This is a genomic window from Helicobacter sp. 10-6591, from assembly GCF_003288805.1.
Taxonomy (GTDB): domain Bacteria; phylum Campylobacterota; class Campylobacteria; order Campylobacterales; family Helicobacteraceae; genus Helicobacter_F.
Genome location: NZ_NHYK01000009.1, coordinates 1 through 57,266, shown reverse-complemented (window position 1 = coordinate 57,266; position 57,266 = coordinate 1). Strand labels below are relative to the sequence as shown.

Sequence of the window (57,266 nt, the reverse complement as noted above, 5' to 3'; positions counted from 1 at the left end):
CTTAATATCACTCCTTGACACTCACATTCAACGAGATTTTCTACAATTTTCTCGATTTGCTCCAGACTCAGTTCAGCATTATTTTCATTGTTCCCACAGCAACCAGGACAGCGATGATTGCATTTATTTGTAAGATCTAACTCAGCTACTATTAGGGTCTTGTGGGCATTGAGAAAATAATTGATTTTATCGGTGTATTTGAGAATTTTCTCGTTTGAATTAAATTGGTTGATTTTCATTGGTTTCCTCCTTTGTGCTGAAATCCACTACCTCATACAGATATTTCCCATAGGAGCTTTTTAAAAGTGGGGCAGCGATTTTTTCTACTTGCTCAGCAGTGATCCAGCCGTTGTTATAGGCGATTTCCTCTATACAGGCGATTTTATAACCTTGGCGTTTTTCTATCGTCTCGACGAAATGACTCGCATCAAGCAGAGATTCTGTAGTCCCAGTGTCTAACCATGCAAAGCCTCGTCCCAGAAGCTCGACATTTAGCATGCCTTTCTCTAAATATATTTGATTGACACTTGTGATCTCTAATTCTCTGCGATCGCTAGGAGTGAGAGACTTTGCGATATTTACGACTTGATTGTCATAAAAATACAGTCCAGTGACTGCAAAATTACTCTTTGGATTTTTTGGTTTTTCTTCAATAGATTTTGCTCTGAAATTACTATCAAATTCCACTACACCGAACCGTTCAGGGTCCTTGACTTTATAGCCAAAGACTATAGCGCCCTCTTTGAGTGTCGCGCATTTTCTGAGCATATCGCCAAATCCTCGTCCATAAAAAATATTATCTCCAAGTATAAGACACACAGAAGAGCTGCCTACAAAGCTCTCTCCTATGATAAATGCCTCAGCAAGTCCATTTGGAATCTCTTGTATGGCGTATTCTATGGAGATTCCAAGATTATCTCCATTGCCTAAAAGATCGCGAAATCTACCTATATCATTCGGGGTGGATATGATAAGTATCTCTTTTATTCCTGCTAACATTAAGACTGAGAGTGGATAGTAAATCATTGGCTTGTCATATACTGGGAGCAATTGTTTGGATATCACTTGTGTGATAGGATAGAGTCTGGTACCAGAGCCACCAGCTAAGATAATGCCTTTCATTTTGCTATGTATTTGCATTACTTAGCGTCTTTTGATTTTGTACCAAAGCTTTTTAGCTATATTTTTTAGCCCTACAAATTCCAAAATAGGTACCAATAAATCTCTACGTAAATCATAAAATGCTTTGTATTGATTCTTGAAAATCTTTTTATCTGTTTGCAAATCTTTTATCATTGTAGGCGAGAAGTCGTTGTATAACTTCTGATTTTGCCATTTATCATCTACACCACAGTGTTCTCCTCGCCCATCATGACCAATATTAACAGAGAGCGTTTTGATAGGATAAAGGGTGTAGAGATTTTGCTTGTACATGTTATAGCACACCATTACATCACCATATTTTTTACCTTTCTGGAGCATATCTAAGAGAATGGGTAGCATATGGTTGGATATAGAATTGAATTCTTTGATTTGTTTTTTGTCTTTTAAGAATTCTTCAACTCCATTTAATTCCCAATCTATCTTTTTGTATTTGTCTCTCCATAGCCCAGAACCCCACGGTGAATACATCTTGCTTAGATATATTTCATATGGATAACCATGGTATACAATGGGTTTGTAATGTGTATGCGATGCAATAGATATGATTCTCTCATCGTCTTTGTAAAACTCTAAGGCATTGTTCATATACTCTAGGAATCTATTAGATACCAAGATATCATCTTCATACACTATTACTCTGTCGTATTGACTAAAAATATAATTTATTGCATCTCTGCAACTATCAAAACTCCCTTTATTACTTTCCCAAAATATACCCTCTACGCTTTTAAAGCCACTTATAGATCTTATATATTCTCGGATATTTTCTATCTTAGGGATATGCGCAGAGTTATAGGCGTAGTCACTTACGACATAGAGATTCGTGTCTTTTGCTTCTTTGTTTTTGAGTAAATATGAGATGGATTTTTCTAGACAGTCGAATCTATCATATACAGTTATTAAAACAGGAGCGAGATTCATTGAAGTTTCTTTATATATGGTGCGTCGTATTCTTCAAATGGCAGATTGAGATCTACAAAATATGGCATATGACCAGTGCGCTCACTCTCTGGTGGAGGTGTCATATAATCCCCATAAAGTCGTTCTAAATATGCTTTATAGTTATTAGGACATTTAATATAAATATCTTCAAAGGGCATAATAATGCTAGGTTCGAAGTCACTATAAGTATGATAGCTTTTATCGCATGTACACAGCACAAAAGTACTTGCTATAAACTTAGAATCATCGAAATTGTATTTATGAGCCAACTCATCGTGTTTGTTTTTAAAATACTCCATAAAAAATTGGGAAGTGAATACAGACCTTCTCATACTTTGAACAAGACGCTTTAGAGGGTTGTTTGATTTTTGATTCCAGTATTTATCATATCTTCTGCTAGCACATTTTGTCATTTTGTCAAAGTGGATTTTAGAACTCATTTGTTTATCCCCCCCCCCATCTAGTATAAATATGTCTATGCCTATACCAGATTTATAATCTACTCCATGCTCGGCAATTGTGGATTCTATACAAGTGGTTTGGGTATCTTCGATCTTGCCAAAGTTCCAAATGTAATTTTTTGTTTTATCCCAATGTTTAAAAATATATTGGTCTTTGAAACACCCCTTTTTGTCAAGTTCAATCAGTTTGTTGTAATCGCTACGTGGCATATAGAAATCCATATCATCATCCCATGGTATAAATCCTTTATGTCGTACTGCACCTAACAATGTGCCAGAAGATGCGTAGTACCTTAGGTTATGGGTTTCGCATATTTTTATAAATTCTTTCGCTATTTCTAGTAGCTTTTTTTGAATACTCGTCATATTGATTCCTGATTTCTAAGATGAAAATATGAATTTTCATAATTAAAAGCTACAAAAACAGGGATTCTAGGAAGATGAGAGAATAAACAACAAGGGAAATTGATAAAATGTGAGATATAATAGCGCTTCGTGTTTTAGGGTTTTGTTTGAAATATCCACGAATCTACTCAATTATGAAAATTCATATTTTCATCTTAGAAATCAGGAAAGATGAATATTAAAAACAATCGATTGAATATTTTGGATTACATTCTTATTTATCGCGTTTTTGTTTGTAAAGATCTTTTGATTTTTTTACAAATGCGCTACCCAATCTTCTAGGAAAATTTTCATGTTTTATCTATTTTCCCTCTTTTTACACTGAATTAACCGCCTCTTTATCTTTGCAAGCAATCAAACCAGTGTCCTTTGCTAAATCCCTCATTGATGTTATTAAGTAAGTCTTGTGTCCTGACTTTGATAATCTACTAAATCTGCTTGTATTTTGATGGAGTATGCCTAAGGGGTGGTTACAATCCCTACTTTATGTTTGTTTAGTCAAACAAACTTTCTTGTGTGCCGCTTTTGCCCTTTAGCTTCCATTCGCCCGTTTTGGAATCACAAATTGCAATTTCCTCTAAAACATCTTTGATATATTTGTTATCAGGCGTTACGCCATTGCTAAGCTTTGGAATAACCTCTAAGCAAATATCATCAAACAAAGCAGGGCGTTTTTCCTTTTTACAACGATTAATATATGAGGCAATGAAATAATGTGCCCGCACTTCTTATGTTTAGAAATAAAACGATATCAAGAATGCTCTTTATTTAAGATACTCTTGGCAGTGTGGATGTCAGATTCTATCTGTCCTCTTAAATCCAAGAGATTTTTAAAATGCTTATTGTCACGGATTTTTTGCAAGAAAAATACTTCTAGTTTTAGCGGATTAGAAGTAAGTACTCTATCGATGATATGCACTTCTATACTAAAACTTCTGTCAGTACTTAGACGATTGCCAATAAAACTCACACTTTGCAGGAGAGAATCTTGTGCAGCACAAGACTCAGATTCCAAAATCTTACAAAAGGTAGCATACACACCATGTTGGGGTAATAAATAGTCTTGTGTTTGGAGGTTTATCGTTGCAAAGAGCTGCTTAGAGCCTATGCCTTGCCCTCGCACGCTTTTTCCTATGATGCTATAAGTCCTGCCTAAGAGAGCATTTGCCATTTTGCAATTTCCTAAGGCAATAAATTCTTTAATCAAACTCGAATGTACCCCAATATCAGATACGCAGAATTCATCACAGATGACAATCTGTGTGTTTGACAAGAGAAACTGGAGATCACTGGCTTCAAAGCTACGATTTTTGCCAAAACGGAAGTCATAGCCTACAACAAGCTTTTTAAGACAAGGAAAGTAGGTTTGGAGCAGTTGTGTAAATTGCTCACCACTTAGGTCTTTTATCTCTTCTAGTTTGAGATAGAAAATTGGATATTTTGTATAAAGCTCTTTGGTTTTCATAGGTGTGAGGCATGGGGATTCTTTGGTCTGGATACATAAAAGTGCGCCTAAAAAATCAAGATTTTTCAGTAATGAGAGGTGGGCTAGATGCATACCATCAAATTTGCCTATTGCCAAAGAGGTAATCTCATTTGCGGTGCGCAAGGATGAAGAACTCAACATTTCCTTCCTTTCCTAGAATCTGGCTCTTGTGTATGCTCACAAGATGTGTTTTCTCAAGGCAGTGGACGAAAAGAGAGAGTTTGTCTTGTATAAGTTTGTGATCTTGTAAGACGCCTTTTTTATTGCGTTTGGCTTCTCTGCCTGCTTCAAATTGTGGCTTAAAAAGCAAAAGTAAGGTAGGAGAGTCCAAAGACAAGAGAGATGGCAAGATAACAAAGAGCGAGATAAAGCTCACATCACAAACAATCAGACCAAAGCTTTCTTTACAGGTTTTAGCGAAATCTCTTATATCGCAATTTTCAAACAAACAGATTCTAGAATCTTTGCGCAAAGTCTTATGTAGCTGCTTGTCTCCTACATCTACGCACACGATGTGGGATACACCTCTTTGCAACAAGACTTGGGTAAAACCTCCTGTGCTTGAGCCAATATCAAGTGCTCTGATACCTTGCAAATGCAAACCTCTCTCTTGCAAGAAGCAATCAAGCTTTGAGCCAGCTCGACTTACAAATTGTGGCTGTATAACAAGGTCGTCTTTATGTATGGGGGTGCTATCTAATACGAGTGTGTCATATTGTAAGAAGACTTCAAGAGATGGCTTTGAGAGGATTTTGTCTTGGTAGTGGACTTTGCGCTCACTTATAGCTTCTTTTGCCTTTTGGCGACTTTGGAAAAGTCCAAGAGTAAAAAGCGCAGAATCCAATCGCATTATTGTAGTTTGGAATTGAGTGTGGGATAGCCAAAGTTAAAATCCATACTTCCTAGATTCTCAATATCAAGCTTTAGTCTCATAGTTTCTCTATGCTTTGCGCTGATTCTTAAAAACTCTATGATAAAGAGTGTATTGTAAGGATTTGATGGGTACAAAATCTCTGTATATTGGCTTGGAGTAAGCTTTGTGATAAACAATGAATCTGTGCTCTTGCCACCTGAGATTAGCTGGGACTTTAGCTTGTTTGTGATGTCTGGACTAGGTGTTTTCTCGTATAGCTCAATCAAGAATAATTCACGCGCTGCCTGGACATTATCCACATCATTGAGATAAGTAGCTATGGCGATGATAGCGGTACTCTTGCCTTGTATTATCTCTGCTTTACGCGAGGATTGGACTTTGCGCTCAAGGAGTTTTTCTAGCTGGGGATTCTCTGACTTTGCGCTTGGGACTAATGAAGTCTTACGCACATCGCTACAAGAAGCTAGAAATAAAAGCACAAGAGCTTGCAAAAAGCGCATTACTTAAACCAAGATTTTATCTTTTTAAAACACTGCTCTAATGTATTTAAATGTGGTGTGCTTTCTAATCCAAAGCTTTCATTAAGCTTTGTAAGCAGATCTTTTTGTTCGTTTGTGAGTTTTTTGGGATAGATGATTGTGATTTGGGCTACAAACTTCCCGTAGGATTTAGAATTGAGAATCTTCACGCCTTCATTCTCAAAGACAAACTGTGCACCATCTTTTGTGTTTGGTGGGATCTTGAGCTCTAACTCTCGACGCAACCCAGGAATGGTGATGCTCTGTCCTAGCAAGATAGCGGTAAAAAACACAGGCACTTCAATATAGACATTCTCTCCATCTCGCACGAAGTTTTCATCATCTTGCACCTGTAGCACCAAAAATAAATCACCTCTTTGGCCATTAAGCCCTTCACTTCCTCTGCCTTGTATGCGAAGTTTATTGCCATTATCCACGCCTTCTGGGATAGGAACTTCAAAGCTTTCCTCTTTGAGTTTATAGCCCTTGCCTTTGCATGCGGCGCAAGACTCGACTTTTTGCTTCCCACTTCCACCACATTTGGCACAAGTCTGGGCGAAGGTCATAAAACCTTGTCTTATATAGGTCTTCCCACTTCCGCCACATTCTGTACAAGCGCTTAGCTTGCCATCTTTTGCGCCTGTAGCGTTGCATGCATTACATATGACCTTATAACTGTGTGTAAATTTTTTGTTGCACCCAAAGACTGCTTCTTTGAAATTAAGAGTTAGCTCTTGTAGAGAATCTAAGCTATTGCTTTGCTTATTTCGTGAGAATCCTTGCCCAAAAAAGCCTTCAAAGATTGAGCCAAATCCACCCAAAATATCATCAAAGTCAAATCCTGCACTGGAGTTTCCTTGCAAACCTTGTTTGCCATATCTGTCGTAAAGAGAGCGTTTGTCATCATCGCTTAGGACTTCATAGGCTTCGTTTATGAGTTTGAAACGTTCTTCCGCTTCTTTATTGTTTGGGTTTCTGTCTGGATGGTATTTTAATGCGAGCTTGCGATAGGATTTTTTTATGCTTTCTTTGTCGCTTGTACGAGTAACTTCTAATACTTCATAATAATCAATCTCCATTGCTCAAAACTCCTTAGATGTAAAAAAAGTGTGGGTAAAACTTTAGAGAAGAATCTATGTAAAATTAAGGCAGGAATTGTAGCAAAACAATCTCAAATATTCGATTATGTTCGCTCAATGGAGGCTTGGGATATGCAGACCTATAAAAAGGGATTACAATCATTTTATATGCTCATAGAATCTTTGGAGCAGATTCCGGCTATTGGGAAAAAATCCGCCCAGAAAATCGCGTTCAATCTCAGTTTAGAAAATAAGTTTTTGAGCTTCAGGCTTGCCACTGCGCTTGAGGAAAGTGCTCGTAATGTACGCTTGTGTCAAAAATGTCTCTCACTTAGCGAATCTGAGATTTGTGAAATCTGTCTTGATAGCACAAGAGCTAATGGTGAGCTTTGTATAGTGGGACACCAAAAAGATGTTTTTACAATTGAGGCGATAAATGAATTCCATGGACGCTATTTTGTGTTGGATTCCAAAGCTGAGCTCAAGGACATTGATTTTTCCCTGCTTAAAGCTCGCATACAAGAGGAAAATATCCAAGAGGTAATCTTTGCGCTTTCACCAACATTGGCAAATGAAGCTATTATGTTATTTGTTGAGGATAAATTGGAATGTTTTGCCAATCTGAGGTTTAGCAAGATTGCACAGGGTGTGCCTACGGGCATAGGGCTAGATTCTGTAGATCAACTTTCACTCTCTCGCGCGTTAAGCGCACGGGTGAAGTTCTAGCCAAAGTGGGGTTGTATTTAAAAAATAAGGAGTTTTTATGAGTCGTATAAACTGGGGAATTTGGTCTTTGTGTGGCAGTATCGCCGTACTTTTGTGCATTGTATTGGCTAATATCAATCGCGAATCTCTCTGGGGGGATGAGGCATTTAGTGTATTTTCTATAGGGGGGGGGGCAAATAGATAATATCCCTTATAAAGTATGGGATTTTGCTCGTTTTTGGATGATCATTTTAAACGATAATCATCCTTTTCTTTACAACCTTTTGTTGAAGATATATGCTCATGTCTTTGGCACTTCAGATTTTGTCTTACGATTTTTTAGCACAATATGGATTGTGTTTGGAGCTATTGTAAGTTTTACACTGCTTCATAAGCATGGTTATAAAATCTTGGCTTTGAGTTATACACCTCTTTTTGTTCTTGCGCCAAATACTATTTACTACGCGCAGGAATGTCGCAACTACGCGATGATACTCTCTCTTGCGAGTATCTTTTGCGTACTTTTGTATTTGGTTTTAGAATCTCTGCATAAAAAGCTCTCTCTCAAACATCCAAATAGGTATTTTGCTGGAATCTTCGTATGTGGGAGTGCTATGGTTCTGACACATTATTACGCGTATGTCTTTGTTTTTGCCGCTGGAGTAATCTTGCTTATAGAAAGCTTACGCACTAAAACACATACACTAGGCTTGTTTGTCGCTTTCTTATGTATTGGCTCTATTGGCATAGCATGGATTACTTTTCACCATATTGTTGGGGGATTCTTGTATCGTATGGACGGTGCTTGGGTGTATGAGCAAAGTATATGGTCTTTGTTGTTTAGTATTATCCTCTCTGCGTTTGGAAAGTTTGGCTGGGTTCTTGTCACTATAAGCTTGCTTGTATGTTTTATAAAATACAAACCTATAGATCTTTGTAAAGAATATAAACCCTTGCTTTATATTGTGGGATTGGAGCTATTTATTGTAGTTGGGGTGTTTTTTGGTATTTCTCAAACAATGACACCAAGATATTTTATGGAGCTCTATCCACTTATCTATCTTTTTGTAGCGACTATACTTAGTGCCTTTTGGGTATTTTTTTCTAAAATTCAATTCTTAAGCAGAGTCTAAGTTCAAGTAGTAACTTTTGAATTTGAAGCTTGAATTTATAACTCTTAAACCTTAAAACAAAATTAATTTCACTCTTTTCCCTTAAAAAAATATTGTGTTTTTATCCTCGCTTTTTAATCTTTTATCATTTTCCACGAGGTTTTATATTTTGTGGTAATCTCTTTGCAAAATTCCTGAATTTTAAGCCTTTGTATTCTGCTTGCAGGTTTTAAAATTTTTTGCTCTTAAGTTATTTCTCTTTTGGTTCTTAAGTTATCTTTCTTTGGTTTTTAAGTCTAGCTTTTATTCTGTCTTGTAAGTTTAAATTTTTTTGTGGCTTCTAAGTTTAAAAATTTTGTTTTTAAGCTCTCTTTGTTATGCCCTAAAGTTTAATAGTTTTTTGCTTTCAAGTTGATGATTTTGTCTTTAAGTTTTTATTCTTTAGCTTTAAAATTTGCTCTTTACTCTCCATCTCAATTTTGGCTCTAAAATCGCTCTTTTTTGCTAAATTTGAGTGTCTGAAACGCCCTAAAATCATAAATTTTTTTATGATTGACTGAATCCCCCTGCATAAGGGCATTAAAGATACCTCGATACACATATCGAGGGTTATCCTGCAAAAAATTTAAAAGGCTATTTTTTAAGCTATTTCTAAGGTTTTTAGGGAGTTTTGTAAAAAGTGAGTGATTTTTGCCCTAAAAATTTTTAGTATAATCGCTTTGTTGTTAAAAGGTAACAAGCAATCATTTCCTTGTAAAAATTTATAAGGGAAAGTATGCGAGATGTTATATTAGATTTACCGCTTGAACTCTTGCAAAAAGAAGTCAAGCTTTTTGAGTATGTAAGCTTCAAAAAAGTGCGAAAGACTCCTGAAGTTTATGTGAAAAAAGTGCGCTTTACAATTTTTAGAAACATTGCAGAATCTAAGCCTTTGTTTCACTCACAATCTCAACCCAAAGCCGTGATGATAAAAAACATTGCCAATATGAATAAAACTCATTGTGTTAATGCGCTCAATTATGCTCTAAGCAAAGCTGATGAATCTCTTGGGATTAATTATCTTGGCGAGGAGGTTAATGTCGAGCAGACGCTTGAGAATTGGAATGAAGATTTTTCAGACAAAGCAAATGCAAAAGTGGCTTTGCATTTGGTCTTTTCTCTGAATGAAACACACTCCTCAAACTTAATGGATATTCTTAAGATTTCTACACGCCAAACTTTGGAATCTAATCTTGCAGAATACAAATGGCTTATGGTGCCACATTCTCATCAAAACAAGCCTCATATCCATGTGTTTATCAATAAGAAAAATATCTTTACGCGCAAGAATTTGCATTTTAACAGTAAGCAAGAGGTAGCAAACTTTTTTGAAAGCATGCGCGAGGATTTCAAATACAATCTTTTAGCCTTTTCATGTGGCAAGCTTGATTATACCAATGAAGTGAGATTCGATAAGGCTTTTAGACAATCACATAGAGATTCTAAGCTTGAAAAACTAAGTTCTTTTACACAAGAGGATACGCTTATAGATGACTTAGCATTTTTAAAAGAATATAAGAGTGCTATACTTAGTGTTTCATCTAAGCGAAAAATATGCTTTCTGCAAAGTCAAAATCTTCAAAAAGATTTACGCAATAAGTCAATCTATCTTGCAAATGTTGAGAGAAAAATCACACAATCACAAGAAAATGATAAAAAGCTTATAAACTTGCTTGAAAAGGCAAAGAGCTTAAGAGGCCAAATAAAAGAGCTGGAAACAAAGATTAAAAAGCTTCAGGTAAAAATTTCACGCCTAGATTCTCATGTGGCGCATTTCTTAGATTGGGAGAGTAACTTTAGCTCATTTTGTAAAAATTTTAATATTCACAATAAGAAAAAAGCTTTAGTGAAATCATTTAGTGGATTTGAGCAATATATTCCCCTTGATTTAAGCAAAAAACTTGAAAAGTTTAGAAAGGATATTGCACATGCAGAATCTATGTTTAAAAGCAATATTGATAGCATTAGTGATAGTGTGCTTTTAGAGCAAGATATTACACATAAAACTAATGGCTTTAAACTTTCAAAAAGGCTTTCGCAATTGCATTACTATAAGAGTATTTTGCAAAACATCTCGTTTGTAGAAAATCCTAACCTGCATGAAAAAAGCAAAACTTTGCAAAATGAGCTTGAAGCCCAAGCTCAAAAGCTATTGCAAATGAGTATAGAGCGATTGAAATTTGTATTTAGGATTCTTAGAGAATCTGCAGAACAAGAAGCAAAAGAGAAGCAAGAAGTAGGCTTTAGTTTAGATTCTTATGCGGATTCAATGAGAGCTAAGAAAAAATCTCTTTTCTTAGAGAAAGAATTGCTTGCTCTTGAAAAAATCTTAAGAAAAAATAAAGTTGATATTAAAGAGCTAAAACAAGAGATTGTAGCCCAAAATGTAATCACTAAAACAGTAGAGCCAAAGATTGAAAAGCAACCCGCAAAAACTATCAAAGTTTCTCATTTACAAAAATCCAAAGTCTTAGATTCAAAATCTAATCAATTAAGCAAATCCCAATCTTAAGGCTTTTTTAAAAGTTTGGAAATCAATTTCCGCACATATTAGAATCTAATATAAGGGAGAGGAGGTAGTAATAAAATATTATTATTAGTTAAGAGTCTTTATAGATTCTAAATGAAGCAATTAAGAAAAAATTAAGAAACTTAGAGATTAAGAAAATTTTAAAATTTATCTGGATTAATTCTTTTAAGTTTATGTTAAGATTTTTAGAAGTTTGGGTTTTTAAGATTCATTTAAAATCTAAAGACAAAAGAACTTGGAAAAACAACACAAAATTAAAGTAATTCTATGTTGTGGGTATATTCTAAACTTTTTTGTTTTAAACTTCTGATTTTCTCTTTGCAAGAAAATATCGTAAAGAATCTTCCATAAAGCTAGATTTGCTCTCTTTGTATTTACCATGCTCTTGCAAAAAAGCTTCTACTTCTTGCAAAAGTAATTCATTAAGGTAAAAATTATATGGGCGTTTTCTACCTTTTATGGGAGATGTTTTGTTTATTTCTACTATCTCCTTATTCACTTCTTGTGCATCATTGATAAAATCTTGTGCTTTTTTGTTGGTTTCTAGCTCTTGTATTTGTTTTGCTTTGTCTATGTTGTATTTCATTAATCTGTTCCTTAGGCTATCTCTTTTGGTTGGTTGTTTTGGTTTTTTCTAGTTTTACTTGCTTCTCAATCAATTTCAAACTTGCTTCTTGTCCTTGTTTTAAAATTTCAAGTGATGAGTTAAGCTTATGCGAAGTGTCCTAAAAAACTCTTCTCTTTGCATAAAGCTTAATGAATCTAGTGTTACATTATCCATTTCTCTTGTTCCTAGGGTTTTTGCGTTGTTGTATATTTTATGCACTCTTGCTTTGATTGAGATTTTCTAAAAACTCACTAAAAAATGCTTCAAACTCATTTTTTGCTTTTATATCTATGTATTCTGTAATGCCTAAGCCCTCGCTTACTGCCCTTTTATATGAGATTCTCTCACAAAGTGAAGATTCTAAGCAAGTAAAATCTTCTCCTATGCTCTTATTGATTCTAAATATTGCCTCTTTGAAATCTGCTAACTCTTTAGCAAGAAAAGGATTTGGGTTAATCTTGTTCATAAGAATTGAGACGCTAAGATTTTCATTTATATCTTTAATTTCCTTTACGCGCCCTAAATTTTCAATCAATACATCAATATCTAGCTGGCTAGGTGTTGTGGGCACAAGCAATTTATCCGCACAAATCATAGCCTTTCTGCTTTCTTGGGAATCACTTCCGCGCGTATCAATCACAACATAATCATAAATTCCTACCATTTGCTTAAGACTTTCTGTGATATTGCCTGTGCGATTAGCGAGGGTAAAATGTGGCAACTTCTCACAATCGTTGCGCGATTCTCTAATATTTGTAAAGCTTTCAATACTTTTTTGCGGGTCGGTATCCATAACAAGCACTTTGTCAGAAAACTCCAAAAGTTTAATAGCAAGATTAAGCGCGATGGTGGATTTTCCACTACCTCCCTTTTGATTTCCTATTGCTATAACCATCTTATGCTCCTAGTTTTGTTTGTGCAAAAAATTGCTTTGCAAATATAAGCCTATCGGTAAGAAACTTTGCAACCTCTTTAGGCTCATAAGTCTTTTTTTCGACTTCTTCCTTTGCATTCATAAATGCCCCCAACACAAAAAGTATTTCAGATTGCAAAACAAATAAATCATGCTTGTTTTCAACCTTTGAAATATCCACAACACCTTTATTTAAATCTATGCTAATCATGCTTCTTTCCTTATCAATTAATTTAAAATATATTACATTAATTATAATGTATTGTCAAGTATTTTATTATATTTTAAACATAATACATATAATGTATTATGTTGTAGTATGTTGTAATGTATTTAAAATACTACATTATACGCAGTATGCATCACATAACTTTTAAAATAGCTCAGCCACCTTTTCATGTGTGTCTGGATTTATATGGATATAAATTTGTGTAGTGTTAATATTGGTATGCCCTAGCATTTGACTTGTTAGCACAATATCCTTAAGACTCCTGTAAATAAATGAGGCGTAAGAATGGCGCAAAAGATGCAAACAATTTCCACGCGATTGGACAGAATCTATTTTTTTGAGCAATGGCTTTAGGCTATAGCATGTTCTTGGTGCTTCATTAGTATTTCTTAATTGGAATAGATATTGAGACTTGCATTGTAGCTCTTCGCGTAAAGCAATGTATTTTTCTAATAATGTGCCTATATGTTCTTTTTTAATCGATACAAAGCGTTCTCTCGCACATTTTCCGTTGATTCTAAAGACATAAACAAGTCCATCATTTCTTATGTCCTCCAACTTTAAGCGTGATACTTCCCTTGAGCGGATTCCTGTGTAATAGACTAAAAAGATAGCTAATTTGCGCTTGATTTGAAAAATATTATACTCTTCCATTTTTATGGCATGTTGCAAAAATGCCTTGTATTGATGGTCATTTAAAAAATTAGGGAGCGCTTTATTGTGCAAAAACTTCATAGAAATATCTTTAAGATTCTTTGCTTGAATACCTTGTGATGGGAGATATTTCAAAAATAGATTAACAATCATGGCTTTTTGTTTGATGCTAGAAGATTTAAGTCTTTTTGTGAGATTAAAAAAATAATCCACATATAGCTTGTCTTCCATATTTGGCTCAAAATACCCATTTCTTTTAAATTGATACTCTAAAAAATCTATAATAGCAACTAAATTGCGTGCGCTAATAATGCCAAGTTTGCACGCTTTTGATAGAAAAACTTTTATTTCCCTAAGACTCTTAAAATCATAACTTGCCAACAAAAAAATCGCAACTTTGTGAGAATCAAATACTGAATTTTGAGAAAAGCCCTTTGCTTTTAGTATCACAAAATCCCCTAGTAACTTTACACACTCTTCCATGTTTAGTCTTTTATTTTCCATAACAAACTCCTTTTTATTTGGTTAGTGTGTAATTATAAAGCACCCATATGCCAAAAAATCTTTAAAAGCACACCTTTGAGGCATGCTTTTCCCTTATAAAGGTGATTTTAAAAATCTTAGAGTTTTTAGGTATCTCAATAAAGAATATGCAGAGAGATTTTAAATAGGTTTAAAATCAAAAGATCTTAAGAATCTTTTGACAAAAGCCTTTTAATTTGTAGATTTTATGGGTTTGGTTGATTGATAATGTTTGTTACTTCTTGCGCGCTTATGTGTTGTGTTTGTTGATTAGGAGGCTGTTGATTTGGTTGCGTAAGAGGTGTGTTTTTTTGGATTATATGCAGTTTGCTTGCAATAATAGTGATTTTAGAGTGCTTTTGCCCCTCTTTTTCCCAAGAATCTTGATTAAGTGAGCCTTGTAAGAATACAAGCGTGCCTTTTTTTAATGAAGTTAAGATTTTTTGGGCGTAATTGCCATAAATAATCACTTCAAAAAACATTGCTTTTTCTTCGATATTGCCTCTTTCGTTTTTAAAACGCTTATTGTAAGCGACACTAAAATTTACACATGGTGTTTGTTTTGCTCCGATATAGCGTATTTGTGCATCTGCACTTAAGTAGCCTCTTAATATAATCGTGTTCATTGTTTTGCTCCTTTTTTTGATTTGTATGGTGCGGGATAAGTCCCGCTTTTTAAGATTGTTATCTATTCATGTCTTTGTTTTTCTTTATGGCAGTCTTTTTGTCTTTTGTTTGATTTTTATTGCTTTGCGTCTGAGATTCTTTTGTATGTTCGTTAGTTTCGGTTTTTGTGTTATTTACGATATTAGTAGCAATTTTTTGCACTTGCTCTTTTTGGACTTCATTAAGTCCTCTTGGAACGATGAAATCTTTGCCTTGATTTTGTGCCTTAAAATATTCCTCGATTTGTTCCCTTGTTGTAGGTTTTAGCTCTTTTGCGATGTCTTCAAACACAATTTTTTTGACATTAGCCTCGTAATCCTTTGCATTTTTGAGTATGTGCTTGTATTCTCTACTTTTATCAAGCTCCTTGAATTTGCTCTTATCAAGGCTGGGGCATTCTGCCACATTATAAAGAAGCTCTGTCCTATAGATTGGTGTTTCAAGCTCTCTGGTCTCTGTTTTAATATTCATAAAAGGCTCATTGGTCTTTGGGTTGATTTTTGGTTGATTTGTCTTTTTGTCAATTTGAGACACTAGCTCATATTCAAAAAGTGGCTCATTATTTTTACCAATTCTTTGGTTGCCTTTTTCGTCAAGCAAAGGGACTTTTTGTCCATTCTCGTCAAGCTTATGCAAAGGCACAACGATTTTCTTTTGTAGATAAGAAATCTTTACAGCCTTTTCTCGCCAATTCTGCTTAATATTTTTAATATCTTGCGGGTCAGCTTTTAGTATCTCCATTTCTTTAAGACTAAGCCATTGATTAGTAGGGTATTTAGATTCTGCTTTCTTTATATCCAAAAGCAAAGAATTTAAGCCCTCATAAGAACTTCCTGTGCTGGGATTATAAGCCCTTGACATATCTTGTGCCTTTTGGTCGTGCATAAATGGCACTTTATAATCGCCATTCACTTGCCCCGCAATAGTTTGAGCGATACTAAAAATCGCATTTTTCTTTATAGATTCTCTGATTTCTTCATAAGTTGCCATGATTTCCTCCTTTTAGTTAATGTTTAATTCTTCTAACAAATTTTGATTTTCAAAGTCTGCGCTTGCTTGAATCTCTTCATCGCTTAGTAGAGACACTCCATACTGAAAAAGCTTTGCAGTATCTAGTTGTGATACTTCTAAGATAACTTCTTGGGACATTGGATACTCCTTGTGGTGTTAAAATATGTTGTTTCAAACTTCTAAAAAATTTGAAAAACAAAGCAATTCTAGGATTTTTTACAATCAAAAACATGCACATGTCAAAATACGCTTTTTGACTATACACATAAAGCGATACTATGAGGGGTGAAGGGAGAATTTGTTGTCAGTATTTCAATGTTTATAGGCTCTTTTTTTTCAAAAGCTAGGCCAAAAGTTTTCAAGCACTCTTGCCCTTCTTTGCTTAGTGCGCTTAAAGGTATTTGCGCTAAAAATTCCTCTATGTATTGCGGGTAATACATAGCACTACTTACAATTACTTTCTCTAAAGAAGAAGTAAGATCTAGGTTATTTTGTTCTTTTCTCATGACTTAGACTTATCTTGTGTTTTTCTTGTGCTTTTGGTAGATTGTTGCTAAAACAATACTGGGTCATCATCAGAAAGTGAATCTATAAAGTTTTCAACATCGCCTACATTTTCTAATGTTTGTTGAAAAATGTGTAATATTTTAACTAGCGCGTCTTTCTCTCTTTGGCTAAACTTTATGATTTCATTAATATCACCATGGATAAGTTCGCTGCATTGTTCCAAGTCTTGCAATAGATTCCAGTATCTACAAGATTTCATTTCTACCTCCTTTTTCGTAGCAATTTTTACAAAATTTACAATCTGTGCAATTGTGGCATTTTTCACAATTTTCGCAATCTCTGCAAAATTTACAACCTATGCAATTTATACAACCTTTGCAATATATGCAATCTACACAATTTATACAACCTTCGCAATTAACTAAGCTCTTAGAGTGTTGTAAGGCTTCTACTTGTGTGTAGAGTATAGTATTCCATTTGTTACGATTCTCATCGACCCAATACCCATCGATTTTTTCCATTTCTAGCTCCTTTTTAATCTTTTGGGAATTCTTTTGTGTTTTCAATTTTGTGCAAAAGATTATTATCAATACCTTGCATTGATAATTTGATTTTTTTCTCACAATCTCCCCATTGTTTAAAGAAAAATGGAGTTTGGGTTTTTTGGCATTGTGAGTATATGTCTTTGACCCACTCATACTGCATTGTTCTGCCCTTTTTATGGGCTTTTTCACCACCAACTATTACCCAATCTAATTTATCTATATATTTGCTTAGATTGAGATTCTCTAAAAGTGGCTCACAAGATACAAAAATCTTAATATCTTTGTCTGCAAATCCTTTAATTTCTTGTTTCAAATACACTAACCAATCTACTCGCTCATCTACCATTGCTTGATTTTCAGCAGTAACACCTAACCAAATATTAGGAGTTATTAGCTCTTTGAATTCAATTAAGAAGCTATACATTCTCATATGTCTTTTGGTTAGCACTTGAAAAGTTACATCATTTCTAGCACCCATTAGATTAAAAAGCATTTTTAAGTGGTTATCACTTATTTGACTATGAAAGGTATCACTCATAGAATCACAAAGACTTTGCACCCACTAGGATATTTTTTGAAGTTAAAAATATGCCCTAACATATCGGTATGGAATATCACACTATCCCAACCGCTTATGTATTTTTCACTGCCCTTGATGCCTTTTTTAGCCATTCCTTGTAATCTATTAGTCATAGATTTTGCATAGCAATTTTGACAAGCTGGGCTAGTTTGCGTGCAACCTGTGATGACATTCCAAGTTTTGTCAGTCCATTCTATTTTGCTCATATAGCTCCCTTTGATTTGTAATGACGACGATTTTCGCAACCATTGCAATCACTTAAGGCTCTGCAATGCGTGCAATTTTTGCACATACTACAAAAATTACAATGTCTGCAAGACATGCAACGGAAGCAACCTAAACAATTGTCGCAACCTAAGCAATTGTTGCAATGTTCGCAATTGTGGCACGCTACGCAATCGATACAATTTTCGCATTTTGTGCAGTCTGTGCAATTTTCGCATTTTGTGCAATACTTGCAGCCTATACAATTAATGCAATCTTTACAATTCATTAAGCTAGCAGAGTAGCCTAATGCTTGCTCTTTAGTATAAAAAGTAGAATCCCATTTGTTGCGATTCTTATCGACCCAGTACCCTTTCACTTTTTTCATGTAACCTCCTTTATTGGTTTATAGGCTCTTCTTAACCCAAGTGCTTGATAAATAAGCGTATCTTTGCCCGCATAGTTGATAAACTCGCCTTTTGCTCGCTCTTTAAAGCGGGGGTGTTGATATGATTTTTGCACTGCTCGCATGTGATACCTCCTTTGCTAGCACTTTAGGCGCTAGCTTGCTGATAATGATTGATGAGCTTTTGACAAAGAGAACTTATTACTTGCTCTTTCTCTTTGATGAGTTTAGCCCTATTGAGTGCTTCTTTAATGCTATTTAAGCCCTTTAGCTTGTGTGATTTCAACTCTGCAAGCTCTTGTCTGCTCTTTTGTATTTTTTTCTTGTATTGATACATAAGCCCATAAGTTGAAAAGTGCAAACAATTAGCCTTAAATTGGGAATCTGCCCTATGTAATAACGCGCTCACATACGACAAGCTAGGTCGCTTTACTGCTTTTTTGTCTGAAATACCATTATGAGAATCTACGCAATCCCTGAAATATTCGTATTCCCCACACTCACTAATTCTAAAAAGTTGCCCTTGTTGGACTTTAGGACTAATAAATTCCTTAAATGCCTTACTTCTTTTCACTCTTTGTAAAATGAACTTATCTTGCTCATTTGCTGAAAGCCCACTAAAGTAATCTCTCGCCCTAGAATTTAGAATGCTTGTAACTTCTGCTTTGCACATAATCAACTCCTTTTGTTTTTGTAGTCATATTATAGACAAACCACATACCTAAAAAGCCCTAAATAAGCCAACTTACAGCACTTTATCCCTTATAAAAAGTTATAAAGTTTAAAACTTAGGATTTAGAATTTATTAGAGAATAATTTAATCTAGGAATATGTGTTAATGTTGGCAGAATATAGAATTAACAAGAAAGGTCAATTACCTTTCCTTACCTTTGGGTTTATCTTTTGATTTAGATTTATGGGGTTTAGTTTGTGATTTTGTTTGTGGTATTTCGTATGATTTACTTTTTTAAGTGCTTGTAGCCACAGCTCGCCTAATTTTTTTAATTCTTCATCATTTTGCATAGTTTTTACCTTTTAAAAAAATTAAATCTCAAAATTTTTTACACGCTTATGTTTTCTTAAGTCATTGAATTTTTGCTTTGTTTCATCGCTAAAGGGATAGAGAGAATTAGCTGTTCGCAAGTCTTTTAAGAATTTAGCTCTTATCGCCGGATCTTTCTTACCGCGATAATAAAGCATCTTTTGTTGCGCCCATTCTTGGTAGGATTCTTGGTTAAAGTTTTTTAGATTTGTGATATTCTTAAGCCTTAAATCATCGTTACAATCCTTACTAAAGGGCTTATAGACATTTGGAAGCTTTTTAAACTCTTTTAGAATAAAATTTTGCATCTCCTCTGTATAGGCGTGTCCCTTTTCATCATTGTCAAATGCTAAAGAAATTTTTGTGTTTGATAACTTCTCAAGTATTGGTTTAAAGCTGTGTTTGATTTCATTAAAACTACCCGCAGTAGATAAAAAAAGTGTCTCTTTTGGGTCAAATTTATGTTTATACATTTGCCCCAACGCCAAAGAATCAAAGATAGATTCAGAGATGATAACATTGCGGATTGCCTTAGGGTCTTTATTGATATTTAGAATCTCTATGCCTTTTTTGCCATATTGGAGGCTTTTAATAGGCTTTTCTAGCAGATTTCCATCTCTATCTTTGGTAATTGGTATATTAAGGCGTTTTGTGTAACCACAAATAAGAATATAACCATCTTCGTTGCTAGGGTGAGATTGAAGCTTATAATTTGGTATCACAAGATTAGAGTAATTATCCTGTTTAAGGATTGATTGAAATTCAAGCATATAATTAACATCAAAGCCTCTATGTTTTAAAAGCGCATTGTTAGCAATATCGCACGCCTCAAATGTTTTGTATTCCTCGTTATGCTTTAAAGGATTGCTTTGAGCGCGAAAATATTCAAGTTTATAGCTTCCATTGATTTTTATCGCAGAATCATAATTTGCAATGAGCTTTTTAATATCTAGCTTGTGGATTCTTGCAAACGAGATAATATTGCCCCTGTCTATATCATCTTGGGGATTAAAATACAAATAATTTTCCCCTTTTTTAGTAACAATCAGCTTCTCGCCATTTTGTGGATTCTTAAGGCAGGGATATTTACTTGATGATTTGCTTCTATCAAGCAAATAGCCATTAGCTAGTAATACCTCATGGAGTGGGAGCTTAGTTAAATCTTGCATACATACCCCCTACCTACCTAAGGATTTTGCACTTTTAGCTTTTTTTACAGCCTTTTTAGGTGGTATGATGGCATTTTCATTCTTTTCTTGCTGTGGTTTTTTATCGAGGCTTTGTTGATGATTAATTTGTAGTTCTTTGGGATACCAATGTTCTTTTACATAATTTACCATTTTGATAGAATCTTTAATGGCTTTTGAAATCTCGCTTTTATCTTCTTTTAAGATTGTAAGCCAGTTTCCCACATAAGAAGCATGATTTTTTAGCTCATAATCAATTCCTAGCTCCATTGCCTGCAAAAAGGAGTAAAGCTCAGCGCGCAATTCCTCTTTGGCATATTCTTGTGTCCCAAAAGAGTTGGTATTGATAAGAGTTGGGCGTGTAAGCCTCTTTTTATGTCCTGTGGCATGTCCTAACTCGTGCAGGGCTGTTGAGTAGTATTCTTCTTCAGAAAGGAAGCTTGTTTTAGGTGGGAGGTAGATTTTATCATCATAGGGTCTATAAAAAGCCATGTCTTGCTTGTGATGAATAATTTCTACGCCACTATTGCTAAGAATTTGCTCGATATGTGGATTTGGCTCAAATTTATTGCGTGACTTTGGAGTTGGCACTTTAATATTATGTTTTTGTTGATGTTCTTTTAACTTCTCAAGATCAATCTCGCATTGATTAATATTAAACACATTGTGGCTCTTTAGTATGAGTTTATAGCTCTTATCGCCAATTTCTCTGATAAGCGAGGCTTTGCCCTCGTTAATATAGGCATCAATTTCTTCTTGTGTCTTTAGCTCTTCATAGGTAAAAAACACAATGGGTATGGAAATTGAGCCTTTTTTAATCTTTCCGCCTAATTCTTTGACTTGATTAAAGGTGAGGTATTGATTTTCCAAATTGTCATTAATCATTAAACGAAGCGCATTTAAGCCTTTATACTGCGTGCCTGTAAAGGGATTGTAAGGCAGTAATCCATCGTTACGCCAAGGTTTTGTCCATGGCGCAGTGCCATTTTCTAACGCCTTAAGAATTCTATCTTCCAAATCACTTGCAAGTTTTTCTAAAATTTTATTGCTCATTGTTTTCTCCATCCACAACAAATTCACCTAAATAAATAAAATCCTCTGCCTCTTGTGTGGTAAGCTCTATTTCTATGATTTCATTAGATTCTGTATCCATTGATTACTCCTTGTATTTTGAATTAAGCCTACAAGCTCTTACCAACATCTTTGGTAATACTTGGGGCTTTGTTTTGTATGAGATTATTAAGCTTTTGCAAGCTTTCTGGTGTGAGCTTATTAGAATCTTTTTGATTTTTAAGCGACTGTGCGATTTTAGGCACACTTGTCTCTAGTAGCTTTTTATCTAGCGGATTATTTGAAAGGCGCATTTTTTCAGTGCTTTTTGTGATGTCTGCAATACTATTGTTACCAACCTTATTGCCGACATTAGCTCTAATGGTGGCTTCTAAGCCTTTATCTAGGAGCTTGTTATTTTGCAGATTGTATTTCAAGCCTTGCTTTATCATCTCTTTATGCTCACCTGAAAGCTTTGATGGCTCTTTGTGTGATAAAATGAGCAGAACTTTTATTTCATTTTCACCCATGCCATTCTTGCAATAATCCAAAAATTCCTCTTTGAACTTATCCTTTGTCATAGGCATTTCATTGTTTTCAATTCTTTTTTTCTCAAACCAATCTAAAAGGTCAGAAAAATAGGTATTTGTATTGATTTTTTGCGTATCTGCAAGTGATTTGGCCTTTTTGCTCACATTAAGCGTTTGAGCGACTTCATCTTCCAAACTTGCCATAAAGCTCTTGCTCTCATTTACTCGTGCGCGCACGCTTTCCATATCAAGCGTAAAATTTAAAGCCCCTGTCTTGTTAAACTCATTTTGCAGATTCCTTGTCTGCTCTTCAGTTACAAAATACTCTTTTTCGTAAGATGGTGGGGCATTTTCATTGTCTTTGTAGATTCCTAGCTCGCGTAATTCTTCTTCATTTTTTGCCACAAAATCTAGAATCTTATCATTTAGCATAAGCTCAAAGCCTTTTTTGCGCTCAGAGAGACTATCTACCAAAGATATGTCATTTGCTAGTGTTATTGTTTGATTGTCTAGCTCTGTAGAATCTAGCGTTTTGTTCTCTTGCGGGGCTGATATTTCTTGTTGTGTCTCTTGTGTTGGAACTTTGGTTTTTTCTTCAGTTTGTTGCTCTGTCTCTTTTTGTATATCTTTGATTTCATCACTCAAAGAATCTATATGCTCACGCACCTCTAATTCATTTTTTAAATCTTTGGTCTCCTCTTGGAACTTTTCCAAAAAGTTACTAAGCTCTTTCTCTCGCTCCTCTGGCGTGATTTCACTTTCCTTTGCCTCTCTAAGCTCTTCCATGAGCTTTCTTACGAAAATATCTTGATCTCGTGGCATAAGAAAATGAAAAAAACGCATTGTCTCTTTTAGCATTCTGTCAAAACGCACATCATCTTCCATAGAATCCTCCTAAAATGCAGTAAAAATTTGAAAAACAAAGCAATTCTAGGATTTTTTACAATCAAAAACATGCACATGTAAAAGATACGCTTTTTGACTATACACATAAAGCGATACTATGAGGGGTGAAGGGAGAATTTGCTACTGCTAAAAAAGTAGCGTGTTTAAGATATAAGGGAACAGAGGAATTAATTAAGGATAGAGCCCTCCTCCTTTCGTATGATTTAATCTAACAAAGCAAGTTGCTTAAGTGATTCTTGCAAAGGAAGCCCCAAAGGCTTAGAAAACAAGGAGTTTATAATCTCGCTTGAAACATCTTTAAACTCCTCTTTTGCCTCTTGTTTGTTTTTAATCCAATTGCAAAGCCTGCCAACTGCGATATTTAAAGATGCCATAAATTCCTTATTGAACTTAAAATGTGCGTTACGATTATGATAACCTCGTGCCTCAAAAAATGTCTTACAGCCCTCACTATCGCAGTAATCCAGTATGCTTTGTTCTCCCGCATAGATAATATAAGGGATATAATCAATATTAAAGCCTAGATTCCTTGCCACCACGCGTAAATCTTGTAAAAACACGCTTTGAGGCTTGTAGTATTGTGTTTTCTCAATTGCTTCATTAGTAACCACAATTCTATAATCTAGCTTATGGGCTTTGTGTTGATTGTCTTTGAGTGTATAACGCCAGCTATCAGTCTTAAATCTATGATTACTTTTATACTCTAGCGCATTGCCACCTTCCGCCATTCTTTCAAATAAATCTAAATAGCCCTGTTTCATGTATTCATCGGCATTCTTAATAGCCCAAATCACCACATTGTAGATATTTGGCTTGTTAAACTCAATTTCATTTCTTGCTGCTATGTCGCAAGAGATATGCGCTCTATATTTAGAAGTAATTCTATTTGTCAGAGAATCTAGCTTGTTAAATAGCTCGCTCCAATAAAGATTTTTTAAATCCCTTAGTTGCTTTTTAATGCCTTTAATAAGCTTTTCTCTATCAATATTTAAAGATGCAAGAATCTTATAATCAATTGTTTTTAAACTTTCTATTGTCTTAATGTATTTTTGTATATCATCGTTATATCTTTGCACCAAAAAATCTATCAAATCTCCTTGCGCTACTTCTTTGCATTGAGCTTGCAGATTCTCTTTTTCTTCACTTTCAGTCCCAAAATCGTATTGCGCTTTCTCTAGTTTAGTAAAAAGGTCATCTAAGCCAAATTGCCTTTCTAGGGACTGTGTAAAAATATCATCGTATTGTGAAAGAGTAAAAAAGACAATATCAACCTTAGCTCGTGCTTTGCGCTCTGCATTTAAAAAATCGCTACTTGCTAGAATCTCATATTCTAAGTCTTTACGCTCTTGCATAGCTAATTGTATATCCACATCCTCACGCCAACGACTAGGAATAATAAGTGCAATATGTTGTGTGTTGCACTCCCTTAAAATACGCATAGCCCATTGTTTGTATTCAGAATATGGAGGATTGCAAAAAACTAAGTCAAAACGCTTTTCTATAAGTGAAGTGCTATAAAAATCACTTCCCACCACCAAAACATCCTTTGGCATTGTATTAACAAGCAATTGACTTTTTTCAATAGCAAATAAATTGCTACCACCAAAAGCCTTTAATACCCTGCCATCACCCGCACCTATATCTAATATGTCAGCTCTAACTTTCTTGAAACGCTCCTTGATGGTCTCAATCATAGAATCAGTTGTAGGATACCATTCAAAATCTTCTTCTTGCTTTTTTAAATTGTTTATTAACTCATAGCTACTCATTTTTAACCCCTTAAGAATTGATTGTTAATATACTTTTGGACTGCCTCATTCTCGCAAGTGGTCAAGTCGTAATATCTAATGCTTGGCTCAAACCTTTCAAAAAACGCCTTAAGTGCCTCTAAAGATTTTATTTTATTAAAGCGATTGCTTAAGTTCTTGTGCTCGTTTGCGTGTCTTAGCAGAATCTCTTTTATCCCTAAATACTTATTGCTCGTTTGTGTATGCATGACTAACTCCTTTTGTTTTTGTAGTCATATTATAGACAAACCACATACCCAAAAATCCCCAAATAAGCCAACTTACAGCACTTTTTCCCTTATAAAAAACTACAAAGTTTAAAGCTTGGGATTTAGAATCTATTTGTCTTTTGATTTAGTAGATTTTGTTTGTGGCGTTAAAAATATCTAAAACGCAGGGAATCCAAATCTATCTAGCTTTGGTGTGCGCTCCATAAGTGGCTTAGAATTAACATTTGCATTAACACTCTCTTGCATTGCGCTTATTCTTTGATTGTATAAATCAGTATCCATAAGTGTTTGTTTATGAAGCCTTGCTTGCTCTTCAGCTAGTAAATTGGCACTTAATGCCATTGTTTCATTTAAAAATGCAAGATGCCTAGCAATCTCGCGCAAATAATCAATCATTATAAATTCTCTATCAGCTTGAGATTGTGATTTATCACTATTAGAATTGCGCTTTGCCTTTTCGAGCATATTTGCTTCTTGATTCATTATGTAATCTAATTTGAGCAAGATAGGCGTGCATTTTCCTTTATCCTCGTGGCAGTATTTAACGCCGTCCTTTTCCTTTAGATTTATATCTGTAACGCCTAAAGTTTGCTTCATTTGCTCTATTCTTACTTTTAAAGGGAATAGCTTATTTTCAAACTCTTTGCGCTCTTTGAGGTCTTGGGCTACAATTTGTTTGATTTTTTCATGTTGTTTTTGTTTATAAAGCTCATAATCTCCATTAAGCAGTGCGTTTTTAAGCTTGACATCATATTGAGCCATTTCAAGGGCTCTTTTCTGCTTGGCTAATTGTTCGCACATTAACATTGCTAATGGCATACCTTTGATACTATTACTAAGCGTATTTATATCATGGGCGGTTATGTCTGTAAATTCTTCTAGGAGCTTTTGCATATCTGATTTATTTTGAGTTTCTTTACCTGTGCCGATAAGCTCTATACTTGTAGAATCTGGTGTAATCCTACTAAAATCTATTTCGGGGCATTTTTCTTGCAAACGCCTACTGCGGATATTATTTGCCATATCCCAATCTTTTGCAGTTTGCTTGAGGCGCTGGGCATTATTTTTGATAGAAGCAAGAGTGTTGTTCAGATTTTCCACCACTTCCATAGGGCTTGCAATCTTTAGCCCATCTTTTTCCATAAGAGAATTTGCTTTATTCATTATGTTGTTAATTTCATTGAGCTTGTTGATTTGATCATGTGCCTTTTCAAGCATTTCTACATATTTCGCATATTGTTGCATAAGTCCTGCCAAAAGACTGGGGGATTCCACAATCATTCCTGCACCATAAGAAAGTGAAAATGGTAAAAATAAGCTTAGGATTAAAAGAGGTTGAAATTTCATTACTTGCTCTTTATATTGTTAAGGTATAAGCGAGGGGAGAATGGCATAAAGTGTTGTTGTAAAGGTAGCTTTAAGCAATCTCTTTCCTCTAGGTTTGCAAGCCTAGCATTTTTTTAACTTATAAACATGTGTATAAAAAAAGGGGTAGCAAAAAGATATGTATAAAAGTCTTTAGCGTAGTATCATAAGAGATAGAGGGTTAGGATATTGTATCTGAAAAAATATCCTTTTACTTCCCGCAAAATGTTATAAAAACATAGTGTAAGGGTATCTAACGCCCTCTATCTTTCTTATTTGCTTTTATAGAATCTTTATTTAGATTCTGTGATTTAGCGATATTGCCTATTTTTGTTGCACTCTTTTTCGCCAAGTCTTGTCTGCTCTCTAGCTGTAAATTTTGTGCGATGAATTTATCTTTTAATTGTTGCGTGTAGTCAATCATCACAGGTTGGTCATAGCCTCGTATGCTTTTGACACATTTTGGAAACCAAGTAAGCTTTTCACTCATTTTTTCAATGATTCTTCCTAAGTCCTCATCTCTAAATTCGGTTGTAGAATCATACACCGAGCCTTGCATACGCTCAAATTTGTATTTAGCTAAAAAATTCCCTATATCATTATAGGCATTATGCCAATCGCCTTTTAGGTAGTATTCTTGTAAGGCTTTGGTATCTAAGTCAAAGGCTATGGATTTAAGCTTCTTCTCGCTCACGCCCATACTCCCATATCATCTTCCTTAAGAGAAGTAATTAAATCTCCCACATAATTTTCATCGTTGCTATCTCCAAGCCATTCCCAAGTTTTCACATTTTTAGTGAACCAATCACAATGTAAAAGACAATTAAACACCAAAATCCCTAAATGTGCTTGAGCATTCTTTTCTCCTCTAAACTCATAATGATTCTTTGAAACCTTTGTAAGCCCAGCCCTTTGTGTGGCGAGTTCTTCTATCTTTGCATACATCATATCAAGGTCATATATATCCTCACGCAAGATTTTTTCCTCATCAAGCTCAAATCGTGTGCCAAACATCATTAATCCTTTTTTTTAAATTTGCTTTTTATGATTTTACTACCGAAAATCCTGCTAACCTAAAAAGCTAGCAGGATCTAAATTCTAGAATCTATAAAGATACAAAAGCATTATCGCGCTGTTTGTCTGCTACAATCATTTATTACCCATTAGCTAAAATTTATACGCATACGCGATGCTTATAAGATTGTTAGGCGTGGTGACATACTTAACCACACCTCCATTTATATTCTTGTTACCACCATCTACGATACTATAACCCCGATATTTAAAGTTGAGTAAAAATTGATGATGTGTGTTGAGGAAATAATGCAAACCAATGCTGCTTATAAAAGCGGTGTTGGTGTAAGAATCTAACGACAAGTTCATTTGAATATCGTCTGTGTTCTTGTAAAGTCCTTGCCCCAAAAATGTCCCAAACTCATAACCTATGCCGACATTAAGCCCAAAAGTATGTTTTGGTGTAGCGATAAAATCATAGAGATATGAGAGCTCTATCCCATAATGCAAGGCTTGAGATTTGTAATCTACTGTATGTTGTTGGCTTAGTGTTATATCAGAGTTGTAATTTGCATACCCTACATAGCCTTTGAAATTAATCCCCATATTTTGAGCAAAGTAATGTTGATACCCAAAAATAAGGCTAAAAGGGATAGTTGAAGTTTCACCTGAGCCAAAATCATAACTATTTGTACCTGCTATGCTTATATTATTCTTAACACTTGGTGCTATACCTAATTCTGCACCGATAAAACACCCTGTATTTTTATACTCTCCTTTGCAGAATCCTAAAAACCCGCTTCTTTCAACCACAGCAGATCCTACGCTAGATTCTTTTACTTCTTTCCCAGCCTTTAATTGCTCATTCTTTTTCTTTAATTCTAAAAGCTCATTTTCTTTCTTTAGAGCTTCTATCTCTTTTTGCACATCATCAGCAATTGCACTATTGCATCCTAATCCTAAGATTCCCAAAATACAAGCTATTTTTACGCATTTTGTCATTGTGTTTTCCTTTTGTTGTGTTTGTTTTCCTAGTCTTGCGTAAAAAAAGGCGTATATCTTTGCAAAATTAAAAACTTACAAGATGCACGCCAAACCTAATAATGTGCCTCTCGCACTATCTGCTAAAATAAAAAACTAATGAGCCTACTGCACTTCCCAAAAATAAAAACCTATATGCCTACTGCATTCACCTTACTTAAGGCAAAACTAAGAACCCCGCACTGTAGCAAAATACTACTTAAAGTGAAATAAATACAGCTCGCTGCTTTATGATTCTATAAACTCAAGGCTAGCAATATCTTCAGCCTTTAAATTTCCTTGCCACTTGCCATTTTCTAGGAATGCTGTTACCTCAAAGTTGCCCTTGCTATCAGGTAGCACCAACGCTTCATACTCAAAAAGTTCGGAATCTTTTAGATTCTTGCCACTTTGAGCAGAACTCTCAAGATTCCTATTTGTAAGGATTCTAACTCTTTGCATTATTTCATCAAGCATTTTATACCTCCATTTTATTTTTTTATTGCTATAAATTTTGCCTTATGCTTACTCAAACCATTGCTTTAATGTTTTATAGCGTTTTCATCTCAATCTCCTTCAAAATGATATATAAACCTATTCACTTATAATATTCACTATAAATTTGCTCCTTTTAATTTTTCTACCGACATTATAGGACAAACACACACGCACAAATCCCTAAATACAGCCATTTACAGCACTTTATCCCTTAAAAGTATTGCTTTTTCTTGTTTGGGATTTTTACAAAATCTTGTTTTCTTGCAAGATTGATAAAATCTTTTGGAGTGATAAATTTATTATGTTTTCTCATTTTTGCTTCCTTGCAAAATTGTTTATGTTTTCTCTTTTTGATTTTTTCTAAATTCACTTGGTTTGACAGGATTATTTTGCTTCCATAAGCCTCTTTTTTCTGCCCTTGCTTTGATTTCTAAATGTGTATAAGCATTGGAATATTTTCTATACGCCCATGCGTAACCATTTTTTACTTGTTCAGCATTTACATCAATATCATAGCTTTGATTGGATTTGGGCGTGTCTATGCCATAAAGCCTGATTTTGAGATTTTGATTATTGTGTAGTAGGGTGATAGTATCGCCATCATAGACTTTTATCACTTTGCCGCTTATTTCTTTACTTAGTGTGTTAGATATACTTTCTTTATCAATTATTGTAAAGATGACACTTTAGGCAAAGCAAGATTAGGATTCCTATCGTGCCTTGTTTCTTTAGTATTTTTTTGCCATATATGGTATTTTCATTCTTAAACCTTTTCTTTCTTGGGCATTTTTGACAGATTCTCATCAATAAATTTTTTAGCCACGCGATAATCTCTTTCTAGATTCTTAGGCAAGTCAATTCCTAATGTCTGCGCGATACTCTTGCAAAAGTCTAATTGCTTCTCACTTGGTGGATATTCTTTTTTCTCCTTTGGCTCTGCTTTAAGTGCTAAAAAATCCATTTTTGAGTGAATCTCTTTCATAAAATCTAGGTATTTTTTTCCGCCATCCTCGATTTCATCAAGCGCGCACTCCATTTGCTTGGTAAATTCTATGTCCAACAACCATGCGTTTTTGTCTTTTTTAAAAAAATTAATACTTGAGATTCCTAATTTTGTAGGCGCAATTTCACGCCTTTTGTCTTGTGTGATTTGAATATATTCCTTATCTAGCAATTTAGGCAAGTAAGTAGCATAAGTGCTAGGTCTGCCGATACCTGATTTTTCCAGCACTTCTATAAAATCTGCCTCTAAATAGCGTTTTGGTGGATTCTTGTTAATCTCTTTTAAAGTTATCTCACTTAGCGAGATAGAATCTCCCTCTTTATAAGGGAATGAAGCAAAGCTAATATCCTCGTCATCTTTCTCTTCGTCTTTATCATTAAACACACCTAAAAAGCCCTTATCCACAATCTTTTTGAAATTCACCTTAAAATCACTCATTTTGATTTTTCCTAGCATGCTTATTTTTTCATAGATTGCGGGCTTACTTTGGGATAAGAGTGTATTTTTGAAAATGATTGTATAAAGCTTAGTAGCAAGGTTTAAATCCTTAAATTTTTCCTTAGCACAAATGCTTTCTATCTCTTCAAATTTATGACAATGTGTGATTCTTATAGCCTCGTGTGCTTCTGCTTGAGAGTTTTTACCTGCTTTATACTCTGTATATTGATAAGTGTTAGGATAAATGGGGCTAAAAAAGCTTTGTGCCTCTTGTAAAAACTCTTGACTTAAAAATTCAGAATCTGTTCGGATATAAGTAATTAATCCATTTTCAAAGAGTTCTTGGGCGATATTTTGCACACTTTGAGTAGAAATACCTAACTCTTTGCTGGCAACCTTAAGGAGTTTGCTTGTGGTAAATGGCTTTGGTGGATTTGTCTTTGTAGTAGTCTTTTCAATGCTCGATACAAGAATCTTATCAAAGCCTTTTAGTTTATTAACAAGTTGTAACGCTTCATCTTGCTTTGCAAAGCGTAGCTCTTTGTTGTTTTCTATTGCCTTAAAGGCTATGTTTTTAGAATCTATGCAGGCTATTGCTTGCACACCATATTCTTTTTTCTCTTCATCGCTTAGGGATTCAAAAGCCTCTATTTCCTCTTCGCGTTTTGTAATAAGAGAAAGGGCGGGTGTCTGCACTCTACCAGCAGATAGCATTTTATTAAATTGTAAGCCTCTTGTAAGGTGTGGAGAGAGGATAAATCCTATCAATTGGTCGGATACACGCCTGCCTAAAAATGCTTGATAATAGTTAAAATTTGTATCTGCAAAGAGCTTGGCGGAATCTAGTCCTTTCTTAATCCCACTTGGTGTGATTTCGTGGAATTCTGCTCTATAGATTGTTTTGGCGACATTCTTAATCTTTTGATAAAACATGTAGCCTATAGCATAGCCTTCTCTATCGGGGTCTGAAGCGATATACACCACTTCACCTTTAGCCTTTGAGATTGCCTGCATAATGCTTGATTTTTTCTTTTCCATATAATCAAACACTGCGTTATAGCCATTTTCGACTTCAATTTGTTTTAGCTCCATAAAATGCCCTGCAGTGGCAATTACATTGAAGCCTGTGATTTGTTTAATTTTGGCGACTTTGTTTGGGGATTCTATAATGATTAATGGCATGGTGCTCTCCTTTGTGATTTAAAATAATTTTTCCAGCTCTCTAGCATGAGCATTATCTACAATAAGCGTTTTTTTAAGCTCTTGAATGCTTAATTTACGCCCGCCAAAAGACTCGCCAACCATAAATTCTTTCTTATGCTTATCTCTTAGAATGTCGTGCTCATAAATATCTCTACCTTTCTTGTCAATTCCTAGCTACTTATCGATTTGAATATGTGGCGTGTGCGCCTCGATAAGCTCTAGGGCTTTATCTCCAAAATAAAATCTTAGATTCTGCGTGTCAATTACTCTTATTTTTTCCATTTTCTGCCTCCTTTGTTTGGGTTTGTCTTTCTTTTGAAAGCTCTTTGTAGAATCTTTTGCAATATTCCTTAAATGCAGATTCTGCTTGTTTTAAATCTTTAACTTGCTCTAGATTCTTTGGTGCTATCTTCATCATTGCTTCCTTGTATAGAATGAGTTGTTTGGTGTTTATTGGCGCACTGTTTTCACACATCTTTAAAGCTAGTTTCAGAATCTTGCATATCACTAAACTTGCACACAAAGCCCATATCCTTAAGCGGTTTAGTTTCTTTTTGAATATTTACAAAAGTGCTATTTGGTATAGGAGCAGTTACGCTAAGCGGGGCTTTAAGCTTTGCATCAATCATTTTGTCAGTAACTTGATAGACATATTCTTTTCTATCTACAGAATAAAGCTTGTCTATTTCTTGCTGTATTTGTTCTTGTGTCTTGTCTTTAAGCGATTCTTCTAACTTTTGACTTTCTTCTAACAAATAAAGGGCTTTTGCATCATCTGCTTCAGCCTGCGCCCGCAAGTCTGCTTGATTTTCTTGCGGGGTGGTTTCAGTAGTTGGCGTTGGCGCAATCACTGCATTTGCAGATTCTTGTGTGTTTGTAGATTCTTGAGCTTGTGACTCTACTTTGTCCTGTGGAGCTTGCGCTACTACATCTATAGTGGTTTTTTGCGGCAGCAATGCCTTATTTGTAGGGTCATAAGGTAAGTTGCACCTACTTAAAAACTCTTTTTCTTTGTAGTAGTAGCACGCCTTTAGCTTGATAGGTTTTGCTTTAAAGCCCGATACAAGTATAATGATCTCATCGTTTGGAATATTAAGAATATCTTGTGCGGTGATAAGCTCTGTTCCCTCTAGTGAAAAGCTACTTGTCCCACCAAATATCATTGAGCCATCTTTGGTGCTATAACTTCGATTTTCTCTTGTGTATTTGCCTATTTGCTTTGAAACATTTTCCGCAGAATCTGCATCATTCATTTTGAAAAGAATTTGAAATGCTATTGTGTCCGTCATGCTTTTTAAATCATCTTCACCATAGTATTTTTTGATAAGCCCATAGGATTGTGTAATATAGAGTGGCACGACACCATAACTTCTGCAAAGTGCGGGCATTTCAAGTAAGAATGGCATTTTCCCAAATCTAATAAACTCATCTAACACAAGATAGATTCTCTCGCTTGGCTTTTTAGATTCTCTAGTCATAAGATTTTTAGCAATAGATTCCAAAAGCACGCGGATAAGTGATTTTAGTGTATCAATATCAGTTTGAGCGATTTTAATATAAAGGGTTATGTTTCTGCGCCTTAAATCCTCATATTCAAAGCTCATTGAGCTTGTAGCATCGCGCACTTGATAGCTTGTAAATACTGACATAATGCGGTTAAAAGTGGATTTAATGGAAGCAAACTCATTTTCTGCTGACATACTCCACGCTCTTGCATAGTTTCTTACCACTTCATCAAGAGTTTCCATGCCTTTGGCGCGATTTTCTTGTATTTGCTCAAAGCTTTCCTCTACCCAATTAAGCGGGTTTGCAATATCTAAATATTTTTGGTCAGCACATTGTTCGTAAAAAAGCTTTTGCGGATCAGCATCTGCAATAAGCGTTTTTTTGCCTGTTTTTTCATCAATCTCCCATAATCTCTCATAAAAAGGACTATCCTTTTGTATAAGTGGCTTATAATCTTTAATAGGCGCATTTGCAATACTAAAAAAATCACTTTGATTTTTGGTGCAAAGGTCATAGAGTGCATAGAATGTAAAAAGCTCCTTAGCCTTTGACATCCAATGCGGGTCTTGTCCTTGCTCATCTACAAATATGGTATTTGCAATTTCATCGACAAGGCGTTTTTTCTCGTTAAAATTCATTTTTGAGACAATTTTTTTGTCAAAAGGATTGAACTGTAGGTTATTGTCCTTGCCTAATGGATTAAATACATAGATTTCATTTTTAAGAACCTTTTGCCTATATCCAGCAGTCATATCGCAAAGCTCGCCTTTAATATCAAGCACCACGCAACTTGTAGGCAGTGTTAGTAGATTTGGTAATGCGACAGCCGCAGATTTACCCGCACCCGGTGGTGCAACAATAAGCGCGGAAAGTGGAGCATCATAATAGACTTTGCGCTTACGCCATAAATCCTTGTAGATTCCAAGTAAAAAGCCACCTCTTGTAAAATTTGTCTCAAGCATGGGGGTAGTAGTGGTAAGTCCAAAGTCTAAAAATTTACTAAAGGCTTTAGAATAACGCTTAGGTGTAAAGTTAAGTGGATTAATAAGCTCTAATGCATCTTTAAGTAATTTAATAAGACTAAAGGTTGTCTTTTGAATATCATGTGAATTAGCCCAACGCGCCTTACCATGACTATCGCGTTGCTTTTTGTCTTTAAGCAAATAAAACATAAATAATGGAGGAGAGAAAGACATTGCAAATGCAAGATACACAAGGGGTTTAAGGGGTTTTTCTCCTACATTTTGCACAATAAGCCATGCAAAATTTATCAATGTTTCAAAATCATTGATTCCAAAAAACTTGTGTAAGCAAAACAAAAAGGTTGCAGGCATTAGCGCAAGTGCTATTAAAAAATATAAGGGATAGAGTTTTTTATTTTGCAATGCTTCCATAACATAGCCCCTTTAGAGATTTTTGTAGCTTTTTTTGTGTGTTTCAAGCAATTCTAAAAAGTGTTTAAGTAGCGTGCGGAGGTTCAGTAATTCTTCCTTATTAGTGCCAAGAGCTTTTAATACATCTTGCTGAAACTCTGCATTATTAATAAGATTTTCCAGCTCTTGGTTTTGTTGTAACTTAGCAAGATTGAGCGCATAGGCTATTTGGTTGATATTGCTAAAGGTGGCATTTAAATCAAGAAACAATTTCTTATTAAAGTTAATAATATGAGAAATCTTTTGTGATAATTCTTGCTTCTTGTTCAAACAATCCTTAATAAACTCGGAATCTTGATGAGTGATAAGATACTCAATGTAACTTGTAGCGGTGGCATTGTATTTTTCTTGGTATTTTTTTAAAATTTTATAAGATTCTGAGCTTAACAAAAGATTCATCCTCTTGCCCGAGAGTGTTTTATTTTCATAATTCACATTGTTATAGTTTGGTGTTTTCATCTTTGATCCTTCTTGATTTTAAAATATTGGCTAAGTCTTTTTTCACATTTAATACATTATCCACCACACGCCCATCTTTAGTGCGCTTAATTTGAATCACATAATCAATCGCTGCAATGAAGTAATCAACAATTGCTTCATTGGAAACATCATTTGCGCCACTAAATTTAGCGTTCATAGTGATGGCATAAATGGCATCTTCCACGCTATTAGCGTGCAAAGTGCTAATGCTTCCGCTATGTCCTGTGTTATTGAGGCGCAAAAAAAGCATGGTGTTTCTCGTGTCAATCTCGCCTAATAATAATCTATCTGGGCTCATGCGCATGCAGTCATTAAGCGCCTTTTCATAGGTGTAATTTGTTGCTTCGTTTTTTGAGACGACAATTTGCACCTTATTAGGATTCTTAATGTGTAGCTCGGGGCTATCTTCTACGCTCACTATGCGCTCATTAATGCCTATTTCTTCAATAAGAGAATTTGCAAAGGAAGTCTTTCCACTTGCTGTGCCACCGCTGATAAGAATATTTTTCTTGTCACGCACAAGATTTTTTATATCTTCATAGCTAAAGGTGCATTTCTCGCCTAATTTAAAGTTTTCCAATGGAAATTTATGCTCGCTTGGGATTCTTATGTTAATAGAGATTGCATTATTAGCCGTGATACTTGGATGTAGTGCATTTACTCTATACCTTGAATGTGGAATGGAGCATGACAAATGCGGGATCTCGATATTAAAATACAAATTCCGCGCAGTTGCTAATTGCTCGCAAAAATTAAGTAAAAATTGCTCGTTTAGTTCTTCGTCAATAACGCGCTCATACTCGCCATTTTTACCCAACCACAGCTCTTTTTCTTGATTAAAGCAAATCTCGTTAATATCCCTCTGCAAATAAGGATTAAGCTTTAATAACAAAACCTCTAATAATTTATGACGCATGACTTATTCCCTTATTAATGGTTTAGATTCTAAAAGTTGGCTTGCTCGTAGAGTTTTTTAATCTTTAGAATCTTTGCCTCTAGCTTGTTTTTTAGAATATTTAGCTCTTTCATTTCTTTTTGGATTAAGGTCATAATCTTAAATTCATTTTCCTTTTGCTTGATAGAATTTTCAATATTCTTAAACTCTGATGATATTTCAAATACAAAGCCATTAATTTGCTTCTTAGTGGCGTGATTTGCATTGTCTAGTGTGTCCAACTCTTTTTGTCTTAATTCTTCTTGCATGATGTCTCCTTTAAATGTTGTAAGATTTTGGTGTCAATTTTTCTTGTATTCTGTGCCTCTCATTAGTGTGGCTTTTTAAGTAATTGTTTTCATGGAATCTCCTTTGTGTTTATTTTTTCAATATGTAATTGAGCCGTTTTGTGCAAGTTGCTGTTCCTGAGGTGCTGTTATTCACAATATTCCAAGTTTGACATCCATAATTTTCTTTATAGGTATTTTTAACCCAAGAGTTATAGTTGGTTGAAGTGGAAATGTTGTTATCTTGATAAAATTTCTCTTTAATCTCATAATACAAGAGCCAGTTCATTTCAAGGTTATAATCATTTTGTGTAACAGTGACTTCTCTATCTATTCTTGTAAAAATTTCGCCATTAGGGTTTAGATTTTTCTTGTATTCTGTGCCGTCTGGACGCAAATATACATTATAGGCAGTTACATCTTTGGTCACATAAGCAGTAGTCCAATTAGTAATGCCACCATTATATGTAACCACCCAATGACTCCTGTTTGTGCCATTACAACATGTTGCTACTAGCGCACAAGTTTTGCAGGTGCGCCATTCGTATTGTTGGTATTGCGTTTTGATTTCGCCTATTTGGTGTGTTTCATACTTTCTGCTCAATTCCTTTTCTTTATAAGTGGAGCTTAGATTCTGATAATTTACGACATACTCACTTTTCTTACCTCCTTGCGTTGAAAAATCACAGCTTGTTACAGGCACTTCTTTGTATTCCACTTCATCATAAAAGCTTATTTCAGTGCGCTTTTTACCTCTAAGGTTTTCATCATCCATTTCCCAATCACCGCAAGATTTTTCAGCATATGGAAATGTAATATTTGTCCTCACACCTTTGGTGATATAAACCTGCTCATTTGTGTAGGGGTCAATGTAGTATTGATTAACAATCCTTTGTCCTTGTCTTGCTTGGTCATCTTTTATATAATCCACAACTTCTTCTTTGATATTCCCATAAGCTATGCAATCTGTTGCCTCATAGATTAGTCCATCAAGCCCGCGAAAAAGAATCTGCGTTACAAAAAATGTCCCTTTGCCACCGCCATAGTCTTTGTTGGTTTCTTCTAAAGAGCAACGCGTATCATCTTTGTAGAGTGGTGTTTCATATTCTGCTCCTACCAAATCTATGCAATCGCCTATGTTTTGCGTTTTGTTTTCATTATCTACATAGTAGAATTGTGTTTGTTTGATAGCCTTGCTATTCACGAAGTCATATCTATATTTGCATTTTGTGTCATCACGCACTGCAAGTTTTTCTACACAATTGCCATCTTTATCTACAATTGAAAGCTTTATGTTATTACTCATAAACTCTGGGGCTTTGCAATACTGCGCACTCCAAGTTGTTTGTGTATTGCTATCTCCACTGCTAGGTGTTGTTATGGGTAAATAAGGAACTTGTGATGATGTGCTAGGTGAAATATTTTCTACGCTTGAACCTTGTGAGCCACCTTGTCCCGAATTTGCATAATTTGAGCCAAGATTTTTGTTTGAGCTAGAATTAGAATTTTTAGAACCACCCTGCGTATTGCCTTGTCCCGAATTTGCATAATTTAAAAACTCGTTGAATTCTTTAGGATTTTCTCCTTTAAGTAAAAGTTTTGAGCCTTTAGGCATGATTGTATTTATACTTTTTAGCTCTCGTATCACGCTAGGTTTTGCCTTAAGTGTATAAGGCCTGCCATCCTTACTTAGTCTATCAATGCTAAAAAGCACTTTTTTATTACCATTGACTTTGTAATTACCATAGGCATTAATCATATTGCCATTATGGTTGATTAAAGCATTCACCACGCCCTCTTTATTGCTAAAGCGTATGTCATCTTGCAAGATGATTTCAACGCTTGCGTAGTTTAAGCTAGAAAATAGTATTAAAGATAGTATGAGCCTTTTTAAGGCTATTTTTTTAAGAATCCTCTTCATTTGTTTCCTCCTCTTGTTGTGATTTAGATTCTTTAAAAAACCTTGCTAAGGTTTCTCCATTTTTTGGAATGGGGATAAAAATATCCATGCTTGGTGCAATAAAGATTCTTGAGCCCTCTCTGATTGTGATGAGTGGTTGAATCTTTATTTGCTCTTGGATAATGCGCTGGATAATCGTAGAAACATCTTGGCGCATGCCTGAAAGTATTTGGCTTTGCATATATGCAGAAGCTAGCGCATTTGTTTGGTTGGCGCTCGCGCTGTCATTTAAGGAATTAACTGCTAAAAGCAAGCCATTTGAAAGAGTAGAAAGCGTTATGGGGATTCCATAACGCTCAAAGTTTCTGCTATGCACCTCGCCTACAAGTCCATTGTAGCCCTTAACATCCGCGCCTTTGGCATCTGTTAATAAGATGTTAATACCTTGTGGCGTGATAATTCTTGTCCAAACAATATTTAAGCGATACTCGCCTATTTTGTTGTTGTTTTGATAAAAGCCTATAACCCTAGAACCCTTTGGAATAAGCACTGCACGCCCCATATGCCCATAGATGTTAGTTTCCACTTGTGCGACTACATTCCCCGCAATTTGGGAGGATATAGGGCGCACTAAAAATGCTGGAATCATTCTGTCTGCTGTAATGGTGCGTAAGAGTTTATGCTCGTTTGAGCCCTCGTCTTTATTATCTAAATTGCTAAACTCATCTACACCATATTCTATTGATGGTTTTTTAGAATTTTCTTGTGGCATTTCAAAGCGTTGAGCTAGTAAATTATTGATATTTCTTTGCAAAGGACTAGCCTTTGAGTTATCAAACTTTTGATTTTCTATCGCTACGCTATCGCCTATAAGATTTCCATTCTCATCGTAAAAAAGATTTGGATTCTTTGTTTGTGTCTTATCTCCTTGCGCGCCTTGTGTATATGTAGTATTATTATTGGTGTTGCTATCACTTCCTTGAGTATGAGAATCTCCTTGCTGAGATTCTTGCTTAGCCTTTTCGTCTGCAAAAGGGCTTTTTATGCCACTTTCAGTAATTTTCCCCTCTTTATCTATTTTTTGATAATTGCCTTTAGAATCTTCAATGAGCTTTGAACCATCTTTGTAGGTAGTGGTCTTTTTATTTCCTGCTATGCTTACCTGATTACCGTCTTTATCATAGAAAATAGGTCTATTCTCGCTGTCACGCTCAATTTCCACACCCGAGCTATTAAATATCTTATCATCGCTCCCAATATAGACTTTGTTTCCATTCTCATCAAGCGTATAGGGCTTACCATTTTCATCTAAAAATACCCTTTTGCCATTTTCATCATACATTAGGAGATTTACATCAGAATCTAGCACAATCGGATTGCCTTCTTTATCCACTAAACCTTCCATAAGTTTATTTTTTTCTATTATGTTTTGTTGCTCTTGCATTTGCTGTTGCATCTTTTTAAGCGATTCCTCAATCTCTAAAAAATTCTTTTGCTGCTCTTCTTCCTCGCGCTTTCTTTCAGTGTTTGCTAGCTCTTTTTTAAGAGAATCTTTAAATAAATAATCCTCAAGCGGGAATTTGCTCTCTATCTCTTCTAATTCATCTTCTGTATCCATTGAGCCTATAAGCACAACTAGCAATATAAACACTATAAAAGGGATAAGAAAAACTTTCTTTTTGAAAAAATAAAGATTCACCGCTTCAGCCTTTATTTAGCTTTTTTAGATTGGAGCTTTTCTAGCTCTTCTAAATGCTTTTTGTTCTTTTGTATAGTTGCCTCTATATCCTCTATGCTAGATTCTTTGGCTTGATTGTCGTTAGATTCTTTGGTAGATGTCTTTTGTGCTGTCTCTACCTCAGAATCTGCGCTCTTAATGTCTTTGTCTTGTGGGGTATTTTCTTGTGTATCTTGTTTTTGCTTGATAATAAAAGGCTTTTGTGTTTTATCCACGCATACCCACTCCTCGCCCATTTTCAAAGTCCATCTATCGCTTAAATCCTCTGCAATAATATAATTGCCTACGATTTTGATATTCACAGGATTATCGTATCCATCAATCACCTTGAAAATCACAGGGAATTTAGAAAGCGCGTCCTCTCTATCAAATTTAAAATAGGTGTAGTCGTTGTCATTAAAAATATCTATTGCCATCATACGCGTAGCTTGTGGCGATACATTTTTCTTAAGCCATAGTTGTTTCCAGCTTCTTGTGATTTTTGGGCTTTGTATGTATCCGCGTGAGATTTTGCTTTTTTCAATATGCAGCTTATTTACTCTATCTCCAATGCTTATAAACTCTCCATCATCTTCTTCTATGGCATCATATTCGATTTTTTTGTAAGTATCTTTTTTAGCCTTTTTGCTCTCGTCTTCTAAATTTGTCATAGCAATCTTTCCAATGCTTCTATCTTTACTTACAAACACACTAAAGGCTGGATCTCGTCTATTTGTAAAATGCGTAGAAAAGACATAAAAAGTGTAGATTGTCCCGCTCTCGCCAATAATGGTAAGGTTGGTATCAATACCAATCATTTTTGGCTTGATTGTGATAATGTTACTTAAATCCCACTTGTCTTTTCCTAGCTCTGTAAGTTCAAATCCATTTGGGTCTCCAAAAATAACCTTTGCTATTTTGTCATCATCAAAAATTATCGTGGTTACCATTGCGTAGCGTGTGCGTATTTTATGAGTATCCCCATCTCTATGGAGGATATTAAGCGTATTGTCTTGTGGTTTTCGCTTAGGATTCCAAAAATGTTTTTGCACGGAATCTAAAAACATCATCTTGCTATTATGTTCGTTATTTGCGACTTGCTCGACTTCAAAATCACTATCGCTAAACACCGAGTTATCTTCATCCACAAATGGGTTTGGTTCAGCAAATGCAAATGTCCCCGCTAGCAATAAACAAATTATTTTTTTCATCACTTTCCCTCATTATTTTTTAAGTTTCTTTGTTCTGCTTAGAATCCTCGTTTTGTGGCTCTTGTGTTGCTTGCATATCTTGCATGTCATTACTTGTATTTTCTTTGTTTTCTATTTTCTTGCTTATTTTTTGCAAAAAAGCATTAATCTTTGCCATTTGTGTGCGTGCAAATGCCTTAAACTCCTCTCTGGTGGCTTCACTTGTTGAGATTGCATTAAAAACCTTTTTAGGAGAAAATCCTTGCTCCTTCAGACATTTAAACAATGGCTTATAGGTAAAAAATAAAATCCCTATACTTGTTCCGATTAAAATTCCACTTAGCATGTGTTACTCTTTGTGTTAAATTAAAGAAATGGATTTGGGGTTTGAGAATCCCCTTGATTTTGCTGTGCGCCCTCTTGCTGATTACTTTGAGATTGTGTCTCTTGCTTTTTTTTGGTTTCTTGTTGTTCTTTTGCTTCTTGCTCCTTTCTTATGGCTTCCAACTCATCTTTAAGAATCTTGCGTTTTTGAGATTCTGTAAGTTTTGTGTATTCTTGTGGGCTTATCTTATTGGTTTGATAATTTGTATCTATTTTATTTGTGTCTCGTTCGCTTAATTGCGCTTTTTCTTGCTCTTTATGTTCTTTGTATTGATAAGCCTCACGCAAGAATTCATTAGAATCTGTTTTTGCTTTTTGCTTTTTTTTGATTCTTGATTTACTTGTGGAAGGGTCGACTCTATTTTCCTCTTCTAATTCTTTAATTGTGGCGATCTCTGTAACCGCATATTCTTGCACTTCAAAGCCTGTTGGGTTTCTAGGGAGGCTTTCAAAATTAATGTTCATCTCGTTAAATTTGTAGGTTGTGGTAATGCGATAGCGTTTTTGTGATTGCAAAATTCCTTGAGAATACAAAGAAATAGCCACCTCTGCATTGGCGTAGCCATTTTTCCATTTTGCAATATTAATAATCTTTACTTCACGCGTAAGATTACTATTGCTGTAAATGGAAGATTCTTGCGCTACGATATTTTCAAATATTTTCCACACTTTGATGCTGGATTGAGTTCTGATTGTTTCAAAGCGATCTTCATCATCAAAGTGGTTTATTGTCTCGCGATTGATGATATATGAGCCGATAAGATTGCGCGTTAGGGCATCGTTTGCACTAATGCTTTCGTTTGCCTTTTCAATATGCACGAAGTTTTGAGTAGCATTTGAAAAGCCAACCAAATAGGGCTCTTTCTCTTTTAAGGGAAAGAGTGAAAATATAAGGATAAGCTGGATAGCGATAACAGCGATTAGCATTTTATTAAGGTTGAGCACAAAGTCATAAGTTTTTCGCTCAACAGCGAACACTGATGCAGCATCCTTAATCTCTTCAAATATGCTATCTAGCTTAATGTGATGCGGGACATTAAGGTTTTGGAGCTTTTCTTTGATTTTCTTTAAATGAGAGCTAAGGGGCTTTTTGTCTTTTTTCTCAAAATCAAAAGATTTTTCTGTATCAAAAACACTATTCACATGAGAAGATACATTTTGAGCTTCGTTCAACTCTTTGAGCTCAGAATCTAGCTCTTGGTTTATTGGCTCTTGTGTATTTTCTTTATTTTCGCTCATAACCTAATTTCCTTGCAATTTTAAAATCTATGACTTATAGAGAAAATCCACTTCTTCAAAGCAAGCGCATGGGCTTTTTTTCATCTCGTATTTCTTAGAATTTTTAAAGTTTGTGCAACCGCTTAAAAGGCTTAAACCTAAAATAAATATGAAAGTGAACATGTATGTTTTTTTCATTGTGTTTCTCCTTGTGTTTAATTATCTGCCTGAAGCTTTTTTGCTCGCACTGCCGATTTTTTCGCCTAGCTGTTTCATTGCATTTGAACCGCTTGATACGCCCCCTGAAACAGAACTATTAATGGTATTGCCTAATTTGCTTTGATTTATCTTGTCATTGATTTTTTCACCTAATTTGTTACCTCCTAATTTATTGCTTAATCCTGCTGTCATCATTCCTAGAGCAGTGTTCGCTAATCCACCTACGCCTCCACCTGAACCTTGATAAGCATTTTTTGCTGCTCCAAGTGTCCCCGCAAGTGCTGCGCCACCACCTGCACCCGCTACGCCTGCCATCGCACCTGTTGCTGAACTTGCAATAGCTTTACCTAAGCTTGTGGATGTGCCAACGACATTGCTTAGAAATTCTGGAATCTGCTTAACAAGGAATGTTGCTATAAAGCATCCTACAATTCCAAGCAGTAGGTATCCCATTGTTGAAACCTGCGCGCTTACGTTATTAATCACTATATTAAAAAAGTCTTGTGCGTTTTCAAAAACTTTTCTATCTGGAAGATTTGTAATGATGTATTGAGAGACTGAAAAATTGAAAAATGCCATAGTTAAAACCATGGGTTTATAGAGTGTGAGCGTGATAAGAAACATAATGTATTTGCCAACCATGCCTCTTGTTTGTGGTAAAAACATAAGAGTTAGCATAATGATTGCTAGAGCTTCCCAAATCATAATCTGCAATGCTGCTATGATTGTTACCAATAAGATTACGATGATGAAAATTGTCGTGCAGGCATAATATACAAGAGCCATAAGAAAGGCAATAAAGCTCCCTTGTATTCCACCCCAACCTAAAGTAAGGCTTGTCCTTGAGACAACTTCGCTCGCAGATTCAAAGGATTTTTGTATGAGCCAATCTATACCACCTGAAAAATTTCCCGTAGTAGGCTTTTGAGTGAGTGGGGCTACCGCTATAGAAATTTTTTCTGTAAGGATATTTGCTGGATATTCAATAAGGTATTTGAAGCTCTCTATGTATTTTGTAGGGTTTTGTATAGTCCAATTGAAAAATCCTATATAAAAAAGCATAATACATATTTGCAAAATGTTTTTAAAGGTAAAAAGGTCTCCTTCCTCAAGTTTTTTTACGCACCATATAACGACAATAATCATACCTATGGCGTTAAAAAGAGCCTGTATCTTTAGCACTTCTATAAGTGAAGTAAAGATTCCACTTGAAAATTGTGCGGTAATATCCTGAAAAAGGGTGATAATGTAGTTGTAAATATTAACCATTTAAAAATTCTTTTCTCCATAGTGGGTTATTCCCTACGCCTTTAAGCCGTTTAATCTCGCTTACCACGCTTGCATCCGAGTTAAGAACTTTTAAATATTTGCCTAATTTAGAGAGATTGACATCAATAATATTGCTTTTAGAATCATCAATGAGATTCTTAACAAGCACCTTTCTCTCATTTTGTCCTGTGCTAAGCAAGAAATTAATCTCATTGCTTTGTAGATGGATATTATATTTTTCAAACACCTCTATGTCTTTAGTTGGAAAAATAATAATGTGAGCGAGGTTGCGGATAAAGGATTCTGCATTTTTGACATTATCAAGTTGGTGCATATCTTGGAATGCCATTGCCATAACGCTATTTAACTTTCTTGCTTGAGTAAGCGTAAGATTGATTCGCTCATTAAAGGTGGGATTACTAAGATAGCTTTTAAATTCATCAATAAACATAAAAAAGCCCTTAGTGCTATTTTTTGCCCTGTAAGTCATCTTATGAAAGAGGTAATGGGCTATTAATCCTGCATCTTTTTGATTTTCAATGATAAAATCCATATTGAGCGTGGTAAATTTTTTATCAAACAAAAGCGCATCTTTTTCTTTGTTAAAAAGCGCATTGCTAAGATACCTTTCAAGCTGTAATGGTATATGCGCATCTCCTGTCTTTACGATAGCATCTCTAATATCTTTTAGCGCAAACACAATGTTTTGAGGGGCGAGGTTAGTATATAAATCCTGCACCACTTTTTCTATTGCTTTGATTTTTTCTGCTTCTTCTGCACTTGTGGCATCTAAATTTAAGCCTACCATTGAGCTAATCCAAGAGGCTAGAAAAATGGTATTTTCAGAATCAAAAGGAAGTGTGCAGGGATTAATATAAAAATTATCTCCATGATTGTATTCGCCACCTAAAAACTCTGTAATGCTATACAAGCCATTGAGCCTATCAAGGGCTAAAATATCAATATCATATTTGAAAAGATTTGTCATTAAAAAAGACACAAGCGTTGTTTTCCCCGCACCTGTTCCTCCAACTATCATTGTATGTCCTACGACATTTTGCGTGTCATCTGCGTGGAAGTTAAATAAAAATGGCGACATGCTTTGATTTTTAAAAAATGTAATTGGTGTTTGTCCCCAGCTGTTTTTTATCTTTCCTAGATACTCCTTTTCAAAAAGAATCATTGTTGAGATGGTTTTGCTTGTGTGGATTCTCTTACGTGCGTTAAGATAGGATTTATTAGGAAACATACTGAAAAATGTTGGTTGCATATTGAGTGTTTCATACACCGCAATAAGTCCAGCATTTTTTAGTTCATTTAAAATCACTGCAGAGGCTTCGTTAAGCTCTTCTTTGTTTTTTGCTTTCACAAGCACGCAGTAAGAAAAATTTTGCATAAAAAGTCTATCAGAGAGTATAAGCTCTTGTAGCTCTTTTAATTGCTCTCTAGCAAAACCCGGAGCTAGTTTCATTTTATCTTTGATTTTAGATTTTGCTTTTTCCTTTGAAATTGAATCGATACTTAAAAAAATATCTACTTCAAAATATGAGTGCAAAATACTTGAGATTGTAAGGCTTGTAATCTCTTCATTATCGTATGCTTTCACACCAATAAAACGATTAAAGGTTTTATTGCCATTGAAATCTTGTATGAAATAGTCTTTGTGAAAGCTTATCGTGCTTCCTATGTAGCTATCGGTCAATAAGCCATTACTCGGAGCGATAGGAATATATACACCATTAATATATTCCGCATAATAAGAAAGTAGCTCGTTAGAATCTAAGAGCTTTGGCGTGTAAGGACTTAGAGTTTGCAATAATCGCTCGATTGTGGCGTTGAGTATAGCAATCTTGTTGATATAGGTAATATTGACATTGCCCTTGTCTTCATTGATTGAAGTCGTCATCTCCAGCTTTTTCTTTTCAAAAAATCCCTTAGCGCCCTTATTTTTGGTCTCTAAGATAATCATATAGCTATTGACAAAGACTTTTTGGTGTTTTTCCCATTGATTGATAATGCTTTGAGCGTGGATATTATCAATGTGGTGTTCTTTATTATATTTTAGCTCGCGCCTTTTAGCGATAATGCGCGCCTCTATATCATCGCTTAGGGCGTTTAAAGCGTTGATACGCTGAAAATAGGCATCTTGAAAATTAGATTCTGTCATTGCGTTATAATTCACACCATCTAAAGCAATGCCCGCCACAAAATTTTCGGTTTTTGTAATAAGAAATTTCTCATCATAAGTGCCTAAAATATTATTCTCTTCGCAAAGAGAATATTGATTTGGCAGTGCATCAAAAAAGAGATTGAATGTAAAACGCTTTAGCTTCTCGGTGAAATTCATTTTGCACCCTCATTGATGACAATACGCTCTTTGTTAGCTTTTAAGCATTTATCTAGCTCTACAACATCAAAGCTTCTTGCATTGTAAGTGAGTGCTAGATAAAAGCAAAACGCAATAACGCCGATCAATACAATATCTATCATTGCTATAAAAACGAGAAAAAACTTATTTGGCGATGTCTTCATATAAGCTTCCTTTAACTTATGGATAATATACCTGTGCGCCTGTTCTTATTTGTCCTGTTGCAAGTGCTATATCTACAATGTCATCATCAAAAAATTCAATGATGTAGAAAAACACCACTAACGCTAAAAAAATAAAAACTGCATTTAAAAATCCTATATACGCCTGCGGGGTTATTGCCCCAAAGAAAGATATAAACCAAGACTTAAGGTTTAACCTTAGAATCTTCTCTTTCTTTGTAAGCTCGCGGATGTTTTGCGTAGAAATTGAATTAACGACTATCATTAGTTATTAATGATATAACTTGCAATAGTGTCAGCATTTATCATCACAAGCGCAACAACAAGGATTCCAAAGCACTGCATTCCTATTTCTTTCCACCTATCCATGTTCTTCCATATATAAAAACCAAAACCAAAAATAACAAGTGTTCCTATTGGTGCAAGCCATGTTTTAACCTTTGAGTAGATAGAGTTAATCATACTAGGCAGGTCAGCCGCAAAAATAGTCTCTGGGATAAGCAATGCTAAGCAAGTGACAATTAAGAGTTTGAATTTCATATTATTTTCCTTGAAAATGATTTTATGACGCTATGGCATAAAGTGATTTTTTGAGATTTGCTTTAATAATTCTTTGGTGAAAAGGATTATTAAGAGGCGGGAGCGATTTATTGGTTAGATTCTCATAGGTAAGTCCTGTTAGCATTTGAGAATCTTTGAGACTTTCAAACTCTAAAACTACATGTTGAAGTTTGTGAATACGCGAGCTTGGTGCAATAAGTTTATATTGCTCTCCATCAATGTTAATTTTTTTAGTTTGTTTATTAAAATCTCTTGCAATATTTTTTATAATGAGTGCAATGTCTTTATAGAATCTATTTGGCAAGTCAGCAGATGGATTGCTTTGTGGATTTTCTTGCGTAAAGATAAGAGATTGCTTGTAGTCTAAAATCTCAATGAAGTAGAGTTGCTTATTTTTATAATTGAATTTAATAAGCTTTAGCTCTTCTAACTGCTTAAGATAGCTTTTAATTGTTTTTTCGCAAATATCATATTTGTAAGTGGCGTGCAAAATATTAAAAAATACTTTGGAGTTGTTTTTGTCAAGTCTTATCTCAAACAAGAACAAATAAAACAAAAAGACTTTAGGATTCTTTTGTGTTTCAAAGTAAGCCGATATGGTCTTGTAAATCTCAAAAAAGAGAGTTTCTTTTGAAAGGGAATCAAAGCTATTTTTTAAGCTTTGTGTAGGAATGTAACTCATATTGTCTCCATTTCCTACTCAAACTTAAAAAATCCTTTGAAATTGAATTTTTTCTAAAATGTTTGTTTTGATTGTCCTGGCACTTATAGGGCATTCTGCTTTCTTGAGTGCGACTTATCACAAAACAAATTTGGCTCTAGCAAGCCAGTATATCGTCAAAGAATTTGATTCTAAAGAGTGTATCTTACCTGTAGAATGGGAAGCGTACACGCGCTATCTGCCTACATTCAGATATGTCCAAAAGCCACTTTGGCAAGAGCAATGTGATTTAATCCTACTTGGTGGAAATACCCATAGCCAAACCACAGCCTTGCTTGCAGAGCATAATATTATTACAGGCTATGAGATTCTTGAGTTTGAGGGTGCAGTAGTTGTGCGGAAATCTGTGAGAGAAAAAATATTTGATTGAGATTGTGGGTTGTTGTTCTGCTAAGAGATCTGTCTTTCACGCTTTGTTCTCGTATTACATGGCTGCGTTCTTTTAGTTTTTGAGTGATTTTAAGCCATTTTCATTGCGTGAGATAGACACATTTCAGATTAAATATGTGCAGTGAGCTAGCACTTAGGGCAATAAATCTAGAGCTTGCGCGCAGAGATTTTGCCAAGTTTTGGCACTCGCATTTCTGAGTTCTTTGCATTGAGAAAAACTCTCTTTTGCTAGAGTATCTTTTCTTGTGGCTTTATAGATTGAAGCTTTCAGATAGAGTGCTTGTGCAAATGCATCTGGTGAGATGTCCTTTTTGAGTAAATCCTCTAATATTTTGAGTGATTCTTCATAACGTGCTTCTTTCATGTTACTTTGGGCTAGCGCGAAGTCGGCATAGGGTGAGCCATTTGTGTTTTTATTGACTGCTTGCAAGCGCAAAATATCCTTAGCATAGGCTTGTGTAGCCACTTCATCTTTAGAATCTTGGGCATTTTTGAGTAAAGAAAGATTGACATCTACCATCCTCCCATCATCTGCTAGATTCTCTTTTAAAAATACCCCAAGCTCATTTGCTTCTTCATAATTACGCGCAAGCATAAGATTCTTAAATAACACAAAACCTACATCATAATAACGTGTCATTTTGAGACTCTTAGCAAGATTTAGCGCATCGCGAGATGCAAGAATAGTTGGCTTATTCAGCGCTAGCTTATCAAGGTTTAATGCCTCAAGATAAAGCAAATCAAGCTTTTTTTAGGGTCTTTTTGGTTTTGTGCCATGCCTTCAATGACTTGTGCTGCTTCTTTATTGAGTGAGAGAGAATAGAGGCAGTGAAAAATATCGATTTTTTCTGTTTCATCAAAATACTGCGAATCGTAGTGGGGAAAATTCTGGGCAATTTTTTTGCAGTTTTTTTGTACAAGAGCCAGTTTGATAATCTGTGTGTAGCTCTTTTGTGCTATAGGACTTGTAGGATCAATTTTTAAGACATCCTCATAACGTCCTTGGTCATAAAGGATCTGGCTTTTTAGGTCTTTTGCTTTGCTTTCTATTGCTGTTTGGGGATATGTGGCAATCAAATAGTCATAACGTTTGATTTTTTCCTCATCGCTATCATTGACACCTATTTCAAAAAGCAGTTTGTCATCGCGCGCTCTAAATTCTCCGGCTCTAGGTCTGTGAGAAAATCTCTCTAAAAAGATTGTATTGATTTCATGTGCCTTTTCAAAATCACCATTTTTCTGATAATTGAGCGAGGCTATATTGAGTGCTTCGGCTTCTAATGCTTCATCATCATTAAATTGTGTGTAAAGATACTCGCTGATTTTTGCAGCATTCTCCCATAAGTCACTTTCACTCAAAAGCTTTGCAAAGTTTATGGTTCTGAGAGGATTTTGTATGAAAAATGTAGGATTTGCCTGGAATAGAGTATCTACAAGCGCCTTTGCTTCTTTTTTCTTATTAAGACGAAGGTAAAATTCACTCCAAGTTATCGCGATAGTACTCGCAGAATCCAGATCTTTTGCTTCTTGGTAGGCTTGTGCAAATAATTGCTGGGCATTTGCAAAATCTTGGGTGCCATAGAAAGTGGCTGCAAGCTGCATTTTAGAAAGTGGAGCAAAGCGCGAATTTGGATATTCATTGATGATTCGATCATAATAGTACTTGGATTCCATTTGAAAGCGAATATTCACATATGCTTGTCCTATGTAGTAGAGTATTTCAGGTACATTCATGTCGGCTGGATAGCGTTTTATCCATTTCAAACTGATATCTATGATGCTGTCTGCATTATTTTGGGAATCCAGTTCTTGTAATGCTTTGATACGCAAATAAAGCAGATCTTTAGCAAAAATACCATTTGGGTATGATGCAAGCGTCTCATCGATAGCCTTGATTGCGTCTATGTAAAGTTTGTTTTTTATGAGATTCTGGATACCTAAATAAGGCGTAAAGTCCTCCTCATCATCAAAGCCAAGTGGCATTCTATCCACACCAAGCTCGCCTATAAATCCCTCATTTTCGTAAGCTATATGGATAGGGAAATTCAATCCATGAGATGTGCTTCGCGAAAGAAAAGGTAGAGTATCTTTAAAGCCTACAATCTGCCAAGATTTGGATTTTTTCGGACGTTCTTTTGGGATAGGAGTATCTGAGCGCAAATCTATAAAGGTATTGAAGAGTTTTGCAGAAAAATTTGGTTCTATATAAAAGTAGAACTTTCCATCTACCACACGACTCCAAAACTTAAAAAAAATTGTATTTGCAGGTGCAAAACTTGCATTTGGTGTTTTGTTGATAACGCATACGATACGGGTTACAACGCCTTTAGCATTGCTGAGTTCCTGGCAAAGAAAAGCTTCTGTGTGTTGTAGATTCAGTACAGAGAAATTTTGGGAGTTTTCCTTACCATAATTGATAGTGATTTCAAGTGCGCCCAAGACACTCAAATGCAACAAAAGATATATAAGCAGTTTTGCTGTTGTGAGTGCTTTCATTACAAAATCTCATCTCCTTATAACTACTGCTTTAGATACAGATTTTTGCAATACAAAGCAACTTTTGGACCACATACAAGTTGCTACCAATGAAAAGAAGTAGCAAAAATACCGTTAAAATAAGCACTATTTATCAAGGAGGAAATATGTCAGGTTCGATAATAAAATCAATCCCCTCAATTGATCTCTCACTATTTACAAAAGGCAGCACAAAACAAAAGGAGGAATTTTATACACAGCTGCGCTATGCAGCCCATGAGATTGGCTTTTTCTATCTTGTGGGGCATGATGTGAGTGATGAGCTATGCCACACTCTGCAACTATCTTCATGCAAGTTTTTTGCCCTCCCACTTGCACTCAAGCAAAAAATAGCACTTGATCGCTCACCACATTTCCGAGGATATACGCAGATGGGAGGCGAATACACTTTAGGAAGCAAGGACTATCGGGAGGAGATTGATTTGGGGTTTGAGCAAAGTGCGCTTGTGAGCGATCCTGCGTTTATGCGTCTTTATGGACCAAACCAATGGGATGATTCTATCCCTGAGCTTGCACAATTACGAGTTGTATTTTATGAATACCAGCGTGCAGTCAATACGATGGGAATGTCTCTATTGGAGGGATTTTCACATGCACTTTATGGGCGAGGTGGGGTGTTTACACATCTCTTTGATCCTCTCCCTTACCAGCATGTAAAAATCATCCACTATCCAGGCCTTATGAAAGATAATGCCAAGTATTGTGCTGATACGCAGGGAGTGGGTGCGCACAAAGATGATGGCTTTCTCACATTGCTTTTGGTTGATGATATTGGTGGGCTCCAAGTTGAGGTAAGAAAAAATGAGTGGCTTGATGTGGGGCGCAAGAAGGGTGCATTTATTGTTAATATAGGCGAGTTTTTAGAGCTTGCCACTGATGGCTATCTGCGCGCGACTACACACCGAGTGAAGTCACCAAAACTAGGAGAGGATCGCTATTCTATCGCGATGTTTCTGGGAGCGGATTTGAACTCCCAAGTGCGTGTAATCCACTTGCCTGATGAGCTAAAAAATAAAGCGCGTGGCATAGAATGTGACCCATCAAATCCGCTCATAGCACACATCGGCTGGAATTATCTTAAACACCGCCTACGCTCACATCCTGATGTGGCTCAAAAATATTATACAGATGTGTATGATGCAAGCAATCCAGCAAATCCCGTGAAGCTTTAAAACACCTACTTTGATGGTTACAAAGACGATTCCAAAGTGCTTATGTTTTTATCGATATATTTCTCGTAATCTAGCGATATTGCTAAGTGCGTGCTATATCATCATCAAATATTGATGCTACCCGCCTTTTGGAATTTTATGAATCGCACTTATGACCTATTAGTCTAGGGATCACACTCAGTATAAATATCTGTATACGCTCATTACTTTTAGGGGGAGGGGGCATTGCATGCTTTGCCTCTCCATTTGCTAGAATACGCAGAACGTAATGCCATAGCCTTTTATATAGCCTAGAGATTCTCATCGAGTGGCTTGCCCAATGTTATCAATCTATTGTTGGTACAAACAAAAGTACCACTCCCATTCACTTTTATCAAAGGAGTTTCTTGAATCACATCATGTATTATCTTAGGTCCTCGCCCTTTGTGTTTGATCGCTACTTTATCTACTGCTTTGTTGTTAGTATCTCATCGCATTTGTTGCACTGTATTATGGTTGGACTTATTCCTCGTTTAGGCGCGATATTGCTTGCATTAGCATTCTTTTACATACTATTTTGGCTCTTTGGACGCATAGCATCCATTGCCACCCAAGCCAAGATTATTACTTCGCTATTAGTTGGGGCATTTTTCTGTATCGATATTTTCTTGCTCATTGCGTTTAGTGGGGTGTTGCATAAGGACTTTGTGGAGGTATTTTTGCAGACTAATACGGCAGAGGCTGGGGAGTTTGCTATGTTCTATCTTACACCTATGGTTGTGCTCGCCATATTGTCATTTGTCATGCTGTCTTTTGTGTATCTGCGCTATGCCACTATACATAAGATCGCATCACTTAGGATGACATATTTTCTCCTGTCTCTTGCAATCATTGGTATAGGATTTACTATAGGGCAGAATATGACCAAGCCCTCATATGCACTCTATCGTGCCAATATTTTATTGCGCTCATTTGATGCGATCTATGCTGCTATTGATGATACGAATGCATATATCAAACAATTTGCTGCGCTAGATAGCGACTTGGATGCATTCTTGCGTGAAAATTATGATACAAGGGGGGGGATAATCCATCTTTTCACGCAGCACACACATATATCACTAAAAACACCGCCACCATCCCAAATATAGTCATTATCATAGGCGAATCCACCCAGCGCAATTATATGTCGCTGTATTCTACAGATGCGCTAGATACCAATCCAATCCTGCGCACAATAGATTCTAGGAATCTGGTTGTATTTGGTGATGTGATTTCACCCGCTGTACATACTGACCAATCACTCAGAAAGGTATTGACATTTAGCAATAATGACAACGAAGCACAAATCCCGTGGTATAAAACTATGAATCTTATAGACATATTTCGCCTAGCGGGCTATCACACCACATGGATAAGCAATCAAGAAGCACTCTCCATCTATGGTAATGCCCCTGAAATTATTGCTAGACGGAGTGATCGGGTGGTATTTAGCGGATTTGGTACTTATAATCTAAGGCATGATGGAGTGATCTTAGATCTGTATGACAAACTCAAAGGGATGGATAATCACCAGAAAAATCTTTATGTATTCCACTTGATGGGCACACACCAAAAATACGCTCGTCGCTATCCACTAGCATATGATGTATTTAGCGCCAAAGATATAGCCAGCACTTGGCTTACAGACAAGCAGCGGAGTGTAAGTGCGCAATATGCTAATGCACTGCTTTATAACGACTTTGTCGTGAGTGAGATTATCAAGCGATTTGCTGATAGCGATTCTCTTGTGTTTTATTTCAGCGATCATGGCGATGAGGTGTATGACTTTCGCGATTTCTTGGGTCATGCAGACAATATGGCAAGCAGATTTATGGTTGAAATTCCCTTTATGGTTTATATGAGTGATGGGTTTTTGACTCGCTATCCTAGTATCGCTGAATGTGTGCAAAAAGCGCGCAATCTGCCATTTATGATCGATGATTTTATCCATGCATTGCTAGACATTGCAGGTATTGAGACATTGGATTTTGATTCTACGCGTTCTGTATTTCATGCAAAATATGATGCAAAACATAAGCGCAAGGTCTATGGCAGAGACTATGATAGTGAGATGAAGCAAGTGGCAAGGAGATATTAAGTCCCTCACACAAGATTCCGAGACAAATATCTGCTCAAGTTATCAGCAAATAGCGTTACAAGCAATGAATCACTCACTTGTTCTGTAAGCCTTAAACACGCCTGCAAACACGCCCCAGATGAAATACCCACAAGTAAACCCTCTTTTTTGGCCAAGATTCTAAGTCCATCATATGCCTCTTCATCACTAATCTTTTGCACTATATCTATAAGGCTAGTATCCATAGTCTTTGGAATAAAATTATTGCCAATCCCCTCAATATTCGCACAGCCTTGAACACCTCCACCAATTACAGAGCCAATAGGATCACACAGCACACACATATATCACTAAAAACACCGCCACCATATTTGTTTTAGGAATTTTGCTCTTTTTAATGCTACTTTTTGGATTTAAAGAATCCGCACAAAATATCAAAAATAAAATATTTTATATAAAAATTAAGTAGAATTTAAATATTGGAGAGCTTATTCACAATGATTAATTTAAATAAAAATTTAAGGATTAGGGGGTGGGGTATTGATGAATCAAATTTCAAAAATCACACTTTCAGCAGTATGTGCAACTTTTTTACTTTCAAATGCAAATGCAAATGCAAATAACACACCAGCAAATGAAATTGCTAATAATGTGGTAAGACTCGACAAAGCGAAAGAAGAAAATCCAACCATAGACGGAACTGGCATAGTGGTCGGAATAATTGATGGACCATTTAATCTGAAAAATCCAATCATAAAAGACCAAGCTTATACCGATCCCATAAATAATAAAATAGAATCAAGTTATTTTTCAGGTCTTAACAATGCTAGTGATATGCGCCACGGAACGAGTGTGACATCCATCATAGTAGGAGACGGGAAGAATTACACTCAAAAAGAAACAGGTAGTGGGAGTTATATAGGACAAAATGCCAGCTTAAAAGGTGTGGCATACAAGTCGAAGTTTTATGGTATAGCTTATAACAATCCAGGTGCTACATACAACTCAAACAATCTAGAGAGCGACATACAAAAACTAGCAGATGCAGGCGTAAAGGTAATAAATTTTAGTGCTGTAAATCATAATAAATTAGGTTTTGCATTATTAAACAGAAAGATTGATGACGGTGTGGAATATATGGATAATACTAGAGAGAACTATCTTAGTCAGCAAGAATATCAGAAAATGTTAAAACGCGCATCTTGGGATTATTATACAAAAACATATGGACTAAAAGATTTCGCCACAATCCAGCAATCTGTTCAAAAAAATGGTATGTTACTCGTTACAGGTTCAGGAAACGATGGCTTTGTTGCTCCTCGTACAAGCTCTTCTATGGCTGCTTACGACGAGAGTTATAGAGAGTTACTAGTAGTTGGTGGATTAAATAGTGCACAAATAACAATATCCGAAGATGATAAGAAATGGAAAGTAACAGGTATCACACAAAATAAGGTTCAAAGTATTATCAATAATTATAAAACTGGTTCTACCAGTAATGGAACGAAAGTTACTATCTCTGATACTGAAAAAGGAAAGAAAGACTTTGCAAAGCGAGTAGTTGATCAAGTTGTAGCTCAGCAAGGTATATATTATGCTAGCAATCTTTTTAAAGGCACCAGCCTTTATAGTATAGTGGCTCCAGCGCAGAATGTTGCTGTAGCTAATGGCGCGTATCAATACGTCTCTAAAGAAACTGAACGCGATCAAATAATAACTCAAAATAGCGGGACAAGTTTTGCTACACCTTATGCCAGCGGTGTGGCTGCGCTTGTACAGCAAAAATATTCTTTCCTTACAGGTGCACAACTAGCAGATGTATTACTTTCTACGGCAAATAGTGATGTGGAATTGCCAGATATGCTTGTACTTTCCAGTAACAATGGCACAGCTTATACGGTTGTTTATGTAGATAATCAAAATAATAATGATGTGCCCAAGAAAAAAGAAAACGGCAGTATTGACACAGAACAAGTCAAAAACGATTTAATGAAGAAATTAGGTTTAAAGTATAACAAGGCTATAAAGCCTATAGAAGGCTTTAATAATTTAAATGAAGGTGATTTAGCAGATTATATTGTTAAAAATCTCTTAAAGAGCAAAAAAGACGCTGCAGAGACACATACTGCTAGTCTTGATGAATATGCTGTAGTGAAATTAAGCAAAGAAGAGATAATCGGACAAGGTATCCTTGATGCAAACAAGGCGCTTAATGGACTAGCTAGATTAGATATTAATCGTATGAATAAAGAAGACATACAAAGTTATACCACTATAAAAGAGCATAGTGGCACAGAACTTAATAATAATCAGACAGAGACTAAAACTTATGGATTTTATACTATAGATACTAAAGGCTACGATGGGACAAATGCCTTTACTAACGATATAGAAGAAAGAAAGTGGGATAATAAATACCACATAGATGAGGCTATAAACTCTCTAAAAGATATTCAAGACAAGGAAAAGCTCCAAGCAGGACTTATTAAAACAGGTGAAGGCACATTAACTTTTAAGGATAACACACTTAAATACAGCGGACCTACTATTGCTAAAGGTGGAACTCTTAAGCTAGAAAATGTAACTGTTCAATCTAGCGCACTCTATGCAGATGGTGGCACTATACAAATTGTAGCTAGCCAAGCTACAAGCGCAAATAATGAAGCAAAAAATACAGGCACGAAAGCACAAAAGAATATCTACGCAAGAAATGGCGGGGTGGTAGATATAGCAAGTAATGCTACTTTGCTAGAGGGTAATGTGTATGCACTAAATGGTGGTATCGTGGGTGGTAAAGGCACAATTACACAAAATTTGCAAAATGATAGCGGTGTTGTCTATGCAGGATTCACCCCTGATACCACTTCGCTCAAAGACTCTAAAGAACAACAAACACTAGAAATTCAAGGCAAATACACTCAGGATAATCAAGGCAAGCTTGTCATAGGGTTCATTAAAGGCAAAGATGGCAATACTATGCATACTGATATGAAAGCTACAAACTACGACATCAAAGGCGGGACGCTTGAGCTTCTCCCTGTTTATGATGAAAATGGCCAGCGCATACAATCAGGCGATAAATTAAAACTCAATCTGGCATTTTTGAAAAATAATGCGAATAATGCAAATAATGCAAATAATGCAAATTTCTCAAATATAGAAGTTGCTGATACACGCACGCTAAGAATCACATTTGACAAAAATACACAAATAATCTCTGCTGAGCTAAAAGCCGATGTGCTAAAAACACAGAATATGAGCCAGAGTATG

The 57,266-nt window shown here is 35.6% G+C and carries 63 protein-coding genes and 1 pseudogene (1 of these 64 running past the window's edge); 10 read left to right on the top strand and 54 right to left on the bottom strand.

The features are described from left to right. The 9 genes from CCY97_RS04355 to dnaJ all read right to left on the bottom strand — a co-directional run. Positions 1–239: the beginning of a radical SAM protein gene (locus CCY97_RS04355; protein WP_112064268.1), read on the bottom strand. Its footprint begins 802 nt before the window's first position; only the first 239 of its 1,041 coding nucleotides appear in the window; it begins with the start codon at positions 237–239; its stop codon lies off the left edge, out of view. Beyond that, positions 220–1,122 carry a glucose-1-phosphate thymidylyltransferase RfbA gene (gene rfbA, locus CCY97_RS04350; RefSeq protein ID WP_112064275.1) on the bottom strand — a complete coding sequence of 301 codons (903 nt, stop codon included), beginning with the start codon at positions 1,120–1,122 and terminating at the stop codon, positions 220–222. Before rfbA ends, CCY97_RS04355 begins: the two co-directional genes overlap by 20 nt. A gap of 21 nt (positions 1,123–1,143) precedes the next feature. After that, positions 1,144–2,085: a hypothetical protein gene (locus tag CCY97_RS04345; RefSeq protein ID WP_112064267.1), complete on the bottom strand. Its 942-nt coding sequence runs from the start codon at positions 2,083–2,085 to the stop codon at positions 1,144–1,146. Continuing rightward, a complete protein-coding gene (locus tag CCY97_RS04340; RefSeq protein WP_112064266.1) occupies positions 2,082–2,933 on the bottom strand; it encodes a LicD family protein in 852 nt (283 codons plus the stop codon). Before CCY97_RS04340 ends, CCY97_RS04345 begins: the two co-directional genes overlap by 4 nt. 533 nt (positions 2,934–3,466) lie before the next feature. Continuing rightward, positions 3,467–3,697 carry a hypothetical protein gene (locus tag CCY97_RS08250; protein ID WP_181562820.1) on the bottom strand — a complete coding sequence of 77 codons (231 nt, stop codon included), beginning with the start codon at positions 3,695–3,697 and terminating at the stop codon, positions 3,467–3,469. A 26-nt stretch (positions 3,698–3,723) separates the two neighbouring features. Continuing rightward, positions 3,724–4,599: a bifunctional riboflavin kinase/FAD synthetase gene (locus CCY97_RS04335; RefSeq protein ID WP_112064265.1), complete on the bottom strand. Its 876-nt coding sequence runs from the start codon at positions 4,597–4,599 to the stop codon at positions 3,724–3,726. Further along, a complete protein-coding gene (locus CCY97_RS04330) occupies positions 4,565–5,308 on the bottom strand; it encodes a TlyA family RNA methyltransferase (RefSeq protein WP_112064264.1) in 744 nt (247 codons plus the stop codon). Before CCY97_RS04330 ends, CCY97_RS04335 begins: the two co-directional genes overlap by 35 nt. Beyond that, positions 5,308–5,832 carry a hypothetical protein gene (locus tag CCY97_RS04325; protein WP_112064263.1) on the bottom strand — a complete coding sequence of 175 codons (525 nt, stop codon included), beginning with the start codon at positions 5,830–5,832 and terminating at the stop codon, positions 5,308–5,310. Before CCY97_RS04325 ends, CCY97_RS04330 begins: the two co-directional genes overlap by 1 nt. Continuing rightward, on the bottom strand, positions 5,832–6,929 hold the full coding sequence (gene dnaJ / locus CCY97_RS04320; protein WP_112064262.1) for a molecular chaperone DnaJ: 1,098 nt from the start codon (positions 6,927–6,929) through the stop codon (positions 5,832–5,834). The genes CCY97_RS04325 and dnaJ overlap by 1 nt, the downstream gene beginning before the upstream one ends. 132 nt (positions 6,930–7,061) lie before the next feature. Between dnaJ and recR the strand changes: the two genes are divergently transcribed. The 4 genes from recR to CCY97_RS04305 all read left to right on the top strand — a co-directional run bounded on the left by recR (position 7,062) and on the right by CCY97_RS04305 (position 11,297). Next, the gene (recR, locus tag CCY97_RS04315) at positions 7,062–7,655 is read left to right on the top strand and encodes a recombination mediator RecR (protein WP_112064261.1); all 594 of its coding nucleotides are present in this window, start codon (positions 7,062–7,064) and stop codon (positions 7,653–7,655) included. A 37-nt stretch (positions 7,656–7,692) separates the two neighbouring features. Continuing rightward, positions 7,693–7,839: a hypothetical protein gene (locus tag CCY97_RS08245; RefSeq protein ID WP_181562819.1), complete on the top strand. Its 147-nt coding sequence runs from the start codon at positions 7,693–7,695 to the stop codon at positions 7,837–7,839. 37 nt (positions 7,840–7,876) lie between these two features. After that, positions 7,877–8,767 (top strand): glycosyltransferase family 39 protein, encoded by an 891-nt coding sequence (locus CCY97_RS04310; protein WP_112064260.1) that lies wholly within the window; start codon positions 7,877–7,879, stop codon positions 8,765–8,767. A 754-nt stretch (positions 8,768–9,521) separates the two neighbouring features. Then, positions 9,522–11,297, top strand: a complete 1,776-nt coding sequence (locus tag CCY97_RS04305; RefSeq protein ID WP_112064259.1) for a relaxase/mobilization nuclease domain-containing protein — start codon at positions 9,522–9,524, stop codon at positions 11,295–11,297. 316 nt (positions 11,298–11,613) lie between these two features. Here CCY97_RS04305 and CCY97_RS04300 read toward each other — a convergent pair whose 3' ends face one another. The 42 genes from CCY97_RS04300 to CCY97_RS04105 all read right to left on the bottom strand — a co-directional run bounded on the left by CCY97_RS04300 (position 11,614) and on the right by CCY97_RS04105 (position 47,762). Next, complete coding sequence (locus tag CCY97_RS04300) at positions 11,614–11,901, bottom strand: hypothetical protein (protein ID WP_112064258.1); 288 nt, start codon at positions 11,899–11,901, stop codon at positions 11,614–11,616. A gap of 232 nt (positions 11,902–12,133) precedes the next feature. Further along, positions 12,134–12,817, bottom strand: coding sequence for a ParA family protein (locus tag CCY97_RS04295; RefSeq protein WP_112064257.1), 684 nt, complete (start codon positions 12,815–12,817; stop codon positions 12,134–12,136). A gap of 1 nt (position 12,818) precedes the next feature. Further along, positions 12,819–13,046, bottom strand: a complete 228-nt coding sequence (locus tag CCY97_RS04290; RefSeq protein ID WP_112064256.1) for a hypothetical protein — start codon at positions 13,044–13,046, stop codon at positions 12,819–12,821. 162 nt (positions 13,047–13,208) lie between these two features. Next, complete coding sequence (locus CCY97_RS04285) at positions 13,209–14,222, bottom strand: site-specific integrase (RefSeq protein WP_112064255.1); 1,014 nt, start codon at positions 14,220–14,222, stop codon at positions 13,209–13,211. Positions 14,223–14,446: 224 nt separating this feature from the next. After that, positions 14,447–14,866, bottom strand: a complete 420-nt coding sequence (gene ssb, locus CCY97_RS04280) for a single-stranded DNA-binding protein (protein ID WP_112064254.1) — start codon at positions 14,864–14,866, stop codon at positions 14,447–14,449. A 58-nt stretch (positions 14,867–14,924) separates the two neighbouring features. Then, complete coding sequence (locus CCY97_RS04275; protein ID WP_112064253.1) at positions 14,925–15,896, bottom strand: ArdC-like ssDNA-binding domain-containing protein; 972 nt, start codon at positions 15,894–15,896, stop codon at positions 14,925–14,927. Between the two features lie 12 nt (positions 15,897–15,908). Beyond that, positions 15,909–16,055, bottom strand: coding sequence for a hypothetical protein (locus CCY97_RS08240; RefSeq protein ID WP_181562817.1), 147 nt, complete (start codon positions 16,053–16,055; stop codon positions 15,909–15,911). A gap of 119 nt (positions 16,056–16,174) precedes the next feature. Continuing rightward, positions 16,175–16,423: a hypothetical protein gene (locus CCY97_RS04270; RefSeq protein WP_112064252.1), complete on the bottom strand. Its 249-nt coding sequence runs from the start codon at positions 16,421–16,423 to the stop codon at positions 16,175–16,177. Between the two features lie 47 nt (positions 16,424–16,470). Then, entirely contained in the window at positions 16,471–16,683 is a 213-nt protein-coding gene (locus CCY97_RS04265) for a hypothetical protein (RefSeq protein ID WP_112064251.1), read from the bottom strand. Between the two features lie 275 nt (positions 16,684–16,958). After that, positions 16,959–17,507 carry a DUF5131 family protein gene (locus tag CCY97_RS04255; protein WP_112064249.1) on the bottom strand — a complete coding sequence of 183 codons (549 nt, stop codon included), beginning with the start codon at positions 17,505–17,507 and terminating at the stop codon, positions 16,959–16,961. After that, complete coding sequence (locus CCY97_RS04250) at positions 17,504–17,755, bottom strand: DUF5131 family protein (protein ID WP_112064248.1); 252 nt, start codon at positions 17,753–17,755, stop codon at positions 17,504–17,506. The genes CCY97_RS04255 and CCY97_RS04250 overlap by 4 nt, the downstream gene beginning before the upstream one ends. 382 nt (positions 17,756–18,137) lie before the next feature. Next, complete coding sequence (locus tag CCY97_RS08235; RefSeq protein WP_181562816.1) at positions 18,138–18,284, bottom strand: hypothetical protein; 147 nt, start codon at positions 18,282–18,284, stop codon at positions 18,138–18,140. Between the two features lie 23 nt (positions 18,285–18,307). Beyond that, positions 18,308–18,832 (bottom strand): hypothetical protein, encoded by a 525-nt coding sequence (locus tag CCY97_RS04240; protein WP_112064246.1) that lies wholly within the window; start codon positions 18,830–18,832, stop codon positions 18,308–18,310. A gap of 371 nt (positions 18,833–19,203) precedes the next feature. After that, the gene (locus CCY97_RS04235; protein ID WP_112064245.1) at positions 19,204–20,370 is read right to left on the bottom strand and encodes a toprim domain-containing protein; all 1,167 of its coding nucleotides are present in this window, start codon (positions 20,368–20,370) and stop codon (positions 19,204–19,206) included. A gap of 9 nt (positions 20,371–20,379) precedes the next feature. Then, positions 20,380–21,441 (bottom strand): zincin-like metallopeptidase domain-containing protein, encoded by a 1,062-nt coding sequence (locus CCY97_RS04230; protein ID WP_181562815.1) that lies wholly within the window; start codon positions 21,439–21,441, stop codon positions 20,380–20,382. A gap of 128 nt (positions 21,442–21,569) precedes the next feature. After that, complete coding sequence (locus tag CCY97_RS04225; protein ID WP_112064243.1) at positions 21,570–22,853, bottom strand: hypothetical protein; 1,284 nt, start codon at positions 22,851–22,853, stop codon at positions 21,570–21,572. Positions 22,854–23,077: 224 nt separating this feature from the next. Continuing rightward, positions 23,078–24,643: a DUF4942 domain-containing protein gene (locus CCY97_RS04220; protein WP_112064242.1), complete on the bottom strand. Its 1,566-nt coding sequence runs from the start codon at positions 24,641–24,643 to the stop codon at positions 23,078–23,080. A gap of 2 nt (positions 24,644–24,645) precedes the next feature. Then, a complete protein-coding gene (locus tag CCY97_RS04215) occupies positions 24,646–24,870 on the bottom strand; it encodes a hypothetical protein (protein ID WP_112064241.1) in 225 nt (74 codons plus the stop codon). A 177-nt stretch (positions 24,871–25,047) separates the two neighbouring features. Next, entirely contained in the window at positions 25,048–26,238 is a 1,191-nt protein-coding gene (locus CCY97_RS04210; protein ID WP_112064240.1) for a hypothetical protein, read from the bottom strand. Positions 26,239–26,509: 271 nt separating this feature from the next. Continuing rightward, the gene (locus tag CCY97_RS04205) at positions 26,510–26,956 is read right to left on the bottom strand and encodes a VapD (protein ID WP_112064239.1); all 447 of its coding nucleotides are present in this window, start codon (positions 26,954–26,956) and stop codon (positions 26,510–26,512) included. Beyond that, positions 26,947–27,270, bottom strand: a complete 324-nt coding sequence (locus CCY97_RS04200; protein WP_112064238.1) for a hypothetical protein — start codon at positions 27,268–27,270, stop codon at positions 26,947–26,949. Before CCY97_RS04200 ends, CCY97_RS04205 begins: the two co-directional genes overlap by 10 nt. A 153-nt stretch (positions 27,271–27,423) precedes the next feature. Beyond that, complete coding sequence (locus CCY97_RS04195; RefSeq protein ID WP_112064237.1) at positions 27,424–28,272, bottom strand: outer membrane beta-barrel protein; 849 nt, start codon at positions 28,270–28,272, stop codon at positions 27,424–27,426. Positions 28,273–28,539: 267 nt separating this feature from the next. Further along, positions 28,540–28,767, bottom strand: coding sequence for a hypothetical protein (locus tag CCY97_RS04190; protein WP_112064236.1), 228 nt, complete (start codon positions 28,765–28,767; stop codon positions 28,540–28,542). 356 nt (positions 28,768–29,123) lie between these two features. Continuing rightward, complete coding sequence (locus CCY97_RS04185; protein ID WP_258456967.1) at positions 29,124–29,405, bottom strand: thermonuclease family protein; 282 nt, start codon at positions 29,403–29,405, stop codon at positions 29,124–29,126. 146 nt (positions 29,406–29,551) lie between these two features. Then, positions 29,552–31,411 (bottom strand): type IA DNA topoisomerase, encoded by a 1,860-nt coding sequence (locus CCY97_RS04180; protein WP_112064234.1) that lies wholly within the window; start codon positions 31,409–31,411, stop codon positions 29,552–29,554. A gap of 280 nt (positions 31,412–31,691) precedes the next feature. Then, positions 31,692–31,850: a hypothetical protein gene (locus CCY97_RS08230; RefSeq protein WP_181562814.1), complete on the bottom strand. Its 159-nt coding sequence runs from the start codon at positions 31,848–31,850 to the stop codon at positions 31,692–31,694. A gap of 49 nt (positions 31,851–31,899) precedes the next feature. Beyond that, positions 31,900–34,332: a type IV secretory system conjugative DNA transfer family protein gene (locus CCY97_RS04175; protein ID WP_112064233.1), complete on the bottom strand. Its 2,433-nt coding sequence runs from the start codon at positions 34,330–34,332 to the stop codon at positions 31,900–31,902. A gap of 12 nt (positions 34,333–34,344) precedes the next feature. Beyond that, entirely contained in the window at positions 34,345–34,830 is a 486-nt protein-coding gene (locus CCY97_RS04170) for a hypothetical protein (RefSeq protein WP_112064232.1), read from the bottom strand. Continuing rightward, a complete protein-coding gene (locus tag CCY97_RS04165) occupies positions 34,811–35,767 on the bottom strand; it encodes an ATPase, T2SS/T4P/T4SS family (protein WP_112064231.1) in 957 nt (318 codons plus the stop codon). Before CCY97_RS04165 ends, CCY97_RS04170 begins: the two co-directional genes overlap by 20 nt. A 29-nt stretch (positions 35,768–35,796) precedes the next feature. Beyond that, positions 35,797–36,054 (bottom strand): hypothetical protein, encoded by a 258-nt coding sequence (locus CCY97_RS04160; RefSeq protein ID WP_112064230.1) that lies wholly within the window; start codon positions 36,052–36,054, stop codon positions 35,797–35,799. A 109-nt stretch (positions 36,055–36,163) separates the two neighbouring features. Continuing rightward, positions 36,164–37,993 carry a hypothetical protein gene (locus CCY97_RS04155; protein WP_181562813.1) on the bottom strand — a complete coding sequence of 610 codons (1,830 nt, stop codon included), beginning with the start codon at positions 37,991–37,993 and terminating at the stop codon, positions 36,164–36,166. Further along, a complete protein-coding gene (locus CCY97_RS04150) occupies positions 37,977–39,377 on the bottom strand; it encodes a DNA type IV secretion system protein ComB10 (RefSeq protein ID WP_112064274.1) in 1,401 nt (466 codons plus the stop codon). The genes CCY97_RS04155 and CCY97_RS04150 overlap by 17 nt, the downstream gene beginning before the upstream one ends. 305 nt (positions 39,378–39,682) lie before the next feature. After that, positions 39,683–40,900: a TrbG/VirB9 family P-type conjugative transfer protein gene (locus CCY97_RS04145; protein WP_112064229.1), complete on the bottom strand. Its 1,218-nt coding sequence runs from the start codon at positions 40,898–40,900 to the stop codon at positions 39,683–39,685. Positions 40,901–40,919: 19 nt separating this feature from the next. Beyond that, entirely contained in the window at positions 40,920–41,225 is a 306-nt protein-coding gene (locus tag CCY97_RS04140; RefSeq protein ID WP_112064228.1) for a hypothetical protein, read from the bottom strand. A gap of 20 nt (positions 41,226–41,245) precedes the next feature. Next, entirely contained in the window at positions 41,246–42,502 is a 1,257-nt protein-coding gene (locus tag CCY97_RS04135; RefSeq protein WP_112064227.1) for a VirB8/TrbF family protein, read from the bottom strand. A gap of 27 nt (positions 42,503–42,529) precedes the next feature. Next, positions 42,530–42,679, bottom strand: a complete 150-nt coding sequence (locus CCY97_RS08225) for a hypothetical protein (RefSeq protein ID WP_181562812.1) — start codon at positions 42,677–42,679, stop codon at positions 42,530–42,532. Positions 42,680–42,700: 21 nt separating this feature from the next. Further along, on the bottom strand, positions 42,701–43,969 hold the full coding sequence (locus CCY97_RS04130; RefSeq protein WP_112064226.1) for a hypothetical protein: 1,269 nt from the start codon (positions 43,967–43,969) through the stop codon (positions 42,701–42,703). Then, positions 43,962–46,316, bottom strand: a complete 2,355-nt coding sequence (locus CCY97_RS04125; protein WP_112064225.1) for an FtsK/SpoIIIE domain-containing protein — start codon at positions 46,314–46,316, stop codon at positions 43,962–43,964. Before CCY97_RS04125 ends, CCY97_RS04130 begins: the two co-directional genes overlap by 8 nt. Beyond that, positions 46,313–46,501: a hypothetical protein gene (locus CCY97_RS04120; RefSeq protein ID WP_112064224.1), complete on the bottom strand. Its 189-nt coding sequence runs from the start codon at positions 46,499–46,501 to the stop codon at positions 46,313–46,315. The genes CCY97_RS04125 and CCY97_RS04120 overlap by 4 nt, the downstream gene beginning before the upstream one ends. Positions 46,502–46,517: 16 nt before the next feature. After that, on the bottom strand, positions 46,518–46,784 hold the full coding sequence (locus CCY97_RS04115) for a hypothetical protein (protein ID WP_112064223.1): 267 nt from the start codon (positions 46,782–46,784) through the stop codon (positions 46,518–46,520). Further along, a complete protein-coding gene (locus tag CCY97_RS04110; protein WP_112064222.1) occupies positions 46,784–47,059 on the bottom strand; it encodes a hypothetical protein in 276 nt (91 codons plus the stop codon). The genes CCY97_RS04115 and CCY97_RS04110 overlap by 1 nt, the downstream gene beginning before the upstream one ends. Positions 47,060–47,081: 22 nt before the next feature. Next, a complete protein-coding gene (locus CCY97_RS04105) occupies positions 47,082–47,762 on the bottom strand; it encodes a hypothetical protein (protein ID WP_112064221.1) in 681 nt (226 codons plus the stop codon). Between the two features lie 58 nt (positions 47,763–47,820). On the opposite strand from CCY97_RS04105, the gene CCY97_RS04100 reads away from it, so the two are divergent. Next, positions 47,821–48,171 (top strand): hypothetical protein, encoded by a 351-nt coding sequence (locus CCY97_RS04100; protein WP_112064220.1) that lies wholly within the window; start codon positions 47,821–47,823, stop codon positions 48,169–48,171. A 153-nt stretch (positions 48,172–48,324) separates the two neighbouring features. Here the strand turns inward: CCY97_RS04100 and CCY97_RS04095 are convergent, their stop codons facing one another. Both CCY97_RS04095 and CCY97_RS04090 read right to left on the bottom strand, forming a co-directional pair. Continuing rightward, positions 48,325–48,930, bottom strand: a complete 606-nt coding sequence (locus tag CCY97_RS04095) for a hypothetical protein (protein ID WP_112064219.1) — start codon at positions 48,928–48,930, stop codon at positions 48,325–48,327. After that, complete coding sequence (locus tag CCY97_RS04090) at positions 48,909–50,687, bottom strand: outer membrane protein assembly factor BamD (protein WP_112064218.1); 1,779 nt, start codon at positions 50,685–50,687, stop codon at positions 48,909–48,911. Before CCY97_RS04090 ends, CCY97_RS04095 begins: the two co-directional genes overlap by 22 nt. A 146-nt stretch (positions 50,688–50,833) precedes the next feature. Between CCY97_RS04090 and CCY97_RS04085 the strand changes: the two genes are divergently transcribed. The 3 genes from CCY97_RS04085 to CCY97_RS04075 all read left to right on the top strand — a co-directional run bounded on the left by CCY97_RS04085 (position 50,834) and on the right by CCY97_RS04075 (position 54,017). Beyond that, positions 50,834–51,898, top strand: a complete 1,065-nt coding sequence (locus CCY97_RS04085; RefSeq protein ID WP_112064217.1) for a 2-oxoglutarate and iron-dependent oxygenase domain-containing protein — start codon at positions 50,834–50,836, stop codon at positions 51,896–51,898. 386 nt (positions 51,899–52,284) lie between these two features. Beyond that, the gene (locus CCY97_RS04080; RefSeq protein WP_146744501.1) at positions 52,285–53,028 is read left to right on the top strand and encodes a hypothetical protein; all 744 of its coding nucleotides are present in this window, start codon (positions 52,285–52,287) and stop codon (positions 53,026–53,028) included. A gap of 35 nt (positions 53,029–53,063) precedes the next feature. Next, the gene (locus CCY97_RS04075; protein WP_112064215.1) at positions 53,064–54,017 is read left to right on the top strand and encodes a phosphoethanolamine transferase; all 954 of its coding nucleotides are present in this window, start codon (positions 53,064–53,066) and stop codon (positions 54,015–54,017) included. Between the two features lie 5 nt (positions 54,018–54,022). Here CCY97_RS04075 and CCY97_RS04070 read toward each other — a convergent pair whose 3' ends face one another. Continuing rightward, positions 54,023–54,340: a pyridoxal-phosphate dependent enzyme gene (locus CCY97_RS04070; protein ID WP_258456966.1), complete on the bottom strand. Its 318-nt coding sequence runs from the start codon at positions 54,338–54,340 to the stop codon at positions 54,023–54,025. Positions 54,341–54,357: 17 nt separating this feature from the next. On the opposite strand from CCY97_RS04070, the pseudogene CCY97_RS08465 reads away from it, so the two are divergent. Both CCY97_RS08465 and CCY97_RS04065 read left to right on the top strand, forming a co-directional pair. Further along, positions 54,358–54,447: pseudogene (locus tag CCY97_RS08465) on the top strand (hypothetical protein); the annotation flags it as partial. 92 nt (positions 54,448–54,539) lie between these two features. Further along, positions 54,540–57,266 (top strand): S8 family serine peptidase (locus CCY97_RS04065; protein WP_146744500.1); only part of this gene is annotated, 2,727 nt, incomplete at its 3' end.

Excerpts from the sequence above, each read along its gene's own strand:
- CCY97_RS04215 (WP_112064241.1), bottom strand. The coding sequence starts at position 24,870 with ATGCATACACAAACGAGCAATAAGTATTTAGGGATAAAAGAGATTCTG.
- CCY97_RS04150 (WP_112064274.1), bottom strand. The coding sequence starts at position 39,377 with ATGGAAGGTTTAGTGGATAAAGAAGGCAATCCGATTGTGCTAGATTCT.
- CCY97_RS04220 (WP_112064242.1), bottom strand. The coding sequence starts at position 24,643 with ATGAGTAGCTATGAGTTAATAAACAATTTAAAAAAGCAAGAAGAAGAT.
- CCY97_RS04310 (WP_112064260.1), top strand. The coding sequence starts at position 7,877 with ATGATCATTTTAAACGATAATCATCCTTTTCTTTACAACCTTTTGTTG.
- CCY97_RS04330 (WP_112064264.1), bottom strand. The coding sequence starts at position 5,308 with ATGCGATTGGATTCTGCGCTTTTTACTCTTGGACTTTTCCAAAGTCGC.
- CCY97_RS04075 (WP_112064215.1), top strand. The coding sequence starts at position 53,064 with ATGTCGCTGTATTCTACAGATGCGCTAGATACCAATCCAATCCTGCGC.
- CCY97_RS04135 (WP_112064227.1), bottom strand. The coding sequence starts at position 42,502 with ATGAGCGAAAATAAAGAAAATACACAAGAGCCAATAAACCAAGAGCTA.
- CCY97_RS08240 (WP_181562817.1), bottom strand. The coding sequence starts at position 16,055 with ATGTCCCAAGAAGTTATCTTAGAAGTATCACAACTAGATACTGCAAAG.
- recR (WP_112064261.1), top strand. The coding sequence starts at position 7,062 with ATGCAGACCTATAAAAAGGGATTACAATCATTTTATATGCTCATAGAA.
- CCY97_RS04210 (WP_112064240.1), bottom strand. The coding sequence starts at position 26,238 with ATGAAATTTCAACCTCTTTTAATCCTAAGCTTATTTTTACCATTTTCA.
- CCY97_RS04145 (WP_112064229.1), bottom strand. The coding sequence starts at position 40,900 with ATGAAAAAAATAATTTGTTTATTGCTAGCGGGGACATTTGCATTTGCT.
- CCY97_RS04200 (WP_112064238.1), bottom strand. The coding sequence starts at position 27,270 with ATGTTTGGCACACGATTTGAGCTTGATGAGGAAAAAATCTTGCGTGAG.
- CCY97_RS04160 (WP_112064230.1), bottom strand. The coding sequence starts at position 36,054 with ATGCAAGAAGAATTAAGACAAAAAGAGTTGGACACACTAGACAATGCA.
- CCY97_RS04110 (WP_112064222.1), bottom strand. The coding sequence starts at position 47,059 with ATGAAATTCAAACTCTTAATTGTCACTTGCTTAGCATTGCTTATCCCA.
- CCY97_RS04225 (WP_112064243.1), bottom strand. The coding sequence starts at position 22,853 with ATGGAAGATGATGTGCGTTTTGACAGAATGCTAAAAGAGACAATGCGT.
- CCY97_RS04120 (WP_112064224.1), bottom strand. The coding sequence starts at position 46,501 with ATGAAGACATCGCCAAATAAGTTTTTTCTCGTTTTTATAGCAATGATA.
- CCY97_RS04290 (WP_112064256.1), bottom strand. The coding sequence starts at position 13,046 with ATGATTAGCATAGATTTAAATAAAGGTGTTGTGGATATTTCAAAGGTT.
- CCY97_RS04125 (WP_112064225.1), bottom strand. The coding sequence starts at position 46,316 with ATGAATTTCACCGAGAAGCTAAAGCGTTTTACATTCAATCTCTTTTTT.
- CCY97_RS08245 (WP_181562819.1), top strand. The coding sequence starts at position 7,693 with ATGAGTCGTATAAACTGGGGAATTTGGTCTTTGTGTGGCAGTATCGCC.
- CCY97_RS04265 (WP_112064251.1), bottom strand. The coding sequence starts at position 16,683 with ATGAAATCTTGTAGATACTGGAATCTATTGCAAGACTTGGAACAATGC.
- CCY97_RS08235 (WP_181562816.1), bottom strand. The coding sequence starts at position 18,284 with ATGCGAGCAGTGCAAAAATCATATCAACACCCCCGCTTTAAAGAGCGA.
- CCY97_RS04070 (WP_258456966.1), bottom strand. The coding sequence starts at position 54,340 with ATGTGTGTGCTGTGTGATCCTATTGGCTCTGTAATTGGTGGAGGTGTT.
- CCY97_RS04305 (WP_112064259.1), top strand. The coding sequence starts at position 9,522 with ATGCGAGATGTTATATTAGATTTACCGCTTGAACTCTTGCAAAAAGAA.
- CCY97_RS04170 (WP_112064232.1), bottom strand. The coding sequence starts at position 34,830 with ATGAAAACACCAAACTATAACAATGTGAATTATGAAAATAAAACACTC.
- CCY97_RS04100 (WP_112064220.1), top strand. The coding sequence starts at position 47,821 with ATGTTTGTTTTGATTGTCCTGGCACTTATAGGGCATTCTGCTTTCTTG.
- CCY97_RS04335 (WP_112064265.1), bottom strand. The coding sequence starts at position 4,599 with ATGTTGAGTTCTTCATCCTTGCGCACCGCAAATGAGATTACCTCTTTG.
- ssb (WP_112064254.1), bottom strand. The coding sequence starts at position 14,866 with ATGAACACGATTATATTAAGAGGCTACTTAAGTGCAGATGCACAAATA.
- CCY97_RS04180 (WP_112064234.1), bottom strand. The coding sequence starts at position 31,411 with ATGCCATTAATCATTATAGAATCCCCAAACAAAGTCGCCAAAATTAAA.
- dnaJ (WP_112064262.1), bottom strand. The coding sequence starts at position 6,929 with ATGGAGATTGATTATTATGAAGTATTAGAAGTTACTCGTACAAGCGAC.
- CCY97_RS04190 (WP_112064236.1), bottom strand. The coding sequence starts at position 28,767 with ATGCTTGATGAAATAATGCAAAGAGTTAGAATCCTTACAAATAGGAAT.
- CCY97_RS04300 (WP_112064258.1), bottom strand. The coding sequence starts at position 11,901 with ATGAAATACAACATAGACAAAGCAAAACAAATACAAGAGCTAGAAACC.
- CCY97_RS04240 (WP_112064246.1), bottom strand. The coding sequence starts at position 18,832 with ATGTGCAAAGCAGAAGTTACAAGCATTCTAAATTCTAGGGCGAGAGAT.
- CCY97_RS04115 (WP_112064223.1), bottom strand. The coding sequence starts at position 46,784 with ATGATAGTCGTTAATTCAATTTCTACGCAAAACATCCGCGAGCTTACA.
- CCY97_RS08225 (WP_181562812.1), bottom strand. The coding sequence starts at position 42,679 with ATGAAAAAAACATACATGTTCACTTTCATATTTATTTTAGGTTTAAGC.
- CCY97_RS04255 (WP_112064249.1), bottom strand. The coding sequence starts at position 17,507 with ATGAGTGATACCTTTCATAGTCAAATAAGTGATAACCACTTAAAAATG.
- CCY97_RS04175 (WP_112064233.1), bottom strand. The coding sequence starts at position 34,332 with ATGGAAGCATTGCAAAATAAAAAACTCTATCCCTTATATTTTTTAATA.
- CCY97_RS04090 (WP_112064218.1), bottom strand. The coding sequence starts at position 50,687 with ATGAAAGCACTCACAACAGCAAAACTGCTTATATATCTTTTGTTGCAT.
- CCY97_RS04345 (WP_112064267.1), bottom strand. The coding sequence starts at position 2,085 with ATGAATCTCGCTCCTGTTTTAATAACTGTATATGATAGATTCGACTGT.
- CCY97_RS08230 (WP_181562814.1), bottom strand. The coding sequence starts at position 31,850 with ATGATGAAGATAGCACCAAAGAATCTAGAGCAAGTTAAAGATTTAAAA.
- CCY97_RS04155 (WP_181562813.1), bottom strand. The coding sequence starts at position 37,993 with ATGAAGAGGATTCTTAAAAAAATAGCCTTAAAAAGGCTCATACTATCT.
- CCY97_RS04205 (WP_112064239.1), bottom strand. The coding sequence starts at position 26,956 with ATGGGCGTGAGCGAGAAGAAGCTTAAATCCATAGCCTTTGACTTAGAT.
- CCY97_RS04295 (WP_112064257.1), bottom strand. The coding sequence starts at position 12,817 with ATGGTTATAGCAATAGGAAATCAAAAGGGAGGTAGTGGAAAATCCACC.
- CCY97_RS04105 (WP_112064221.1), bottom strand. The coding sequence starts at position 47,762 with ATGAGTTACATTCCTACACAAAGCTTAAAAAATAGCTTTGATTCCCTT.
- CCY97_RS04235 (WP_112064245.1), bottom strand. The coding sequence starts at position 20,370 with ATGCAAGATTTAACTAAGCTCCCACTCCATGAGGTATTACTAGCTAAT.
- CCY97_RS04140 (WP_112064228.1), bottom strand. The coding sequence starts at position 41,225 with ATGCTAAGTGGAATTTTAATCGGAACAAGTATAGGGATTTTATTTTTT.
- CCY97_RS04275 (WP_112064253.1), bottom strand. The coding sequence starts at position 15,896 with ATGGCAACTTATGAAGAAATCAGAGAATCTATAAAGAAAAATGCGATT.
- CCY97_RS04325 (WP_112064263.1), bottom strand. The coding sequence starts at position 5,832 with ATGCGCTTTTTGCAAGCTCTTGTGCTTTTATTTCTAGCTTCTTGTAGC.
- CCY97_RS04340 (WP_112064266.1), bottom strand. The coding sequence starts at position 2,933 with ATGACGAGTATTCAAAAAAAGCTACTAGAAATAGCGAAAGAATTTATA.
- CCY97_RS04250 (WP_112064248.1), bottom strand. The coding sequence starts at position 17,755 with ATGAGCAAAATAGAATGGACTGACAAAACTTGGAATGTCATCACAGGT.
- CCY97_RS04165 (WP_112064231.1), bottom strand. The coding sequence starts at position 35,767 with ATGCGTCATAAATTATTAGAGGTTTTGTTATTAAAGCTTAATCCTTAT.
- CCY97_RS04085 (WP_112064217.1), top strand. The coding sequence starts at position 50,834 with ATGTCAGGTTCGATAATAAAATCAATCCCCTCAATTGATCTCTCACTA.
- CCY97_RS04270 (WP_112064252.1), bottom strand. The coding sequence starts at position 16,423 with ATGAGAAAAGAACAAAATAACCTAGATCTTACTTCTTCTTTAGAGAAA.
- CCY97_RS04130 (WP_112064226.1), bottom strand. The coding sequence starts at position 43,969 with ATGGTTAATATTTACAACTACATTATCACCCTTTTTCAGGATATTACC.
- CCY97_RS04285 (WP_112064255.1), bottom strand. The coding sequence starts at position 14,222 with ATGGAAAATAAAAGACTAAACATGGAAGAGTGTGTAAAGTTACTAGGG.
- rfbA (WP_112064275.1), bottom strand. The coding sequence starts at position 1,122 with ATGAAAGGCATTATCTTAGCTGGTGGCTCTGGTACCAGACTCTATCCT.
- CCY97_RS04230 (WP_181562815.1), bottom strand. The coding sequence starts at position 21,441 with ATGAGCAATAAAATTTTAGAAAAACTTGCAAGTGATTTGGAAGATAGA.
- CCY97_RS04195 (WP_112064237.1), bottom strand. The coding sequence starts at position 28,272 with ATGACAAAATGCGTAAAAATAGCTTGTATTTTGGGAATCTTAGGATTA.